Annotated in this window: 49 protein-coding genes (2 of these 49 cut by a window edge); 37 read left to right on the top strand and 12 right to left on the bottom strand. The window is 43.6% G+C overall.

Annotated features, from left to right (window positions below; genetic code table 11):
- On the bottom strand, nt 1-239 hold the beginning of the coding sequence (locus tag AC3WJJ_RS17030) for a hypothetical protein (RefSeq protein WP_492542512.1). 253 nt of this gene lie to the left of the window's left edge; the window shows 239 of its 492 coding nt (coding positions 1-239); it begins with the start codon at nt 237-239; the stop codon falls past the left edge of the window.
- Nucleotides 240-476: 237 nt separating this feature from the next.
- On the opposite strand from AC3WJJ_RS17030, the gene AC3WJJ_RS17025 reads away from it, so the two are divergent.
- Entirely contained in the window at nt 477-2,144 is a 1,668-nt protein-coding gene (locus tag AC3WJJ_RS17025) for a DUF4091 domain-containing protein (RefSeq protein ID WP_492542511.1), read from the top strand.
- A 116-nt stretch (nt 2,145-2,260) separates the two neighbouring features.
- On the opposite strand, the gene AC3WJJ_RS17020 is transcribed toward AC3WJJ_RS17025, so the two are convergent.
- Nucleotides 2,261-3,280 carry a serine hydrolase domain-containing protein gene (locus tag AC3WJJ_RS17020; protein WP_492542510.1) on the bottom strand — a complete coding sequence of 340 codons (1,020 nt, stop codon included), beginning with the start codon at nt 3,278-3,280 and terminating at the stop codon, nt 2,261-2,263.
- Between the two features lie 70 nt (nt 3,281-3,350).
- Nucleotides 3,351-4,466, bottom strand: coding sequence for a GGDEF domain-containing protein (locus tag AC3WJJ_RS17015; RefSeq protein ID WP_492542508.1), 1,116 nt, complete (start codon nt 4,464-4,466; stop codon nt 3,351-3,353).
- A 273-nt stretch (nt 4,467-4,739) separates the two neighbouring features.
- Here AC3WJJ_RS17015 and AC3WJJ_RS17010 point away from each other — a divergent pair, with 273 nt between their 5' ends.
- From AC3WJJ_RS17010 to AC3WJJ_RS16990, 5 genes are all read left to right on the top strand, one after another.
- Nucleotides 4,740-5,204, top strand: a complete 465-nt coding sequence (locus tag AC3WJJ_RS17010; protein WP_492542506.1) for a pyridoxamine 5'-phosphate oxidase family protein — start codon at nt 4,740-4,742, stop codon at nt 5,202-5,204.
- Between the two features lie 288 nt (nt 5,205-5,492).
- The gene (gene cspD / locus AC3WJJ_RS17005; RefSeq protein WP_006207896.1) at nt 5,493-5,693 is read left to right on the top strand and encodes a cold-shock protein CspD; all 201 of its coding nucleotides are present in this window, start codon (nt 5,493-5,495) and stop codon (nt 5,691-5,693) included.
- 86 nt (nt 5,694-5,779) lie between these two features.
- Nucleotides 5,780-6,016: a cold-shock protein gene (locus AC3WJJ_RS17000; RefSeq protein ID WP_422659500.1), complete on the top strand. Its 237-nt coding sequence runs from the start codon at nt 5,780-5,782 to the stop codon at nt 6,014-6,016.
- A 186-nt stretch (nt 6,017-6,202) separates the two neighbouring features.
- Nucleotides 6,203-6,379, top strand: a complete 177-nt coding sequence (locus tag AC3WJJ_RS16995) for a hypothetical protein (RefSeq protein ID WP_422659501.1) — start codon at nt 6,203-6,205, stop codon at nt 6,377-6,379.
- 265 nt (nt 6,380-6,644) lie between these two features.
- Nucleotides 6,645-7,433: a formate/nitrite transporter family protein gene (locus AC3WJJ_RS16990; RefSeq protein ID WP_492542504.1), complete on the top strand. Its 789-nt coding sequence runs from the start codon at nt 6,645-6,647 to the stop codon at nt 7,431-7,433.
- A gap of 60 nt (nt 7,434-7,493) precedes the next feature.
- On the opposite strand, the gene AC3WJJ_RS16985 is transcribed toward AC3WJJ_RS16990, so the two are convergent.
- Together AC3WJJ_RS16985 and AC3WJJ_RS16980 are read right to left on the bottom strand one after the other, a co-directional pair.
- Nucleotides 7,494-7,643 (bottom strand): hypothetical protein, encoded by a 150-nt coding sequence (locus tag AC3WJJ_RS16985; protein ID WP_422659504.1) that lies wholly within the window; start codon nt 7,641-7,643, stop codon nt 7,494-7,496.
- Nucleotides 7,644-7,797: 154 nt separating this feature from the next.
- On the bottom strand, nt 7,798-8,661 hold the full coding sequence (locus AC3WJJ_RS16980) for a helix-turn-helix transcriptional regulator (RefSeq protein ID WP_492542502.1): 864 nt from the start codon (nt 8,659-8,661) through the stop codon (nt 7,798-7,800).
- 156 nt (nt 8,662-8,817) lie between these two features.
- Here AC3WJJ_RS16980 and AC3WJJ_RS16975 point away from each other — a divergent pair, with 156 nt between their 5' ends.
- The 5 genes from AC3WJJ_RS16975 to AC3WJJ_RS16955 all read left to right on the top strand — a co-directional run bounded on the left by AC3WJJ_RS16975 (nt 8,818) and on the right by AC3WJJ_RS16955 (nt 15,006).
- The gene (locus tag AC3WJJ_RS16975; RefSeq protein ID WP_422661351.1) at nt 8,818-10,209 is read left to right on the top strand and encodes an MATE family efflux transporter; all 1,392 of its coding nucleotides are present in this window, start codon (nt 8,818-8,820) and stop codon (nt 10,207-10,209) included.
- Between the two features lie 75 nt (nt 10,210-10,284).
- Nucleotides 10,285-10,878 (top strand): nitroreductase family protein, encoded by a 594-nt coding sequence (locus AC3WJJ_RS16970; protein WP_422659506.1) that lies wholly within the window; start codon nt 10,285-10,287, stop codon nt 10,876-10,878.
- A gap of 143 nt (nt 10,879-11,021) precedes the next feature.
- Nucleotides 11,022-11,387 (top strand): hypothetical protein, encoded by a 366-nt coding sequence (locus AC3WJJ_RS16965; RefSeq protein ID WP_422659507.1) that lies wholly within the window; start codon nt 11,022-11,024, stop codon nt 11,385-11,387.
- 215 nt (nt 11,388-11,602) lie between these two features.
- Nucleotides 11,603-13,681, top strand: a complete 2,079-nt coding sequence (locus tag AC3WJJ_RS16960) for a serine hydrolase domain-containing protein (protein ID WP_492542499.1) — start codon at nt 11,603-11,605, stop codon at nt 13,679-13,681.
- A 155-nt stretch (nt 13,682-13,836) separates the two neighbouring features.
- Nucleotides 13,837-15,006, top strand: a complete 1,170-nt coding sequence (locus AC3WJJ_RS16955) for an acyltransferase (RefSeq protein ID WP_492542497.1) — start codon at nt 13,837-13,839, stop codon at nt 15,004-15,006.
- Between the two features lie 80 nt (nt 15,007-15,086).
- Here AC3WJJ_RS16955 and AC3WJJ_RS16950 read toward each other — a convergent pair whose 3' ends face one another.
- On the bottom strand, nt 15,087-16,064 hold the full coding sequence (locus AC3WJJ_RS16950; RefSeq protein WP_422659510.1) for a ring-cleaving dioxygenase: 978 nt from the start codon (nt 16,062-16,064) through the stop codon (nt 15,087-15,089).
- A gap of 233 nt (nt 16,065-16,297) precedes the next feature.
- Between AC3WJJ_RS16950 and AC3WJJ_RS16945 the strand changes: the two genes are divergently transcribed.
- The gene (locus AC3WJJ_RS16945) at nt 16,298-17,137 is read left to right on the top strand and encodes an aldo/keto reductase (RefSeq protein WP_422659511.1); all 840 of its coding nucleotides are present in this window, start codon (nt 16,298-16,300) and stop codon (nt 17,135-17,137) included.
- 75 nt (nt 17,138-17,212) lie between these two features.
- Here AC3WJJ_RS16945 and AC3WJJ_RS16940 read toward each other — a convergent pair whose 3' ends face one another.
- The gene (locus tag AC3WJJ_RS16940) at nt 17,213-18,733 is read right to left on the bottom strand and encodes an MDR family MFS transporter (protein ID WP_492542494.1); all 1,521 of its coding nucleotides are present in this window, start codon (nt 18,731-18,733) and stop codon (nt 17,213-17,215) included.
- 197 nt (nt 18,734-18,930) lie between these two features.
- A complete protein-coding gene (locus AC3WJJ_RS16935) occupies nt 18,931-19,179 on the bottom strand; it encodes a hypothetical protein (protein ID WP_492542493.1) in 249 nt (82 codons plus the stop codon).
- A 161-nt stretch (nt 19,180-19,340) separates the two neighbouring features.
- Between AC3WJJ_RS16935 and AC3WJJ_RS16930 the strand changes: the two genes are divergently transcribed.
- Both AC3WJJ_RS16930 and AC3WJJ_RS16925 read left to right on the top strand, forming a co-directional pair.
- On the top strand, nt 19,341-20,696 hold the full coding sequence (locus AC3WJJ_RS16930; RefSeq protein WP_492542491.1) for a lipase family protein: 1,356 nt from the start codon (nt 19,341-19,343) through the stop codon (nt 20,694-20,696).
- 34 nt (nt 20,697-20,730) lie between these two features.
- On the top strand, nt 20,731-21,003 hold the full coding sequence (locus tag AC3WJJ_RS16925) for a hypothetical protein (protein WP_492542489.1): 273 nt from the start codon (nt 20,731-20,733) through the stop codon (nt 21,001-21,003).
- Nucleotides 21,004-21,158: 155 nt separating this feature from the next.
- On the opposite strand, the gene AC3WJJ_RS16920 is transcribed toward AC3WJJ_RS16925, so the two are convergent.
- Nucleotides 21,159-23,627 carry a UvrD-helicase domain-containing protein gene (locus AC3WJJ_RS16920; protein WP_492542487.1) on the bottom strand — a complete coding sequence of 823 codons (2,469 nt, stop codon included), beginning with the start codon at nt 23,625-23,627 and terminating at the stop codon, nt 21,159-21,161.
- Between the two features lie 120 nt (nt 23,628-23,747).
- On the opposite strand from AC3WJJ_RS16920, the gene AC3WJJ_RS16915 reads away from it, so the two are divergent.
- From AC3WJJ_RS16915 to AC3WJJ_RS16805, 23 genes are all read left to right on the top strand, one after another.
- Nucleotides 23,748-23,915, top strand: coding sequence for a hypothetical protein (locus tag AC3WJJ_RS16915; protein WP_492542485.1), 168 nt, complete (start codon nt 23,748-23,750; stop codon nt 23,913-23,915).
- Nucleotides 23,916-24,197: 282 nt separating this feature from the next.
- Nucleotides 24,198-25,538 (top strand): ABC transporter substrate-binding protein, encoded by a 1,341-nt coding sequence (locus tag AC3WJJ_RS16910; RefSeq protein WP_492542483.1) that lies wholly within the window; start codon nt 24,198-24,200, stop codon nt 25,536-25,538.
- 171 nt (nt 25,539-25,709) lie between these two features.
- Nucleotides 25,710-26,411 (top strand): response regulator transcription factor, encoded by a 702-nt coding sequence (locus tag AC3WJJ_RS16905; protein ID WP_422659519.1) that lies wholly within the window; start codon nt 25,710-25,712, stop codon nt 26,409-26,411.
- A complete protein-coding gene (locus AC3WJJ_RS16900; RefSeq protein WP_492542481.1) occupies nt 26,411-27,808 on the top strand; it encodes a sensor histidine kinase in 1,398 nt (465 codons plus the stop codon). Before AC3WJJ_RS16905 ends, AC3WJJ_RS16900 begins: the two co-directional genes overlap by 1 nt.
- Before the next feature lie 24 nt (nt 27,809-27,832).
- The gene (locus tag AC3WJJ_RS16895) at nt 27,833-28,609 is read left to right on the top strand and encodes a hypothetical protein (protein WP_492542479.1); all 777 of its coding nucleotides are present in this window, start codon (nt 27,833-27,835) and stop codon (nt 28,607-28,609) included.
- 163 nt (nt 28,610-28,772) lie between these two features.
- Nucleotides 28,773-30,041 (top strand): alpha-L-fucosidase, encoded by a 1,269-nt coding sequence (locus AC3WJJ_RS16890; protein WP_492542477.1) that lies wholly within the window; start codon nt 28,773-28,775, stop codon nt 30,039-30,041.
- Nucleotides 30,028-30,969, top strand: a complete 942-nt coding sequence (locus AC3WJJ_RS16885) for a metallophosphoesterase family protein (RefSeq protein ID WP_492542475.1) — start codon at nt 30,028-30,030, stop codon at nt 30,967-30,969. The genes AC3WJJ_RS16890 and AC3WJJ_RS16885 overlap by 14 nt, the downstream gene beginning before the upstream one ends.
- An 83-nt stretch (nt 30,970-31,052) precedes the next feature.
- Entirely contained in the window at nt 31,053-32,444 is a 1,392-nt protein-coding gene (locus AC3WJJ_RS16880) for an ABC transporter substrate-binding protein (RefSeq protein WP_492542473.1), read from the top strand.
- 27 nt (nt 32,445-32,471) lie between these two features.
- Complete coding sequence (locus AC3WJJ_RS16875; RefSeq protein ID WP_492542471.1) at nt 32,472-33,857, top strand: ABC transporter substrate-binding protein; 1,386 nt, start codon at nt 32,472-32,474, stop codon at nt 33,855-33,857.
- 222 nt (nt 33,858-34,079) lie between these two features.
- A complete protein-coding gene (locus AC3WJJ_RS16870) occupies nt 34,080-35,198 on the top strand; it encodes an ABC transporter ATP-binding protein (RefSeq protein WP_422659526.1) in 1,119 nt (372 codons plus the stop codon).
- 13 nt (nt 35,199-35,211) lie between these two features.
- On the top strand, nt 35,212-38,178 hold the full coding sequence (locus AC3WJJ_RS16865; protein WP_492542468.1) for an extracellular solute-binding protein: 2,967 nt from the start codon (nt 35,212-35,214) through the stop codon (nt 38,176-38,178).
- On the top strand, nt 38,168-39,163 hold the full coding sequence (locus AC3WJJ_RS16860) for a carbohydrate ABC transporter permease (RefSeq protein ID WP_492542466.1): 996 nt from the start codon (nt 38,168-38,170) through the stop codon (nt 39,161-39,163). Before AC3WJJ_RS16865 ends, AC3WJJ_RS16860 begins: the two co-directional genes overlap by 11 nt.
- The gene (locus tag AC3WJJ_RS16855; RefSeq protein WP_422659529.1) at nt 39,163-40,077 is read left to right on the top strand and encodes a carbohydrate ABC transporter permease; all 915 of its coding nucleotides are present in this window, start codon (nt 39,163-39,165) and stop codon (nt 40,075-40,077) included. The genes AC3WJJ_RS16860 and AC3WJJ_RS16855 overlap by 1 nt, the downstream gene beginning before the upstream one ends.
- A gap of 23 nt (nt 40,078-40,100) precedes the next feature.
- Nucleotides 40,101-42,212: a YIP1 family protein gene (locus tag AC3WJJ_RS16850; RefSeq protein ID WP_492542463.1), complete on the top strand. Its 2,112-nt coding sequence runs from the start codon at nt 40,101-40,103 to the stop codon at nt 42,210-42,212.
- Nucleotides 42,212-44,629, top strand: coding sequence for a DUF5696 domain-containing protein (locus AC3WJJ_RS16845; RefSeq protein ID WP_492543070.1), 2,418 nt, complete (start codon nt 42,212-42,214; stop codon nt 44,627-44,629). The genes AC3WJJ_RS16850 and AC3WJJ_RS16845 overlap by 1 nt, the downstream gene beginning before the upstream one ends.
- A gap of 1 nt (nt 44,630) precedes the next feature.
- Nucleotides 44,631-45,500: a carbohydrate ABC transporter permease gene (locus AC3WJJ_RS16840; protein WP_422659531.1), complete on the top strand. Its 870-nt coding sequence runs from the start codon at nt 44,631-44,633 to the stop codon at nt 45,498-45,500.
- Nucleotides 45,501-45,519: 19 nt separating this feature from the next.
- The gene (locus AC3WJJ_RS16835) at nt 45,520-46,482 is read left to right on the top strand and encodes a carbohydrate ABC transporter permease (protein WP_492542461.1); all 963 of its coding nucleotides are present in this window, start codon (nt 45,520-45,522) and stop codon (nt 46,480-46,482) included.
- A gap of 38 nt (nt 46,483-46,520) precedes the next feature.
- Nucleotides 46,521-47,927 carry an ABC transporter substrate-binding protein gene (locus AC3WJJ_RS16830; RefSeq protein WP_492542459.1) on the top strand — a complete coding sequence of 469 codons (1,407 nt, stop codon included), beginning with the start codon at nt 46,521-46,523 and terminating at the stop codon, nt 47,925-47,927.
- Nucleotides 47,928-48,128: 201 nt separating this feature from the next.
- The gene (locus tag AC3WJJ_RS16825) at nt 48,129-49,550 is read left to right on the top strand and encodes an ABC transporter substrate-binding protein (protein ID WP_492542457.1); all 1,422 of its coding nucleotides are present in this window, start codon (nt 48,129-48,131) and stop codon (nt 49,548-49,550) included.
- Between the two features lie 130 nt (nt 49,551-49,680).
- The gene (locus AC3WJJ_RS16820; protein WP_492542455.1) at nt 49,681-51,102 is read left to right on the top strand and encodes an ABC transporter substrate-binding protein; all 1,422 of its coding nucleotides are present in this window, start codon (nt 49,681-49,683) and stop codon (nt 51,100-51,102) included.
- A gap of 87 nt (nt 51,103-51,189) precedes the next feature.
- Nucleotides 51,190-52,074, top strand: a complete 885-nt coding sequence (locus AC3WJJ_RS16815; RefSeq protein ID WP_492542453.1) for an AraC family transcriptional regulator — start codon at nt 51,190-51,192, stop codon at nt 52,072-52,074.
- 234 nt (nt 52,075-52,308) lie between these two features.
- Nucleotides 52,309-53,712 (top strand): ABC transporter substrate-binding protein, encoded by a 1,404-nt coding sequence (locus tag AC3WJJ_RS16810; protein WP_492542452.1) that lies wholly within the window; start codon nt 52,309-52,311, stop codon nt 53,710-53,712.
- A gap of 47 nt (nt 53,713-53,759) precedes the next feature.
- Nucleotides 53,760-54,995 (top strand): family 16 glycosylhydrolase, encoded by a 1,236-nt coding sequence (locus AC3WJJ_RS16805; protein ID WP_492542450.1) that lies wholly within the window; start codon nt 53,760-53,762, stop codon nt 54,993-54,995.
- A gap of 82 nt (nt 54,996-55,077) precedes the next feature.
- Here the strand turns inward: AC3WJJ_RS16805 and AC3WJJ_RS16800 are convergent, their stop codons facing one another.
- From AC3WJJ_RS16800 to AC3WJJ_RS16790, 3 genes are all read right to left on the bottom strand, one after another.
- Nucleotides 55,078-56,184 (bottom strand): ArnT family glycosyltransferase, encoded by a 1,107-nt coding sequence (locus AC3WJJ_RS16800; protein WP_492542448.1) that lies wholly within the window; start codon nt 56,182-56,184, stop codon nt 55,078-55,080.
- Nucleotides 56,185-56,366: 182 nt separating this feature from the next.
- A complete protein-coding gene (locus AC3WJJ_RS16795) occupies nt 56,367-56,597 on the bottom strand; it encodes a YczO family protein (RefSeq protein WP_422659540.1) in 231 nt (76 codons plus the stop codon).
- Nucleotides 56,598-56,670: 73 nt separating this feature from the next.
- Nucleotides 56,671-57,671 carry the 3' portion of a bifunctional diguanylate cyclase/phosphohydrolase gene (locus AC3WJJ_RS16790; RefSeq protein WP_492542445.1) on the bottom strand. It continues 853 nt past the right edge of the window, so 1,001 of the gene's 1,854 nt are visible here — the last part of the coding sequence; its start codon lies beyond the right edge, outside the window — the gene reads right to left on this strand; its stop codon occupies nt 56,671-56,673.

Below are 57,671 nucleotides of genomic sequence, written 5' to 3'. Positions count from 1 at the left end.
TGAAGCATGACCTTGGATTGAGAAGAATCTCCTTTCCACCACTCGGATACCTGAAAGGTTAGAATATTATTGGATTCAGCAACAAGAGTACCCTTAAATGTAAGTGTAGAATACTCCATTTCCTCAATTATAGGCCTCGGTGAAGCGCATTTTAATGCAGAAACATCCGGTATACGGAAACCGAGTATGATACTGAGAGCAAACACCGTAACGGCAAGCAACCGAACCCCTTTTTTCATGATGAACTCCCCTTTAAACACTTATTTTATATACTGACGAACGGCTAGTTTCAAAGTTGCAGCATTAGATTACGGTTGAAGGATTTATTTGAAATTTCAATAAGCGGGTGAAAAAGTGCCTTTTCATTCATTCATTCATTGCAGGAAGTAGGTGGTAGCTTGCAGAAGATGAGGTAGAGGAATTAAAACGCTTTCATCACTTCAATATGACAAGCTAGAAGGGGAGAGACTTCAATCATGCCAAAGTTTGAAACTCGCATCGTTAGCTCATTAGTTAAAATATTTCCTGACCAAGAATGGACTGAACATGAAGAAACGAAGCAAGGGAGCGCTCTGTTAAATGAGACGTTTTCCTTTCAAGTTGCCTATCGCACAGACGGACTGCTTAAAGGAATTCAAGTACGGATTGAGTCAGCGTTATCCGAATCGATTTCGGTAAGGCGGGTAGGCGTTGTTCCTTCTGAATTACCTGTATTTCCAGACCATGATGAACACGTTCTGCGGTCTACGCCGGGACTATATCCTGACCCCCTGTATCCCTTAGCTGAAGGTGAGACTTTGGCTGCTTTACCAGGACAATGGCGGGCCATCTGGATCACCGTAGAACCGAGTGGTAAGGTGAATCCAGACAAATATCCGATTGTAGTTCATTTGGAGAATGCCACAGGCGAATCCTTAGGAATGGAGAAGTTTGAGTTGGAATTAATTCCAGCACGTCTGCCTGAGCAGAAATTGCTGCATACGGAATGGTTCCATTTAGACTGCCTTGCAACGCAGTATCAAGTCGAAGTGTTTAGCGAAGAGCACTGGCAACTAATAGATCGATATGTGGAGACGGCTGTTAAACATGGAGTGAACATGCTGCTTACACCTTTGTTCACCCCACCTTTGGATACAAAAGTAGGCTGGGAGCGTCCGACCGTTCAGTTGTTGGATGTTGAAGTGTTGGATGGGCAACAGTATAAGTTTGGCTTTGATCGATTAAAGAGATGGGTGGATTTATGTCAGAAGAACGGGATCCAATATTTCGAATTCTCTCACTTGTTCACACAGTGGGGTGCGAAGCATGCTCCAAAGATTATGGCTACTGTAAATGGGGAGTATAAGCGGATCTTTGGCTGGGAGACGGATGCTGCTGGCCAGGAATACTATAGTTTTTTAAAGCAACTCTTGCCGGAGTTAACATCTTGGATCAAAGCACATGGGCTAGAGCATAACAGTTATTTTCACGTTTCGGATGAACCGAATATAAGTCAGCTCGAATCATACGAGAATGCCAGCCGAATTGTGCGGGAGCTGCTGCCTGATTTCCCGATCATTGATGCCTTATCCGATTATGACTTCTACTCCAGAGGTTTAGTACAAATTCCAGTACCAGCGAATGACCATATTAGACCTTTTCTTGAGCATGAAGTAACTCCTTTATGGACGTACTATTGCTGTTCTCAGGACAAGGGAGTATCTAACCGGTTCTTCAGTATGCCTTCTGCCCGTAACCGTATCCTGGGAATTCAGCTCTACAAATATGATGTCACAGGATTTCTGCATTGGGGCTACAACTTCTGGTATTCTCAGTATGCTGTAAAGATGCTTGATCCGTTTCAGGTTACAGATGCGGATGCTGCATTCCCTTCTGGAGATGCCTACTTGGTGTATCCAGGAGCGGAGGGACCTATTGAATCTATACGTCTTGAGGTGCTTCAAGAAGCTTTGCAGGATTTACGTGCACTACGTCTGCTTGAAGAGATCTATGGACGCGAATATGTACTGGATGCGCTCGAGGAAGGGCTAGAGGAGCCTATTACATTCAGTAACTATCCAAGAGACGCCTCATGGTTGTTGTCTAAGAGAGAGTGGATCAACAGCCGTATTCAAGCGCATTACGTAGTACATGCAGAGGGCTAGAGAAGGTCTACTGTATCGCTGATCTATGGTCTGAAAACACAAAAAAACGGCTGCACAAGTTCGAAACCTTGTGTAGCCGATTTTTTTTTACTAAATATCCATTTGACCGTTCTCACTCAAAGTCCTAGTTCCTCTTCTATTTCTCTCATCATCTCAAAAGCACCAGAGGAGATATTGGCACACACTGCAAGCTTGATTTCTGCCTCAGGGTAATATGCGGAGTGAAAACACACGCCAGGATCATAACCCATCACATGATACTTATACACTGCGTCGTTCTTCATCCCGATCCACACGCCGTATCCGTAACAATTCCCATCTTCCTCTTTAGTGTGAGGAGTGAGCAGCTCAGTGGTCATATCCTTACCTAACAGCTTGTGATTCATGAGCGCATCCCACAGCTTCATCATATCCGGTGCCGTAACAAAAGCTCCACCGTCCGAACCACCTTGTACCGGTATAGAATAGATATTCGTCCTCCAAGTGCCATCTTCATGATCTAAGTATCCAATCGCGGTATTACCAGGCAGCGCGTCGAGCGCGAAATAACCAGAATCTCTCATGCCTGCCGTGTCGAAAATCCGTGTTTGTACATAGCGTGTATATTTCATGCCGCTAATATTTTCGATGATTAATCCAAGTAGAATGAACCCTGTATTGTTATAATGAAACCGTTCGCCAGGAGCAAACTTCATCTGACCATGCTGGAATAGGGGAAGGAAATCGTGAAGTCTGCGCATATGGTACATTGGCCTCTCAACCCACAATTGTTCAAAGTCATCCATGACGTCTTCATCAAAATAATCCGGCACCCCCGACGTATGCGTCAGCAGGTGACGTATCGTAATATTCGTATCGAAATGCGGAAATGACTCGTCCAGACATTCATGCAATCTAGAATCCAGCGAAAGCTTCCCATCCTCTATAAGCTGACAAATAGCAATAGAGGTGAAAAGTTTGCAACCCGATGCAATACCGTAACGTGTCTCTGTGTGATTACTCAGTTGTTCTGCCCGATTGGCGTAACCGAAACTGGAGTTTGCGAGGATATCCTCATTCTTACGCACAAGGATCGTTCCTGAGAAAGCGTTGTTTTTTTGAATATGATCAATTCTCGAAAGTAAATGTTCAGTCATAGAGTGTCCTCTCCTCAAATGTAATAAAAAAGCAAGCGGGATCTCTATTTCACGAGGATCTGCTTGCTGACTAAACAGCGGGATGCTGCACTGCAGTGATCGTCTTATTCTTGCCGCTTCGTTTGGCTGCATAGAGCATGGAATCAGCTTCGGAGAAAATAGCAGCTTTTCCACTTCCGTACCGATAAGAGGCGAGTCCAATGCTGACGGTTACGTTCTTGCCGTTCATTTCATGATGGCTTAACATTTCGACCTGTGCTCGAATACGTTCGATGGAATCGAACGCCTGTGCTGGCGATTTATCTGCGAAGATTACCGCGAACTCTTCCCCGCCGAACCTTGCCGTAATATCATCTGGAGATAATATGTACTGTTTCACGACCTGAGCTACACGTTCGAGAATAATATCGCCAACGGCATGTCCGTATGTATCGTTCACTTTTTTGAAGTTATCAATGTCGATAATGGCTAATTGTAGGGGTAACTCATACTTGTCACTTTGGGCAATCAGATTGTCTAAGTATTCATGGAATGTCTTATGATTATATAAATCTGTCAGTGCATCGAATTTAGTCTGTCGATCCATGATGATCGTTCGGATGAGTAGATCCTGTTCTGATTGAATTGCCTTGCCTAAAAATCTAAGCAGATCTCGTCGCTGTTCTAATAACCCGTACAATATGCCGGAGGCACCCAGCATGACAAGAACATAAATCATGAGGTCGCTAATCGATGTACGTTCATATAATTGCGGAATCGTGAGGTACAGACCTGTTAAACACACCGCTGCAGATATCAGAGCAAAGACGAGTTTGCGATGTTCATCATAGATTAAAGACAGCATTATCGGAAAGAGTAGTACATATTCGAATCCGTCTACGGTTGAATATGTAGCAATCAGAATGGAGGCGAGTCCGATCCCTGTTGTGATAATAAGATAAGGGTGCTCCCATTTTAACCGAAGGATAATAATTTCGACAGCTCCCATGAGGATAAGCTGTAAGACAAAAGGGATCACCACATCATAGATAATATATTCATTGATTTGAAGCATTGGTTGACCGATCATAATGAACAAGGCTGCAAGCTGGGTCATCAACGATACAAGGACGATAATCCAGTATGTATTCATAATTCTTCGGTTCCACAATCTGCGTTGGAGTTGCATCCATTCCAGCTTGTTCATTTGATTCTCACCACCCTTGCGAGGTATATCACTATGATTTTAATGTAAAAAAATGTAAAATTATACTTCGGGTATAATCATTGTAATATAGGAAATCAGAATAATCTACAACATTTGGAAAAGGATCAAAATAGCTGTAATAATGTTAGCAAGAAGCATAGGGTATCAAAATTCACGACCCTTTTATATGTCGTTATTGGAGTGATATATTCTATATGTTATTCTTGAGGAATTGAGTATTCCAAGTGGTTATGAACGGAAGGAGGATCATGTGTGACTCAACAGAATGAAATATCTTCTTCATTATATGAGTTCTTAAATGGGAGGAATCTGGAGGACAAACAGCATGAGGCAATGATGCTACTAACCGTAACCGAAGATCTTTGGCCGCATACGGCGATGGTGAGTGTAGGAGAGGTTATTGCAATAGATCAGAAGACATTGCGGCTGTCACTATGGTTGGGCACACAGACAACGGGAAATATCATCCGTAGTGGTAAAGCTACGCTGGTAGCTTTATATGATGGAGTTGCTCATTATGTACGTCTAGAGCTATCCAAGTTGCCTGAGCTTCCTATGCCTCTTCATCCTCGTGAACGCTTTGAGGCCAAGGTCGTTTCGGTTCGAGAGGATATGGCCAAATATGCTGAGATAAATTCGGGTGTGAAGATTACTTTAAAAGAGCCAGAGGAAGTACTTATTCGCTGGAGAGAGACAATTCGGGAACTCCAGTCGTAGTGGGTAAAAACGGAATGATTGACGAATTCATCCGAGGATAAATTTTGGTCGTATGTTATATTTTTCATCATATTTGCATAATATAATAAAAAAGATTTCTCACAAAATATGACTTCAACATTTGCCATTACGCTCTAAGTGTGATAATATAGGACTATCGAAATCGACCTGAATTCACATATTGTAGAGGGTTGAAATTTCAGGTAACCTTGTACAATATGTGAATTTTTTTATTCGTCTACGAAGTAAAAAAAGGTCATGTAAATAATCTTCAAGGAGGTACACCCCATGCAAACAGGTACTGTTAAATGGTTTAATGCAGAGAAGGGCTTCGGTTTTATCGAAGTTGAAGGCGGAAACGATGTATTCGTTCACTTCAGCGCGATCCAAGGCGATGGCTTCAAAACATTGGACGAAGGCCAACGCGTAGAATTCAACATCGTTGAAGGAAACCGTGGACCACAAGCTGAGAACGTTGTAAAACTGTAAGACCAAAAAGGCGGACTGCCCTTAATGTGTAACATTAAGGGCAGTTTTGTTTTATTATTCTGCGACGAGGACAAGGAGGAGTGTTCATGTATTCGCGTAAGAACGCAATGGAAAGCATCCCCGAAGAAATGACAGAAGTATGGTCATGCACGAAGGATGATTGTAAAGGTTGGATCAGGGATGATTTTGCATTTGAAACAGAGCCTGTCTGTTTGCTGTGTGAGTCTCCTATGGTGAAAGAAACGAGAAAGCTGCCCTTGCTCGTCAATACGAATAAGAAGCAAAAGTCCCTTAGTAAGGGAATCCTGATCGATCGGAAGTAGCGGCTAAGACCAGCGAAAGCGATAGGTACGGTCGGTATCTTTTCGAAGATGTACGAACTTCCGTAGCATCTAACGATGCTCCGTTTAAATTTGACGGAGCTGGTTAGTAATATATGTTCCGTTTTTTAGACGCAGGGGCATGTAGAAGGTGCGGAAAGCGCATAAATTCCAAAGGAGTGAACCGTATTGAATACGCAAAACGAGGTACTGAAGCGCAACATTGACAACATGATCATACAGGAGAATCAGGAAGGCTTGAATGACCAGGAGAAGTTCATCATGCAGAAGCTCATGAGGGACAAATATCAAATGGAGCATGAGAGCAAATTAGAGAACAGTGAAGACGATAACGCGAACAAGTAAGGATTTTACTTTAATCCGGTAACGAATGACTGTTTCATATAAAAGGCGTGAACAAGCGGATTTATCTGCGGTTCGCGCCTTTTTTTGTTTCCGCCATAAATATCGTATGAAAGTGCTGTCTGATGCGGAGTTTGAGGATATTTAGCGATTAATAGGGAACAATTTACATTAATTGGTCTTCCATTGTAAGGATAAAACATGTAATCTATGAAAATGTTAACTAATAACATGTGTATTAGGATCTCCTAACAAAGGAAGTGAATGTATGGAAGTTGAATCCCTGCTCCAGGTGGAGAAACTGGCACGAAAAAAGATGAAGATTTTTAAACAAAGCAAGATACGCTATTTGGCACGGTCAGCACTGGCAAGTATGTTCATCGGGTTTGGGGTCATTGTTGCTTTTAAGACCGGAAGCTTTTTCTATGCAGAGCATTCCCCATTTACGTACCCAATGGCAGCCTTAACATTTGGATCAGCTATTATTCTGATCGCTTATGGTGGAGGTGATTTGTTTACGGGCAATACTTTTTATTACTCGTATTCGGCTATTCGTAAAACGCTGAGGTGGATAGAGGTTATTAAGCTTTGGGTTACAAGTTATATTGGTAATATTCTTGGTGCATGTGCATTTGCACTGTTGATTTACCTGACGGGGTTGTTTAACGATCCGTCCGTGAATGGTTTCCTGATGGGTGTGGTTGAGAAGAAGATGAATGCCCCGGTGGTTGAGTTATTCTTCCGTGCTATTCTGTGTAACTGGTTGGTCTGTCTGGCCTTCTTCATTCCGATGGGACTGAAAGGTGACGGTCCGAAGCTGTTCGCGATGATGCTGTTTGTGTTCTGTTTCTTCATTTCTGGTTACGAGCACAGTATTGCTAATATGTGTACCTTTGCGATTGCACTGGTGGTAGAGCATCCTGATACCATCTCGCTTGGTGGTGTATGGTACAATCTTATACCAGTAACCTTGGGTAACTTGATCGGCGGCGGTGTGTTCATGGCGTTTATGTATCATTATGTGAATAAGCCGTTTATGGATGAACCTTTAGATTAAAATATGAGAACACAAAAAGACACCTCGTATGAATGAGGTGTCTTTTATATATGAGATGCCCTATTGAGCAGGCTCCAGCAAAGACAGTGTCATCTCGATTTTGCGTGTAATTTCCTTCTGCCATTTCTTATCTCCTAGCTGAATGGCAAGATTGAGCAGGTCCAGGTAATCGTCAACCTGCAAGTTGCTTCGTTGAAGATTAGAATTCATAGGGCTCTGGTTCTCCTTTATATATGTTATCTCAATCAAATTCTCATTGTATTCTCAAATACATGGTAATGATAATCATTATCACAACTTCTTCTAATCCTTATTATAATGTGTTCTCGCTGGATTGCAAGTTATATTATGCAAAATACTCAGATTACGAAAATTGCTGACGATACTTCCGAGGAGAGATTCCTTCCTGTTTTGTGAAACAGGAGGTGAAATAGGCGGCATGATTAAATCCGACCTCCTCTGCAATCCGACTCACGCTCTGATCGGTCTGCAGAAGCAATACCTTAGCTTGCTCAATTCGATAGCGGAGCAAATATTCAACAGGAGAGCATCCGAACTCCTTTTGCATACAGCGGGCAATATAGACGGGATGAAAGTTGATGTTCTCCCCGAGCGTCTGGGCCTTGAATTCCTCGCGAAAGTGCTCGCGTAAGTATGTAGCAGCTTGTTCCGCGCAGGAAGAGAATGGGGAGGATACGGACGTATTCCTAGCGGCTGCGAGCTGTTCGATCAGTTCTTGAAAGAGTAGCTGCTGTCTCCATAGTGATTGAATGCGGTGCCCGTTTTGGACAAGTGCGGCAAGGGAGTCGAGCAGATCATAGACTTTTTGCGGTTGTGGTAAATTGCTGAACTGAGGAACGCGAATAGTGAAGTAATTCGAAGTGAAAGGTTGAAGCTCTGGCAATTCTTCTTTCTTGGGCACAGTACAGTGCTCATCTAAGCTCCACAAACCTGAGGACTGAAAATGAAGCCAATAATAGATTGTATCCTCAGTGCAGCCTTGTGTCGGATAATGATGGGCATCCGGCCGCAGAATTAAAAACGATCCAGCTTCGATAGCGTAAGCCAGTTCATTCTCAGAGACATACAAGCATCCCTGACGAACGACAAGTAGATCAAATACACCTATATTTCGGCGGTTAGGGTGTTTGGCTCCTATGTTTGCTGTTGTTGTTCCACTGATGATGTATTCAGGAAGAGGAGGGACTGTAAAGTGAAGAATGGTCATATGCTAAATTTCTCCCTCTTTTTTGAAGTTTGAATCTTTATAATTATAGTTCATAAAATGATACTTTTAAAACAGTATACCATCTATAATTAGAAGCTGTTATAAGCAACTATGCTGGCAATAAGATTCAGCTCGGGGAAAAGGTTGGAGGTTTGAATATTGGATAAAGGAAAGAATAATTTTACATTATGGGTTCTGGCATGGCCGATCTTTATTGAGTTGTTTCTTCAATTTCTATTAGGTGCGGTAGATACACTCATGGTAAGCCGGATATCAGATGATGCGGTTGCTGTGGTTGGATTCTCGAATCAGCTGTTCCAAGCAATGACCACGCTATTCATGACCGTGGCAAGTGGTGCGGGGATCCTGATTGCTCAGAAGCTGGGGGCATTTAAAAATCTAGATGCGCGAAAAATCGGTATCATGGCTCTAAGTGTTAGTACAATTATTGGTGTGCTTTTGAGCGGTGTTTTATATATATTTCCAACACAGATCGCTTCTGCGCTGCAGCTTCCAGATCGACTGTTGCCACTGGCGGATACGTATATTTCGATCGTAGGCGGAGGTATGGTTCTGGTCGCTATGATGTCTACAATGAGTACGGTTATTCGGAACACAGGCAATACGAAAGGGCCGATGTATACGGCGGTCGGGATGAATATCATCCACGTATTCTTGAACTACGGATTTATATTTGGTGCATTTGGTCTTCCGCAATGGGGTCTGATGGGTGTAGCCATATCCACAGTGATCAGTCGGTTATTGGCTGTGGTCATCCTCATGTTCATGTTCGTGCGGTCCTTCGAATACCGCATTCGCTTAAGAGAGTTCCGCTTATTTGATAAGCCGCTGTTCAAAGAAATTATAAATATCGGCTGGCCGCTCGGTGTGAACATGTCTTGCTGGGTATTCTCTCAGCTCATTATTTATACGTTCATTGCACAGCTCGGGGCAATCGAGCTTGCTGCCCGGACTTATATGAACACGCTGGAATCCATGTGTTTCTTGTTAGGAATGTCTATTGCAACGGGAGCCCAAATCCAGATCGCGCATCTGTACGGTGCAGGACGGACAAAAGAGGCTTATAAGGCGGCGTACCGTGCGTTCGGTGTTGGTTTTATTTTTGTGGGCGTGAGCGCGCTGGTGATCTACGTGTCTGGAGCTCAAATTCTGGGGTTGTTTACACAGGATCCTGAGATTATCGCAATCGGTGTTTCCTTGCTTGGACTGAACCTGATCCTGCAGCCGGGTAAACTGCTTAACATGACGCTCGGGAACTCGCTGAATGCGCTCGGAGATACCCGGTTTACGATGTATATTTCACTGGGCTCGATGTGGGTCATCGCGACAGGGATGTCTTATCTGCTCGGGTTACACTATGGATGGGGACTGGTCGGGATTTACTGTTGTATGATTACGGATGAATATGTACGTGGTGTGCTGTCATTCTTCCGCTGGCGTGGTCAGAAAGTGCTTAGGAAGGCAGAGGCCCAGAAAAGCGAGTCTCATGAGACAGGACCACAATCTGCATTATTTGAAGGTGTGTGATAAATATCATACCAAACTCATTTTTGCTACAATGGGTGATAGATGCATTCATTCAAATAGCAGGAGGAATCAATGATGAATATAAATGAAGCTATTCGTACACGCCGCAGCGTGGGTAAAGTGAAGCAGGATGCCGTCCCTCAGGAGAGTATTGAACAGATCTTGGAGGCGGGTACATGGGCACCTAACCATAAGCATACAGAGCCATGGCGTTTTTTCGTCTTGAGAGAAGGTGGGCGTGAGCTGCTTGGGAACGCTTTGGCTAATATCGCAGTGAGTAAGGCAAGTGGGAAGACAGAGGAAGATCTGGACGCTGTTCGTGAATCGGCTAGAAGTAAAGCAATGCGTGCGCCGGTTATTATTGCTGTAGCTGTTGAGCCATCAGATGATCCTAAAGTAATTGAGCTTGAAGAATATGGAGCTGTATTTGCGGCTATTCAAAATATGCTGCTTCAGACACATGCTCTTGGGCTTGGTGCGGTGTGGAGAACAGGGGAGCCTTGTTTTCATCCCTTGATGAATGAAGCATTTGGCCTTCGCGAGCAGGATAAGATGCTGGGATTCATCTATTTGGGTGTACCAGATATGGAGCCTAAACCCGGTAAGCGACAGGATGCAGCGAGCAAGACGGTATGGGTCGAGGAGTCCGTTGAACGTTTGAACGGGTAACGAAAGTGAGCGATCTTGATTCATATTAAGGTTTTTTCATAGCGATCTATCTTGGTATGGGATTTTCTAGTATAATAGACCTATGTTTGTCGGATTATGACTGCTCTGAAACGTTAGAGTATACATAGGGGGATTAGATTAAATTGAATTTTCAAAAGTGGGATATGGGGAGTAAGATGATATTTATTGCCTCATGCGCTGCATTTATCTCATTCTTTTTCAAATGGGTGGATGTTGGGTTCATATCACAGAACGGATTTACTCAAGGGGCTGTATTCTTTATCCTGCTGTTTGTATATCCATTTCTAATGGTGATCCGCGAGAAGCGGATGAACAAGAAGCTTAGTTATGTTATGGCGATCCTTGGGATTGTTTTTGGGATTATTTATATATCTTCTAAAACGGTTGACTTCCTCAGCTCCACCATTAATGTGGCTTCCAGTGGCCCATATTTGTTTATGGCTGCTAGTGGACTACTGGCGCTGGGTGTGTATAAGCGTAGAAACTAGCATTAATGGCATGAATGAGAATAATATAAAATCCAAAGTAGACGAGTCCAGAAGAGGGCTGACCGACATGCAGTTCAGATTGCATAGGTCAGTCCTTTTCTGTATTCATTTTTAGAAGAAATAAAGAGGATAGAGAGAAGATTTAAAACTTTTTGAACCATATCCATTGGTAAGTCGTACTATATCGTAGGCTTGTAAACTAAGGAGGGGTATTATTGAATAAGAGATTATCTTGGATATTAACGGCTTTACTGGTACTCATGCTGGTCATTCCTACTGGTGCAATGGCATCTAATGCGAGTGACAACGAGGTAACACAACCACAACAAGGGGTAGAGAAGATCGCAGCGGAGAAAGCGAACTTGCTCACCAAGACATATGGGACGGTTAGTGTTCAGTATGCATTAATGGATAACGGTAAGATCACGGTATCAGGTCAGTCAGGTTTGAATGATATTGAAGGGAAGCAACCGCTGACTAAGGATACGATGTATGGTATAGGTTCCACAAGTAAAGTATTCACGACAGCTGCCGTTATGAAGTTAGTCGATGAAGGGAAGATTAAGCTAGATACTCCCTTGATACAGTACATACCTGAATTCACGATGAAAGATGAGCGTTATAAGCAAATTACGCCGCGCATGTTATTGAACCATTCCTCAGGGCTACAGGGCTCCAGCCTTAACAATGCCTTTTTGTTCGAAGATAACGACACTTATGCGCATGACAACCTGTTGAAGCAATTGTCAACGCAGACTCTGAAGGCCGATCCAGGTGCATTCTCTGTTTATTGTAACGATGGATTTACTTTGGCTGAGATACTCGTGGAGAGAGTCAGCGGCACGAACTTTACCGCATATATTCATAAGAATTTTACAGAGCCTTTAGAAATGAAGCATACGAAGACACCGCTGGATGGACTCGTATCAGATGAGTTGCCTGGTCTTTATTATCCAACGTATCAAGGACAGCTTCCGAACGAGACGGTTAACGTGATTGGAACCGGTGGGATTTATTCCACAGCTGAAGATTTGGTAAGGTTCTCTCAAATTTTCACAGGACAGAAGAGCGGTATCCTCTCCGATACTTCGGTAAAGGCGATGGAGCAGGCGGAATATAAAAAGGGATTATGGCCAGCAGATGCGGATAATTCATTCGATTACGGCCTTGGTTGGGATAGTGTAAGATTATTCCCATTTAACGATTATGGGATTAAGGCTATCGTTAAAGGTGGAGATACGATTCTGTACCATGCTTCTCTAGTTGTGCTTCCGGAGAAGAACATGGCGGTTGCAGTGTTGTCATCCGGTGGCTCTAGTTCACTGAACCAATTGTTTGCAAGTGAGATTCTGCTTCAAGCGCTGAAAGAGAAGGGCGAGATCAAAGAGATTAAGCCTGCCAAGTCATTCGGCAAGCCAGTAAAGACTGCTATTCCTGATGACGTCATGAAACAAGCAGGAATCTATGGTTCGATGGGGCAACAGGTAAAGATTAGCCTTAGCAAGGATGGAGAACTAACGTTAACTACAGCACTTACTCCAGATGTTTCAGGACTCAAATATGTTTATACGGCAGAGGGAAGCTTCATCAGCGAAGACGGTAGCTCTAAAATCGATTTCGTAACGAAGAATGACCGCACTTATTTGTGGGTTAGAGAATATACAGCGGTTCCGGAACTAGGACAGATGGCGTTATCTCATTATGCAGCTGAGAAGCTTGCGGACAATAAAGTGTCTTCAGAGATTGCGGAAGCTTGGGCTAAGCGGGATGGGAAGACCTTCTATCCGGTAAATGAGAAATATACTTCTCTTATTTATCTTCTCACACAACCAACACTTACCATTGAACTTACAGAAGATCTACCGGGTTATTGGGGAGACAGAAAGCTTACAGGATTGAACACCGCTGCGAGCCAGCTTCAAATTCCAGGTATGGGAGGACGGGATATGGCTGAATTCCGTTTCTATACAGAGAATGGAGTGGAGCATCTTGAGGCTGCAAGTGGTATTTATGTAGGAGAAGAGAAAGTAAAACCTCTCTATCATGGAAAGAAATCGACGGTTACACTTAAAGATGATGGATATGCTAGATGGTTTACCGTACCTGATAAGGCCGCTGGCAAGACGATGATCGTCAAATTGCCTGCAAAAGGTGGTTTTGCGGTATATGATGAACAGGGAACATTGGTGAACTTTACCGTTGTTAGTGACGGTAGCCAAGTGAAATTACCTGAGAATGGAACGATTGTATTTGCAGGAGCAGCAGGTTCAACATTCGGTATTACTTTGAAGTAAATTTGCGGAATTATGTACCGTTCATACTATCATTTCAAGGCTCATTCCTCTGGTTTTCTTAAAGAGGAATGAGTTTTTTTGATTCTCTTCAATATATTTGGATTAAATGGTAAAATTTAAATAATATGATAAAGGGTTAGGGGATGCGGCAACTTATGAGTGGGGAAGGCGATAGAGGCAAGCTGTCTGACATACAGCTAGTTCGGGCCATGGCGATAATTGGTGTTCTAGTTGTACATGCGACTTCGTTTGCAACTGTTGCAATGAAGGAATCGAATTTTTATGTTGTGTACAATTTGGCTAACATTTTCATGAAAATCGGTACACCCGTATTTTTATTCTTGAGTAGCTTTGTGCTTTTTTATAGTTATTATTTTCGTCCTCTTGATACACAGCGAATCGGGAATTTTTATAAAAAGAGACTTCAATATATCGTAGTTCCATATATCCTGTTTTCGGTGTTTTTCTTTTTAATACGTCATTTCATGTATTATTCGGTTCGCTCTCTGGAAGAGACTGTGGAGAAGTTTGTGGTTCAGCTATTCACCGGCAAAGCCTATACGCACTTATACTTTATATTTATTAGCGCTCAATTTTATATCATGTTTCCGTTATTCTTGTGGCTATTTAAACGGAAGCCTAATCTTGTGAAATGGGCCATACCTGCGGGATTTATAATACAGTATGGATTTGTGATTATGAACAAGTATTTCTTAATTGCTGAAAGACCTGCGAGCTGGGCACTACACTATATGTCTTATTTTATGCTAGGCGCTGTCTTAGGAATCTATTATCCGAAACTGAAGGGATGGCTGCAGATCCACAAACAAAATGCAACAGGTTCCCGGTTGCTAGGCTGGATCATGTTATGGGCAATATGGCTAACAGCGTCAATAGGCCATGTATATGTTAATCATACCGCCCGTTTGTATGGTGTGAATTATGATTCCTTGTTGTATCACACTCTTTGGAACATTCAGACGATCACGGCAGGACTTGTGGGGATCCAGATAGCTCAAATATTGCTCAGGCATGCAAAATCATGGCAAACTGAAATGATGACAAGGCTTGGGGAGCTGTCTTTCGGTATTTATCTCATTCATCCATTTTTCTTACTAATCTATCGTGAATTCCCGCCAGAGACTGGATTCTCGCCACTCATTCATCTGTGGTATCTCGGAGGATTTATATTTGCTCTTGCAGCATCATGGGTGGTAGTGTCCTTGACCGTACGCTGGATGCCTAAGTCATGGATTGTATTTGGTAAGGTGCCTCCTGCGAAACGGAAATCCCGCCTTGTACCTGATAGGGGAATCACTTCGTAGTCAGATAATCATGACAAAAAGCAGGTCACTCAGGAGAGTTCTCCTTTATAGTGACCTGCTTTAATGATATTGTCAGACATTTATTCTTTCACGATGGTTTTCGTGCTGCGGACCGTATCGATTGGACGCACCATGCTCTCGATCTGTTCGCGCTTCGGCTCTAGGAATGGAGGCAGGGATAATTTCTCACCCAGTGTCTCGTACGGCTCATCTCCCATAAATCCGGGTCCGTCGGTAGCGAACTCGAACAATATTTGCGGAGCAACACGTGAGTACAGCGATTCGAAGAAATAGCGATCCACATGGCCGGAGTTCCGGAGCTGGAAGCTGTCCAGACGATCAATCCATTCGTTCAGTACGGAACGATCTTCTACGCGGAAGGCTGCGTGGTGAACCGTTCCGAAACCTTGACGTGCTCTAGGTAGAACGATGTTATGTTCGACGATGACCTGAGCTCCGTTACCTCCTTCGCCAACTTCGAACAGATGGTAGGAGCCTGATTGGTCAATCTCTTTAAATAATAGAACTCTCTCCATGATCTCTTTGAAGTTCTCAAAGTTGGACACCCGTACGAAGATCGGGCCGAGTCCCGTAATAGCATATTCCAAAGGAACGGGACCATTCTGCCAAGGTGTACCGGAAGCGACACCCTCATTATGTTCATCTGAGATCAGTTGATAGTGCTGATCATCGAAATCAACGAAGAAAAGTGTCTTCTTCCCGAACTGCTCTTGAATGCCATTGTGTCTCACATTCAGGCGGTCAAATCGTTCTACCCAATAAGAGAGTGCAGCATCACTTGGTACACGGAATGAAGTTTTAGAAATCTCATCTGTACCATGGATTCCCTTCGGTATACCTGGGAAGTCAAAGAATGTCATGTCTGTACCGGCACTGCCTTTATCATCGGCGAAAAATAAGTGATAGGTCTGAATATCATCCTGGTTGACGGTCTTCTTAACGAGTCTCATGCCCAGAACATAGGTGAAGAACTCATAGTTCTTCTCTGCACTGCTGGTGATGGCTGTTACGTGGTGTATTCCTTTTAATCCGTTCATAATTATATCCTCCAGTTATATATTTGATAAAATCCTAATTGTTGACTGTGACGGTTATCTTTGTATTAAATATCTTTAAGTTAAGATAATTGTAACATGTGAATCTATTTTCGTCAAATCCACGGGTTCGTTAACCAGGCGGACTGTTGTTTGAGTGAAGATCTGGGAGTTGATATACTATATAAGCGGCATCAAAAACCGTAAACAGTTTATATAGTCCAGGAGGGATTCGTATGACCAACCCAGTAAATAAAGCTTTTACCGATGGGCCTACGCTACATGATGGCATCAAGATGCCTTGGCTAGGACTCGGTGTATACAAGACCCAAGAAGGCGAAGAAGTCATCCAATCCGTTAAATCGGCTATTGCTGCCGGATATCGCAGTATCGACACAGCAGCCATCTATGGCAATGAAGAAGGTGTTGGACAAGCGATTCGTGAGTGCGGCGTACCTCGTGAAGAGCTGTTTATTACAACTAAAGTATGGAATGAAGACCAAGGCTACGAGTCTACGCTGAAAGCATTTGAAACAAGCCGTAAGAAGCTTGGACTAGAAACGCTTGATTTGTACCTCGTTCACTGGCCCGGAAAAGATAAATATAAAGAAACCTGGAAAGCGCTGATCCATTTGCAAAAAGAAGGTCTCGTTCGTTCGATCGGTGTCAGCAACTTCCAGATTCATCATCTGCGTGACATTATTGAAGATTCAGGTGTGGTTCCAACCGTCAATCAGGTGGAATTGCATCCACTTAACAACCAGAAGGAACTGCTTCAGTATGCACGTGATAACAATATTGTACTGGAAGCATGGAGTCCACTAATGCAAGGGAATCTGGATCAACCGGTTCTAACTAAACTTGCAGAGAAGTATGGTAAAAGCACAGCTCAAATCGTGCTTCGCTGGGATCTCCAGAATGGTGTCATCGTTATTCCAAAATCGGTCAAGGAACACCGGATTCGGGAAAATGCAGATATCTTCGATTTTGAGTTGTCTGCTGAAGATATGGCATCCATTGATGAGTTAAATGAGAACAAACGCTTCGGTCCGCATCCAGACGAGTTCTTGTTCTAATACGTTCTTTTTTTAACGAAATCAGGCCGATCAAGGATTACCCTTGATCGGCCTGATTTTATTTAGCTGATAGATTTAATGGTCTGCGGCTTGTTTAGGAGCTTTGGGCTTCACAACAACCCGCTCATTGCCCATCATCAAGACAAAGACAAAGGCAAGAACAGCGGGTACGAGTGCCCAAGTGAAAGCTTGTGCGATGGAGTCAGCCAAGGAAGATATGGCATGCTCGCGTATCGCAGGAGGCATCTGTTCAAGTGCCCCTGATGACATGACTGTATCTGGGTTAACAGCTACTCCTTCCGGTGCGTTCCCGCCTGCCATCCCAGTGACAAGCTTATCCGTAAACACATTACGCTGAATGATACCGAATATCGTGATACCAACAGTCATCCCGAGTGAACGCAGGAAGGAGTTGGTCGATGTAGCGGCACCCCTTTGACGGGCATCGAAGTTATGAATTGAAGCCATGCTAAGCACCGAGAAGGAGAAGCCCACCCCAAAGCCTGTTAGCACCATGAATAAGGTGAGCATCATTCTAGACGTCTCAGGTGACAGCGTGCTTAAACAAAAGATTCCGGCAACAAAACAGAGTGATGAGAAGATCATAATGTTGCGGAAAGTTGTTCTGGTTGTCAATATACCGCCGATCTGACTACCGAACACACTTCCGATCATCATAGGCATCAAGATGAGACCGGAATTCGTTGCTGTCCCTCCATATACACCAGAAACGAATATCGGGATATACACAGTAGCGACAATGAAGCCTGCACCATAGCAAAGAGCAATGATATTACTTGAGGCGAAGAGACGCTTCTGGAACATTTTAAATGAAATGATTGGCTCGGCTGCTTTGGTCTCTGTAATTAAGAATATGATCAGCAGGACAAGGAAGCCGGCGAACAAGCCAAGAATCTGTGGAGAATCCCATGCATAAGTGTTCCCGCCAAGTTCCAGACCGAACATGAGACAGATGATGGCACCGACAAGGGTTGCGGCACCCGTCCAGTCGATTTTTAGTTTGGCGTGAGACAAGGTCTCCTTATAAGAAGTCATGATGAAGATAAAGGATACGATCCCGATCGGTAGATTGACATAGAATACCCATTCCCAGCCGATGCTGTCTGTAATAAATGCACCAAGCATTGGACCGAGGATACTCGAAGTACCGAACACTGCACCGAGTAGACCGGTCATTTTGCCGCGCTTCTCAGGAGGGAATAAGTCGAACACAATGGTAAATGCGATAGGCATAAGCGCACCGCCACCGATTCCCTGAATTGCACGGAAGATAATGAGTTGTGTCATATTTCCGGCCATACCACATAGCATGGAACCGACGAGGAAGACGACGAGTCCAAAAATGAAAAAACGTTTGCGCCCGTACATATCAGATAACTTACCGAAAATCGGTGTACCTGCCATGACGGCAACCATGTAAGCTGAAGTAACCCAGACGATCTGATCAAATCCACCAAGGTCCTCTACAATGGTGTACATGGCCGTAGCCACGATGGTGTTATCCATGGCCGACATGAGAATCCCGAGGAGCAGTCCAGCTACCACGAGCTTGATGTTACTTTGTTTAGCGTTCATATAATGTTAACGGCTCCCTTTCTATGTATACTTTTATATAGATAGTTATTATATTTTAGCTGGATTGCCAAGCTTAAAGCAAGAAAAAACGTTAGAACCTCCACTTTATAGCAAAAAACCAGCCCCTGCGTCAAAGGACACAGAATAGCTGGCTTGGGGTCGGTCAAAGGTTCTTGTAATGAAATGTGAAATTCGGTCTATTTTTTGAGAGGTAAGCCTTCTGGCACACTTGCTGCCTCAATCGTAAAATCGTCATAATTTACAAGGATAAAGATCTCTTCCTTCTTCTGATCCTTAATATATCCATTGAGGCCAACCGTATGCGCGAGATCAGGCGGAGATATGGTATGCTTCGTAAACTCCACTTCAACCCCGTATTTCTCATCAAAATATTTGGCGGCAGCTTCCTCCGATAATTGAACCGTTTGTTCATCCTGGTCCGTCATTTGTTTACAGCCTCCTAAAAGTAGCAGGATTAATCCGACAAGCAGCAAATATGTGAATAATGACCTTTTTCCCATTTATTCTCCCTCGTGTATCCTAATGTTTACCAATAATATTATAATGTATAGAAGCGATTCCTTACTATGGTAAAAAGGGTGGAATTATGGGCGACAAATATATATCAGATAAATTATATAATAAAGCATCCCAGATCGCTTACAATGACGTGCCCCCAGGAAAGCTTACTGAAGATGGACTGGAAGGCTGGAGCGTGGTAGAGCCTGACGGAGCAAAGCTGCACCGTGCCTCTGGTTTTGATGCTATGGTGCTGCGTAACGATACGACAGATCAGGTCATTATCGCGTACCGGGGTACGGAAGCGGGCGGGATGAATATAGCAAAGGGAAAGGACATTTATACAGATGTTGTCGATGTCGTTGGTGGCAGACCGAAGGATCTGGAGAACAGCATGGATCATCCCTGGAAGACGCTTTGGAATGATGGGCCGTTTAAGCTTGCTGGCGATAAAATACAATACGAGAACAATCAGTTTCATCAAGCAGAGGAATTGTATGATGCAGTCAAAGATGCTTATCCGAATGCAGATATCTCATTGACCGGGCATTCCCTGGGTGGAGGACTGGCGCAGTATGTTGCGGCCCGTCAGGACCTGCCAGCGGTAACCTACAGCGCACCAAGCACACTGAATTCACTTTCAGATGAGCTGGCGGCAAAGGTTACGAATGGGGATTTTGACCATCAAATTATTAACTATGTCCACCCTAGCGATTCTGTCGGTGCTGGTGGTGTGGGGGAGTATGATCGTCACATCGGCTCGACTTATTATCTCGGGAGCGACTTTGATACAGCTAACGCAAAGTACAACCAAATCTTGAATATTCCGATTCCACTGCGTGGCAGCGTGTTAGGCGTGGGCTTGCCATATTATAATATGGAGATCGATACGGGGAAATATTACATCGGGGATATGCGGCGGTTCTATGATTCGGTTATCAACGGTGATACGAACTATCATTCACCTTCACAATATAAATTCGATGAGAATGGCAATTTGAGAGGACCACTTGTAGACCGGTTGACGGGAGAGACGGTGGACGGATCTCCACGAGCTGCAGCTTATGCTGCAGCAATGGAAGCAATGGCGAGATTAGTGCAAAGCGGTGGCAATGGGCTGAGAGCACTGCTAACAGGGGGATTAATAGGTGCTGCTGGAAGCGGAGGGGCACACGGCTTAATTCAGCTTACACCAGAAGAACTACTTGCAGCTGCTAAGCAGATGCGGCAGAGTGCAGAGGGATTTTCGAGTGAAAGCCGTAGTGCTGTTTATTTTATTGAAACGAATATTCACTCAAGTGAAAGTCGTTCTCTGACCCCTGTTGCTGAGAACACAAGCGCAAGTCTACGCGGTATTCAGCAGTGGTACGAAGCAGCTATGCTGGAGATCGCGGATTATATTGACCGGAAGGCGCAGGATTTCATTCTTGCCGATGAGTCATAGATGAAGAAGATGCAGGAGGGAGATGAATGGCATAATGAGCCGAATTTCGGTACAGGTTGATGATTTAAGAAGAGCCATCATGCAGTGTGAGCAGCTTAGGCAGCGACTGTTGCAGCAGGTCACTACGGTAAGAAGTATCCATGCCCGCCTGCAGGACTGGAGAGGGAAATCTGCAGAGGAGCTGAGCAGCAAGATGGAGCTTTTTATGCAGGGAGCTGCTGTGAAAATTCAGGAACTGGAGCAGCGTATCCGCGAGCTGGAGGCTTATATCAGCCGTATGCTCGAAGCAGACAGAAGTCTGAACTAGATACTCGATTATAAATACATAACAAAGAACCGCGCTTAGTCGTAAATCACAGCGCGGCTCTTTGCTATGGAACTTTTAATTAATATGATTGCATTGAGCATATCATTTTCCTTTATATTTCTGAAGATGATGCTAAAGGTTTTTCAAAGGGTCTTTTAGCGCCGGCCTGCTGGAACAGGAGCTTCTTTTGTGCCCGGCTTCATAGGTGATCCGCACAGTGGACATGCCTTATGTCGGTTAGCTCTATTCGAGCCTGAATCCATCCGCTGCCAACCCCGGCAACCCGAACCGGTGCAGAGCCAAGCCTGTACAGATTCGGTGCGTCTAGGCTTATCGTCGACTGCTTTAAGGGAGGGACTAGGCTTAACCGGCACACGAATGCTCTCCTGATGGGAGTGGAAGTCGGATTGTCCGTTAGCACGGCGGCTAAATTTGTTTCCAGTGGTAGAATCTCCGCGTCTGAATGAAGACGATCCACTTGCAGTGCTAGTGCTGCCTGCTCGTTTCCAATCACCACCGGAACTATTCGTACCACCTCGGCGTTCTTTCTTCGCTGGTTCCGCACTTGGAATGTGGAATACGCTCTGAAGGAAACGGGACACCTCCACTTTCCGTCCACGATAATAAGCGGGTGAGCTAATGATCAGTTCATCTCTAGCCCTTGTAACGGCAACATAAGCCAGACGACGTTCCTCTTCCAGTGCAGCTCCTCCCTTGTCCTGCTTGGACGTTAGCGGATGGTTATCATCCCTATGCTCAGCTTCCAGTGATGACGTATGCGGAAGAATACCTTCTGAAGCGCCAATCAAACATACAGAGGGGAACTCTAGCCCCTTCGCTTTATGGATCGTCATTAGTTTCACGGCATCGGCGGTGTCGTCTTTTTTACGGATAGCCATTTCTTTATGAATCGCGATGAGGCGATCCACGAAGTCGATGAATGCACCCACATCTTTGAAACGCTTGGCCGAGGACTCCAGTTCATCGAGTCCTTCCTGAATGAACTCTTTATGCATCGTTAAGTCCTGTGCTCCATCAGCTTCGAGGTACTTATCGTAGAAGCGGAGCCTGATTTCGCGGACTGCATCTGCAGGTTCCATGGCTTTCAAGGCTTTGATCAACTTGGATCTCTCCCGAATTTGCTCGATCTGAAAATCTTTAAGACCCGGGTAAGAGATCAGGTGGGCAAGGGGACCTTTCTTGGGACGTGGGGCATCCATTTCACGAATGAAGGCAATACCCTTTTCTCGATTGATATACAAGGTGTTTAAGATTCCTTCCATTGCCTTGAAGTCACGCCGATTAAGGGAGAGGCGTAAATAATCGATTACTGGCTTGACCATCCACTGCTCGTAGAACAGATCACCTTGCTCGAAGTGAATAAACGGAATCTCCTTCATGACAAGCTGTTCGAATACAGCTCGGCTGTTGTTCGATGTACGGTACAGAATGGCATAATCGCTGTAAAGCTTTTTGCAGCTGCTTACTTCTTCAGAGATATGCTTCAGAAGCAATTCCGCTTCTTCATCGGGATCTCCAGGACGAATATATAAAGGAACACTTTCGCTCTTACGTGTGGATTGGAGCTTCTTTGTTCGTCTGCGCTTGTTCTCTCTAATGATCTCGTTACCCAGTCCAACGATGCTTGAGAAGGAGCGATAATTCACGTCTAGTGTGACGACCTTGGCGCCGGGAAATGTCTGATCGAATTCTAGAATAAATTCATTACGTGCACCGTTAAAGCTGTAAATCGTCTGGTCATCGTCCCCAACAACCATGAGGTTGGCATGAGGTTTAACCATCATTTTCAGTAGCTCGTAAGGGAGAAGACCGGTATCTTGGAACTCATCAACCATGACATAACGATAGCGTCGTTGTAAGGAAGCGAGTAGACCTGAGTCAGAACTCAGCAGACGGAAGGACAGGACGAGAATATCGTCAAAATCCATCTGTCCGTTCTCTTCCTTCCATGTTTCGTATCTGGCGAAAATTTGTCTTTGCTCGACTTCTGCTGGCGTGTTTGCCGGCAGTTCATCAAGACCGATCATATTCATTCGGTAGGCGGACCAGAGAGATAGAAGCGTTTCTGCTTCATATCCATCTTGGAGTCCCATTTCCCGAAGTATTCGCTTAATAATAATCTGCTGGTGTCTTGAATTGCTCAGGATTTCTTGCCGGAATCCACGGGTTCGTAGCAAGTATAGAAAAAAGGAATGGAAAGTCCTAGCGGTTACTTTCGCCGTTTCTCTAGGATCAAGCCCTGGAAGGCTCATAATTCGCTCCTTCATCTCAGCGGCAGCCTTCGAGGAGAAGGTTACAAGCAGGATGGAGGAGGGAGCTACCCTCCCACAGGCCATTAGATAACCAGTTCTACTAACTAGGACAGATGTTTTGCCAGAACCGGCACCGGCTAAAGTTAATAGAGGTCCGTCTTGATGTCGTACTGCCTCGATTTGTGCTCTATTCAGATATAATCCTTGCTCTTCCAGTCCGCGGAAAAAGGCAGCATCTGCAGCTTGATTGCTGACCAGCTCAAGACTGCTGTGGGAAGAGGCAAGGTTCGCGAAAGGAAGGTCCTTCCGTTCACTTCCAAGTGGGCGTTTATAAAAAGGTATGGATGTCATTTAACTCACCAATCATGAATGATATAATAATGCCTACTCAGTTTACCGGATTACCGGCATCGTGGCAAAGGAAATGCTCTCCCTCATATCGGGAAATCTGAAGAATGGAGGGACAAACAAGTGAATGTACTCATTGTCATTCTGCTGCTCGTTATCATCGGTTTGTTACTGCATATCAATAGTAAATTACCTTCGAACAGGCCGAAGGATAATGTTGCGGAAGCGATGGAAAGGGATAGGAAAGCGCGCGAGGAGCGCATGGCACGTAAGAAGAGAACATTGGATTAGAACTGATTATACTTTAATAACTAATCAAATGAATAAGTTATATTCATATGGAGGTTTCTGTGTACAGAGACCTCCTTTTTTATGGAGATAAACAAAAAAATTCACACGAAACACACATGAAGCTCACTGGATATTCACACCAAAATATAAATTATTTGATACATTATATCTAATTAATTCATTTGAATGAGCAAAAGGAGGAGTCTGTACGCTAGTTAAGTATATTCAATCTTCAGTAGGATCAAGTGTAAGGGCTTACAAATGAAAAGAGGGGGCACATTTATGAGAAACTTTAGAAAGACTCGGTTTATGTTACTTATTTCTACGTTCCTTGTTTCACTTTTACTCTCTGCATGCGGAAGTTCAAATGGTAATGAAGTAGGATCAGGATCAGATGAGAAGCCAACCGATGAAGGAACCACCCCTTCCACTGAACAAGTAACGATTAAATTCATGACACCATGGGGCGAGAATGAAGTGAAGTCTCGACTTGCAGATGCGTTAGAGGCGAAATATCCGAATATTAAAATTGAACATATCGGTGCATTCGCATCGGCTGAGAAGATCCAGGAAGCGAATGCTGCCAATAACTCGCCGGACATCATGCTCGTAACAGACCCGTTCGTGACATTACATGATTTGGAAATGACGTATCCACTAGATACTCTAATCGCGGAAAGCAATCTGGATCTGACCAAATTCCGTGATGGTGCAATAGACGCTGTTCGACTGCGTGATCCCGAACAGCAAGGCCGGTTACTCGGTTTACCTTTTGAAGACGTCATCGTAAATTTATATTATAACAAAGATATTTTTGATAATTTGGGTGTTGAATACCCAAGTGAAACCCCAACATGGGAAGAAGTGCTCGATAAAGCTGCAAAGATTGCAGGAAAGCATGGTGACGGAAAGTATGTAGGGTTGGCTACGAACGGGCTATCGCAGTCTATGCTTCAGTTATCTACGCCAGGTACGAATCCTGAAACTGGAGAGATCATGTTCGATAAGGACCCTGCTTTCGCAAAATATTTTAGTCTAATCCAGCGCGTTGTTAGTATCCCAGATAATGTTCCAGCAGAAGAAGAGAAAGAGAACTTTGGCTTCGATAAAGGTAATGTGGGAATGGTCTTATCTTTTGTTAACGCCGCTGCATTGTACGCTAATACGGAGGGCTTGAACTTTGGTATGTCTGCATACCCAAGCTGGAGTGATCTTCCGGGCGTATTGCCGAACAATATTCCGCTAACATTAGCCATTAATCCGAACAGTGAACATATTAAAGAGGCATTCCAAGTGTTAGAGTTTGCCGTTTCTGACGAGAACCAGATGAATCTAGCGATCGGTGGAGCCCCACCGGTTATTAAAGATCCAGAAGTGCGTCAATACTTAGCAGGTAAAGACTTTGTAGGGGTGTATAATATTGATGCTGCCTATAAAGGAGAACCAGCAAAACCAGTATTCTCACCGTTTGGCCCTGATATTTTCTACTATGAAGCGAATATCATTAGTGATAAAACTGCAGAGTTTGTTAAGCTGAGAGGTAAGGAAGATGTGAATACATTCCTGCGTAAAATGACGGAGGAGTACGCTGCAATCTTAAAGGAAAAAGAAAGCAAGAAGTAATACGGAAATCAATGAATGAATATACCAATTGATGATAAATAGAGAGAAGCAAGCTTGTCTTTGACAGGCTTGCTTCTTTTTATGCATTCTCCCTGTTTGCGGTGAGGCTGTTAGATGATAGAATAAATGGATATTGAATATACTAAATTATGGGAGGGGAGGGAAAATACCATGAACATTCTAATCGTTGAGGATGATGAATCGATATGTAACATATTACAATCATACTTAATGAATGAAGGTTGGACGGTATACACCTCAGAAGATGGTAATGATGCTCTGCAAAAAATTCATAACTTTAAAATTGATTTGTTGATTCTGGATTTGATGATTCATGGCATACCGGGGGAAGAAGTGTGCCGAAAAGTGAGGCAATCTTCAAGCATGCCGATCATTATGATTACATCCAAAGCTCGTGAAATCGATACGATCAATGGTCTTAATCTAGGTGCGGATGACTATATTACGAAGCCATTCCGGATGAAGGAAGTCATCGCTCGAATTCGTGCGCTGGAGCGAAGAATGAATATGCTCTCTGTTAATAGTCGAACGGTGATGCGATTTAATAAAGGGCGACTGGTAATCAATTTTGAATCCAAAGAAGTTTATCTGAATGGAAAGCTCGTAAACTTAACGGTTACTGAATTTAAGCTGCTCAGCGTCTTGCTCAAAAGCCCTAATAAACTGTATAGCAGGCAAGATTTATCTTATGAAGTTCAAGGCTATCGTGATATCGGAGATGGAAGAACAACAGATACCCACATTAAGAATATTCGCAAAAAAATTGAAGAGGATCATAAAAATCCAGTCTATATTGTAACTAAAATTGGTGCAGGGTATAAATTTACATTTCATCCGGATGAGGACTACTAATGGGCTTGAAGCATAGATTTCGACAGACGCATTATGTTCTTTTTATTACCTTTGTTGGGACGTTCGTGATCTTCATCTCGGTGGCCTATTTCTTATTCAAATTCACCACTGATCGTTCATTAGAAAACTATAAGATGACATTCGCCAAGGATCAAACACAGAAGATTGCTTTTGCATTACGTACGAATCTTGAACCGGGTGGCCTAACAAGCGAGATGATAGAGTGGTTGAAGCAGGTAGTCAGTGTGTACTCCATGGACGTGCGCTATTATGATGCTGACCATAAAACCATTTTGTATGATTCATGGCCTGAGGGTAAGAAACTCGAGAGGCCTTACACAGCGAGCAGTCCGGTTTATATCGATGGTCGGCTTATAGGGGTTCTGGATGCTACGGTTGATCTTAATGACGATTATAATACACCAACATTGTCACTCTTCTCGTCTACGACATGGAAAGGTAGCGGTGCTGCTGCCATTATTCTACTCTGTTTAGCCGCTTTTATTTGCTATTCTCTGTCCAAGAGATTATCAAAGCCGCTTCGAGTAAGCAGCCTTCAGGCAAAGCGAATTGCCGGAGGACATAGGGAGACTTTAATACCGGAGACCGGTACAGAAGAGTTAAGACGACTCATTGTTTCTATGAATAAGCTTGTAAAAGATTTGAATGGGCAAGAACACTGGCGTGAGCAATCGATGCAAGACTTAACACATGAGCTGCGCACACCACTAACTTCGATGTTATCTAGAATGGAAGCGCTTATCGACGGTATTTATCCAGCGAACGAAGAAAATTTGAATCGTATTTATGCTGAGATTGATCGGCTATGCCGTCTGGTAGATGATGTAGAGAAGTTATCAGAAGCAGAAGGGGCTAAATTCCAGCTAGATATTGAATTTATCGATATACGTAATCTAGTTAAGGACGTCTATGAGAACTTAATCTTTCTAGCGAAAGCCAAAGATATTACTTTTAATTTACATACGGTTTACATACCTTGTCCTGTTGAAGTAGATTCGGACCGTTTTGTCCAGATCATGACGAATATTATTTCTAATGCAATCAAATACACGCCGGTTGGAGGGACGATTGATATAGGGGTAACGATCGACTATAAGGATATGATCACCATTTATTGTAGAGATAATGGAATCGGAATTTCGGAGCAGGACTTACCATTAATCTTTAACCGCTTTTATCGGGCGGATAAGGCCCGTTCAAGAGATACAGGTGGTATTGGAGTTGGATTAAGTATAGCGAAAGCACTTATCGAGGCTCATGGGGGCACCATTCATGCTGAAAGTAAACTTGGTCATGGTTCGATGTTTCGAATTGATATTCCAGAAGCGCGCCTACCAAAAAATGAAATGATGGTAAGCCAGTATTCTAATTACTAGTTGTGACGGAGGTTTTACTTCATAATGAAAAAAATATTCCGCTTGCTATTCAAAAATCCATTACTCCTTATTTATCCGATTGTTTTGGATGCGCTATCATTCGCTATTGGACTTATGATTATCGGATTTATTGGCGCCCCTTCCACATCCATGCGTCTCATTCTGGAGATGGGAATTCCGTCCGTCAGTTATGTGAGTAATATACCGCAGTTTGTTAATCAAATGCAGTTCATGGGGGATACGGTATCGGTAAGAGCATGGATTCCTGTGCTAATTATGCTACTACTGATGGCTTTTGCTCAAGGGGGATATATAGCCTCTGTGCGTAATGTTGTGGAGGGCAGTCCCATTTCAATTGGTCAATTTATGAAAGATGGTAAGAGAAACTGGGTACGCTTTATCTTCTTGTTCATGATCATAACCGCTGCCAAAACCGCAATGACGACAATGCTAGCAGCATTTTTAGGCTTTATTGGTTTGTTTCTTTCTCTTGTTGTATTTGTGATTCTTCGAATCCTCTTTATTTATGTAGAAAACTGTATTGTGGTAGATCAATTGAATGTTGATGCAGCTTTTCGTCAGAGTAGACGTTATTTTAAAGCATCGAGCTTTAATACCACAGGTATTGTTATTGCGATGATGGTCAGCTCGGCGATCATTAGCTTGGTCATTCACCGTTTGTGGAGTCCGGCAGCTATTATTGTTGCGATTCCGATTTGTGCAGTAGTTCTGAGTGCAATCCAAATTGCATTTATGCAGCAGATGTGTCAGGTCAAGCGGTTGCATGGGAGTATGGAATAAAGAGAACTACATATTAACATCATTAACTCTATTAACAAGCAGTAAGGACATGCATCCTTACTGCTTGTTTGCGATGTAGATCATCACATGAAATACGCAGGATCTTCACACCAGCTTCACAACAGAATTGTTACGATAAGAAAAATTGAGAGGGGGGCTCTATGTGATAACCAATTCAATGATTAAACCAACCCTTAGACAAACAGAGTATCAGGGCTGGGAATTCGGGCTGTTCTTGCATTTTGGTCTACGTACATTTTATGAGGGGTATGTTGATTTTGATAAACGAGCAATGTCAACTTCAGAATTCAACCCCGTTCAGCTAGATTGTGAGCAGTGGATTCGAACAGCCAAAGAAGCAGGGATGGAGTACGCTGTCTTAACAGCTAAACATCATGATGGTTTCTCTAATTGGCCATCGAAGTACAGTTCGTTCACTGTGGCACAATCACCATGGAAAGAAGGAGCAGGAGATGTTGTTCAGGAGTTCGTTGATGCTTGCCGCAAGTACGATGTAAGACCAGGTTTGTATTATTCTCCATTCGATGGCTCAGCAGATTTCTATAACCAGGATGCCAAAGCTTATGATGATTACTTCGTGAATCAGATTACAGAGCTGCTTGGGGACTATGGGGATATTGATATATTGTGGTTTGATGGATGTGGATCTGAGGATCATGAATATGACTGGCCAAGAATTATCGGAGAAATCCGCCGATTGCAGCCGAATATATTGATCTTTAATATGGGCGATCCAGATTTCAGGTGGGTAGGCAATGAAGATGGGGTGGCACCTATTCCTTGTTGGAATGTAACCGATGCAACCGAGTTCTCAATATTAACAGAGCAGAAGGATGCATTAGGTGAACAGATATGGTTACCTGCAGAATGTGATGTTCAGATGCGGGCGAATTGGTTCTATAGCGATAGTGACGAGCACACCGTCAAGAGTCTGGATGAACTGATGGGTCTGTATTATTCCTCGGTAGGCCGAGGTGCGAACCTGTTATTAAATATTGGACCGGATCGAGAAGGCCTATTACCAGCAAAAGATACAGCTCAGCTGCAAGCGATGGGTAAGGAGATCTGCAGAAGATTCAACAATCCGATCGCAACCATTGAGCAGTGTTCACCGAATAATACAGGATGGTCTTATGTGGCTGAGAAACCGCATTTAATCGATCATATCGTCCTTCAAGAGGATTTAACGAACGGAGAGCATGTTCGCAGCTTCCGAATTCATGTTACGACTGCCAAAACAGCACGGTCCATTACAGTGTACGAAGGTAGGAACATTGGCCATAAAGCGATTATCCGTATTCCCGTGATAAAAGCTCGGGGTGTACAGTTAGAAATAATTGATAGTGAAGGTGTGCCTTCTATCCGTGAGATGGGGATCTATTATGTGGGGGAAACCTATGCTTCCGAATAAACAATTGAGGTTCAATAAGGATGGCTTTTTCAAAATTGTACAGTTCACCGATACCGAATACTTAGATGATGATCACGGATTTAATGAGAAGACCGGGAAGATGATGCGGGATGTCATTCGTGCTGAACAACCTGATCTGATTGTGTTCACCGGTGATGTTATTGGGAGTTTACGTTGTGTAGATCCAGAGCAGACTTTTCGAGATGTGGTGTCCGTAGCGGAACAATTCAAGATTCCATGGGCAGCTGTTTTTGGCAACCATGATTCTGAGGCAGGCATAACACGGAATCAATTAATGGATGTTCAATTAAGCCACGAGTATTGTGTTGCGAAGCCGATAGAAGAGACTCTTAGCGGTTCAGGCAACTTTGTCTTGAAGGTGATGAGCCGTGAAGAGAAGGCTAGCGCAGCACTTTATTTTATGGATAGTGGCAGTTATTCAACGCTTGGGCATGTGGGTGGATATGAGTGGATCCATCATGACCAGATTGAATGGTATGTCACACAATCAAAGAAATGTACTGAGAATAATGAGGGGGTATCGCTTCCGTCTCTGGCTTTCTTTCACATTCCCCTTCCGGAATATGATGAGGTCTGGGACACGAAAATCTGTTACGGGGAAAAACGTGAAGGGGTTACCGCTCCGCGTGTGAACAGCGGCCTTTTTACGGCGATGCTTGAGATGGGAGATGTGATGGGTACTTTCGTTGGACACGACCATGGGAATGATTATTTTGGTGATCTGCACGGGATAAAGCTTTGTTATGGCAGGTCTTCAAGTTATATCTTGTGGGGCAAGGAGATTCCAACAGGAGCGAGAGTCATTCAATTACAAGAGGGGGTTAGATCGTTCGATACCTGGCTTCATCTTAGTGATGGAACCGTCATATCAGAACAACCAGAGCATCAACCTGTAGGTAAGAGTTAGGTGGTAGTGTTCTTCTCATCCTGGTTGTGGATGGGGGGAGCAATACTCCATGATCCATTATTTCAAGTGAGGGGGAATTAATTGTGCTGAAAAACAGAAAAATTTGGAACGTGTTCATGATTATATGTCTTATGTTCACCATATTTGTAACCGCTTGCAGTAGTTCGGATAATACCGCCAATGAACCGGAGAGTACGCCTGAAGTTACGGATAATAGTACAGATACAGGCACAGATACAGAGGAAGGCACCGAAGAGGAGCCGGTTGTACCTACCAAAGAATTTAGCAATGAGCCCGTAACATTAAAAATAGCAACGCCTTGGGGTATCGACTATTTCACACCGAGAATGATTGACCCGATTCAAGAGAAATTTCCCCATATAACGGTTGAGCATGTGGATTGGAATGGAACGGCAGAGAATATGCAGGAATTAAGTGCGCAAGGTGTTGTTCCGGATATCGTATTAGGTTACACCGGTCAGGCGCCATTTGAAGAACTTGAGATGGTCTTCGGTCTGGATGAAATGATTCAGGAGTACGGTGTTGATCTAAGCGGTGTGAACCCTCAGATTCTTCAGGAATTACGTTCCCGTGATAAGGAAGGACGCTTAATTGGTCTTCCAGATGCCGGGGATGTGCTCGCACTGTACTACAACAAAGAAATTTTTGATCTACTAGGTGTTAATTATCCATCTGAGAACATGACGTGGGATGAGCTTATTGACCTAGCAAAGCAGTTGACCGTCAAGAAAGATGGTGTTCAGTACAGTGGTCTTGATTTAGGAGCTATGCCAACAGCATTATTCAATCAATTATCGATGAATTATACAGATCCAGAAACGGGTGAAGTGTTATTCGATAAAGATCCTAAATTTGCAAAGATGATGGAAGTGCTTAAGAAATATTACAGTATACCAAACATCTATAATCCAGAAGAAGAGAATAAGTTTGAAGGCAAAACAGCTGCAATGGTTGTGAATTGGCACGGATTCCTAACTTGGTTTGGTGGAGCTGTGGAAGAGAGAGTTGAATATGAGAAAAGTATGGATATACTTCCCGTTCCGTCGTTTGCAGATAGCCCGGGGTTAGCTCCTAAACCAGGCGCTCATCCTTGGATCATCAATGATTTCAGTGAACAGAAAGAAGCAGCGCTACAGGTATTAACATACGTAATCTCTCCTGAATACCAGATCCAATATCGGATGAGGATGGGTACTCCTTCCGTATCCTTAAGCCAAGAGGACGGGGCATTGTTCGGTGCAGACGATCCAACCTATACCGATAAAAATGTGACTGCGATGTTCCAGAATACATTTGCAGAACCGCCAGCACGTAAAAGTCCTTGGGATCGACATGTTGCGATCGGTGAAGCTCTTAAGAAGTTCGCGACTACGGATTTGAACGTAGCTGAATTCACGCGTGTGTTGAAGGAAGAATCCGAAATTAAGATTAAGGAAGAGCAGTCCAAAAAATAAATTTTGGATGTACAGGGGGAGCGTTATATGAAGCTGAACCGCGCATTAGTCCTACTGTTCGTGTTTATTTTGTCCATATCGATGTTGCTATCAGGGTGCAGTACAGATGATAGTGGCAAGCAAGAAGACACAGCAGATTCGGTGTCCGTGGATACGCCGTCTACGGATACACCCTCCACAGATGCGAAAACGGAAGATGAGCAGACCGTATCAACAGATGAGGTTACAACGATCAAGATTTTGTATCCATGGGGTCAAGATGCGTTCGATAAGCTTTTTAAGGACATTGATGAGAAGCTCCCTAATATTACGATTGAATTAGTTGACTCCCAGGCACAGTTAGAGCCATTGCAAGAGCTGAATGCCAAGCAAATCGTTCCGGATGTTATGTATGCGAATTGGGGAATCGATGCGCTGCAGGAGCTGGATATGATTGAGCCGCTTGACGAGTTGATTGAGAAACATCAATTTGATCTGAGTGGTATAGATCCTTCCATCATAGCTTACTGGCGTTTAGTGGACTCCGAGGGCAGGTTACTAGGAATGCCAACAGCGAGTGACAACTACGCGATGTATTACAACAAAGAGGTATTTGATCTGTTCGGAGTACCTTATCCAACAGGCGATCTGACATGGGATGATATGGTTGATCTCGCGAAGAAATTGACAGGAGAGCGTGATGGTATTCAGTATCATGGACTTGAGATGGGTCCTGGATTTGCTGGAACCGAAGCCACTGTACCTTTAAAGCAATTAAATGTGAATCTAACAGACCCAGAGACAGGCGAAGTGCTGATCACAAAAGAACCAGCAGTGACGAAATACCTTGAGTTGATGAAGAAGTTCTACAGTATTCCTGGCATTTACAGTAGTGATCCTGAAGTGAGGAAAGATTACTCTTTTCAAAATAAAAATGTCGCGATGATTGTGTCTTGGCCAGGTTACATCAAATGGGGCGTTGGAGATCCGGAAGTGACGAAGAATTTTCATAACGTACCTGTACCGGTATGGCCGGAATTACCGAATATCGCACCACCTTCATTCTCCCATCCTTTCATTATTAATAAGTACAGTGAGCATAAGGATGAGGCTTTTAAAGTGCTCGCAGAGTATGTATCCCCAGAGCATCAGACGAAGTTAGCTCGAATTGGGGACCGCCCTGTACTAACTGATCGGAAGGTATACGAAGAGTTTGGTGCTGAGCTTGATGTATACGACGGCAAGGATATTAATGCATACTTCTCGCGTGAGCCGGCTGTTCCCAAAACGATCAGCAAATGGGATAAATATGTCGATCTTTCAGGAAGTCTTATGAAATTCTCGGAGTCAGATATGAACATTCCAGAGTTTCTAAGGGTGTTGCAGGAAGAGTCTGAGGCGAAGATCAAGGATGCCATGGCCAAAGGTCAATAGCGTATTTGTACTTAAAGAATGAAGCTGAACAAAGAGCAAGTTTGTCTACCCAGGACAGACTTGCTCTATCTATAATGGCCTTTGTCGAATGGTAGGGGATAAGACAATATTCACACGAAACACACATCATCCTCACACTACCCCCACATAAAGGTTGATAAGATACAAATTAAGGTAAAATGCTTGGGAAAATGGCGGGATCATGCAAAGGAGGAAATTCCAGTGTCGAGGATTATATTTAATCATGTGCACAAGCGTTACGGAAAATATAAAGAATATGCGGTGAAGGACTTCAACCTCGAAGTAGAGGATGAAGAATTTCTTGTCTTTGTAGGTTCTTCAGGTTGTGGAAAGTCAACAACCCTACGTATGCTCGCGGGATTAGAGGATATTTCAGAAGGCGAAATTTACATTGGCGATACAATTGTGAATGATATGCCTCCTAAAGATCGAGATATATCGATGGTCTTCCAAAACTATGCGCTATACCCGAATATGTCTGTCTACGAAAATATTGCCTTTGGTTTACAAATGAGAAAGCTTCCGAAGCATGAAATTGAGTCATCGGTGAAACGGGCTGCCCGTGTACTCGAAATTGAGAATTTCTTGGACCGTAAGCCAAGAGAGCTATCTGGTGGTCAGCGTCAGCGGGTTGCACTGGGCCGGGCGATCGTTCGTACACCACAAGCCTTCCTTATGGATGAGCCACTCTCCAACCTCGATGCTAAGCTGCGTGTGCAAATGCGTTCCGAGATTATTCGTCTTCACAAAAAGATTGGTGTCACGACGATTTATGTTACCCATGATCAGATCGAAGCGATGACAATGGGTGATCGAATTGTGGTCATGGAGAAAGGTATTGTTCAGCAGGTCGATACGCCGGAGGTCATTTATAATGAACCGGCCAATTTATTCGTAGCTAACTTTATAGGGAATCCTCCGATGAATTTTGTGAACGGTAAGATCGAAGAGCGTGATGGATTCCTTGAATTCCATACGAAACGGTTCGGTCTCAGGCTGACAGAGAAGCAAGCACACACGATCAGACAACTGAATCTTGTTGACCGTGGAATCATTATTGGCATGCGTCCTGAGAACATTAGTTTCGAAGAGATTATGTTGGAAGCGTATCCAAAATCAATTATTAACGGAACGATGGAACTCAGTGAGTTTGTTGGGTCGGACCGTTATTACCATATGAATATTGGACTTGAGAAATATTTAGTTGCTCGTGCACACCCACGCTATCACTTTGATGATGGAATGAGAACGGCTGTGGCTGTGGATATGAATAAGGCATTATTTTTCCATAAAGATACAGGGATTCTATTAACAAAGTGAGGAAGGGATACGAATGGTAAAGAGAAGTAAATTTCTTAACCGATTATTGCTCGTTATCTTATCCGTAGCCCTTATAGGCAATCCGGTGTTGCCAGGTAACGCACAGAGTGATTCCAAGACTGCAGAACCAGGCAGTGAGGGCACATCTACTCCAGATTTGCTAAGTCACGAGCCTTATTTCTATACGATTTCGAAAGAATGGGAACAGAAGAAAGTACCGATGGGAACGAAGGAGCTTGAGATTGACGCTAAGAGCTATCATGCGAAATCGGATGATGCTGTCATCTCCGTTGGCTCATATGAAGGTGAAAATGATGTTTTGTTATGGTCTCAGCCTAAGGGATGGGTTGAATACAAGGTGGATGTAGATCAAGAAGGGCTCTATGAGCTTGCGACAGATTATCATCCCTTTCTTTCAAAAGACGGGCTCGGACGACAGTCCGTGATCATGAGTGTCCAGATCAATGGAGAATATCCGTTTCGTGAGGCCCATTCCATATCGCTGGAGCGTCGATTTTCCGAGGTGAAACCTGAGAAATTTGATGATGAAGGCAATCAGCTTCGCTCTCTAATCGATGAGGAAGTGGGTTGGAAAACAACTTCTTTTCGTGATTCTGAAGGATCTTACAGCATGCCACTGCAGTGGCATTTAAACAAAGGGGAGAATACGATTCGGATCGAGACGATCCGGCAGTCGGTTGCACTTAAATCGTTCCGTCTTCAAGCCCCCAAGTCCATTGCTAATTATGAAGATGTAAAAGAAACGTATAAGACGACTGATACAAATGGGAACAAGGAACCGATTGTCATTGAGGGTGAACAGTTCAGTCTGAAGAACTCATCTTCCATTCAAACACAATATGATCGTAGTCCTTTATCGCAGCCGAAGTCACTTGATCTCGTTCGCTTTAATACGATCGGGGGATCGGGGTGGAACAAAGGAGGTCAGGCGGTCACATGGGATTTTGAAGTTCCTGAAGATGGCTTGTACAACATAACCTTTCGCGTCAAACAAAATTTACGTAAGAACGCTACTGTATTTCGCAATATTTACATTGATGGGGACATTCCATTCACTGAGTTAAAGAACTATCCATTCCCATATAGCAGCGATTGGAAGAAGGTATCGCTTGGGAATACGGATGGGGAAGCATTTGATTTCTATCTCACCAAAGGAAAGCATTCCATCAGGATGGAAGCCACGGTCGAACCGTATATCTCCACTATAGCTGACATCGATCGGATGTCTAAAGAGCTTCGCGATGTGTCTAGAGAGCTTCGTATTGCTACAGGAAATAGCAGTGATGCTTATCGTGTATGGAATATCGAGAAAGATATTCCTGGCATGACCAAGAGACTGGAAGTGTTGAAGGATGAGTTCAACCAACTTACAGAGCGAATGCTCACGATTAATACGGTACGAGACAACGTATCCCAATCTTTTAACTCTAGCGCCCGGGACCTAGAAGATTTATTGAAAGATCCGAATGAAATTCCGTACAGTCAGTTAACCATTGGAACGATGCAAGAGAAGATTGAGGCCCAGCGTGTGGATTTGATGAATTCCCCTCTGCAAATCGATCGGATTTATGTAGCAGTCCCCGATGCAAAGCTTCCTAAGATTGAAGCGAATTTCTTCGAAAAGTTATGGAATTCAATTGTTACGTTGTTCTATTCGTTCACAAGCAAGAACAAGCTAGACCGGAATGCAGAAGATGAATTGAACATCTGGATGTTCAAAGGACGCGATTATGTAGATGAACTACAGCAGCTTGCCAATGAACGTTTTACACCAGAGCATGGCATTAAAGTGAATATTAACTTGGTGCAATCAGCGGATTTGGTTGTTCTCGGTAAAGCCGCGGGGATCTTGCCTGATATAGCGATTGGGGTACCGAGTGCATCCATTTTTGATTATGCACTACGTAACGCGATCTACGACTTTACGAAGTTTGAGGACTCGGATGAAATGATGGATCTATTCCATCCAGGCATTATGCAGCCGTATCGTTATGACGGTGGTGTGTATGGGATACCTGAGACCAATAACTTTAACATCATGTTCTACCGTAAGGATATTATGAATCAGCTTGGCTTATCGGTTCCGGATACTTGGGAAGATGTATACAAGATTCTGCCAACGTTATTGCAGAACGAAAGCAACTTCTACATTCCACCGGATAATTTCTCATATCTGTTCTTCCAAAACAATGTGGAGCTGTATTCCAAGGATGGTCTGACAAGTGCACTGAATGAACCTAAAGCTTATGAGTCGTTCAAAGAATGGACGGAAATGTTCAATGTGTATGGTATGGAACGTCAAGTTAACAGCTTCTATCAACAGTTTAGGGATGGAACAATGCCTATCGGAATTTCAGATTTCAATACATACATGCAGCTACTTGTCGCAGCACCGGAAATCATGAATGAGTGGGCGATCGCTCCTATTCCGGGAACGAAGCAGGAAGACGGTACGATTACAAGATGGGCTGCTGCGGGAGCCCCTACAGCGAACGTTCTATTTAACGAAACACCGGAAGAAAAACGTGAAATCGCTTGGGATTTCATGAAGTGGTATATGTCCGAAGATATTCAGACCGAATTCGGACTGAATCTGGAGCAATATCGCGGTGAGACTTTCCGCTGGAACTCCGCTAACGTTCGTGCCTTCGCCAACATGCCATGGAAGCAGGATGATCTTAGTGTGATCTTGGATCAATGGCAATGGATGCAAGAATGGCCGAATGTACCGGGAGGTTACATGACAGCTCGTGAACTCGGTTTTGCATGGAACAATGCAGCTATCGATCAAATGAATCCTAGGATTGCGCTCGAGAAGGCGGTTAAAGAAATTAACCGAGAGATGAAGCGTAAGCAACAAGAATTTAATTACGTTGATGAGAATGGCAACGTATTGAAGAAGATGGATCTGATTCGAATTACAGAACCTTGGAAAGGAGCAATTCTGAATGACAGATAATGCGACAGCCCTTTCTAAAAAGATGAATGAAACTCCAGCCAAGCTCGGTAAGACGAAACCAGGCATTTCGGAACGCATGAATTTTTTAATGAAAGAAATGTGGAGATATCGCTTATCCTACCTGTTTATTTTACCGTTTATGGCGATGTTCATCATATTCATACTCATTCCTGTTATTTCAGGTATTCTGCTGAGCTTCACCTATTTTAATGCCTTTGATTTCCCTTCATGGCGTGGATGGCTTAACTACCAGAACTTATTCTCACAGGACATTATTTTCTTGCAGTATGTATTACCGAACTCATTTAAATTTGCTGTATTCGTAGGGCCTGTCGGATATATTCTTGCGTTCTTGTTAGCTTGGTTAATCGCGCAGCTGCCTAATACGATGCGTACTTGGTATGCACTTGCCATGTATGCACCATCGTTATCCGCAGGTATAGCGATGACCGTAGTTTGGACGGTTATGTTTACCGGGGACCGATCGGGTTACATTAACAGCTTTTTGCTCAAGTGGGGACTTATTGAGAAGCCGGTTTTATTCCTACTCGATAAAGACTACTTGCTTAACATTATGATTGTGGTCTCCATTTGGTCATCCATGGGTATCGGGTTCTTGGCGATCTTGGCCGGTATTCTTAACGTGGATCGACAATTGTACGAGGCCGGACGAATTGACGGGATATCAAGTCGACTTCAGGAAGTGTGGTACATTACGGTACCGATGATGAAGCCGCAGATGATGTTTGCGGCCATAATGGCAATTGTTCATACGATTAAATCCGGTGGTATTGGTGTTCAATTATCGGGTACGAACCCGACCCCGAACTATGCGGGACAGTTATTAATTGACCATATTAATGATTATGGATTTATACGGTTTGAGCTCGGATATGCGAGTGCGATTTCTATCGTCGTTCTTCTGATGTGTTACGTGTTAAGTAGATTTTTCGGTTATTTATTTGCACCGAAGGAGGATGAATAATGCAAGAGGCACGGATGACTGCCATGCAGCGGAAATTAAAGATAAAATGGAGCGATTTCGTATTAGCTCTGAGATTGATCGATCGAGCACAAATATGGATTGCCATCTGTTTGTTGCCGCTTGCCATTTTCATGCTCCTTCCACTCGTGTATTTGTTCAATCATGCTTTTAAGCCATTACATGAGTTGTTCATGTTCCCACCCACATTTATTGTTAGGGAGCCAACAACAGGGAACTTCTCGGAACTGTTTGCCATGACAGCAAGCACGATTGTACCGGTATCCAGATATGTATTTAACAGTATTGTCGTCACCTTGTTATCAAGCGTTGCGATGGTCATTACAGGAGCGATGTGTGCTTACCCGTTATCCAAGCACCCATTCCCAGGGTCCAAGATTGTACTAGGATTAATCATGCTGTCATTGTTATTCGCGACAGAAGCCATTGCGATTCCACGCTTTATCGTTATTCAAAGCTTAGGGATCATGAATACTTATTTAGGGCATGTACTGCCTCTAGTTGCTATGCCAGTGGGTGTATTTCTATTGAAGCAGTTTATGGACCAAGTACCGAACGAACTGCTTGAAGCTGCAAAGATGGACGGTGCGAAAGAATTCACCATTTTCTTGCGCATCGTTATGCCAATTGTTACACCTGCGATTGCTACGATCTCGATCCTAGCTTTCCAATCGGCATGGGGGAACATAGAGACTTCAACGTTATTCATGCAGGAAGATTCCATGAAGACACTGCCGTTTTATATGGGCACATTAACATCTGGCCTTAGTAACTCGGTAGCTAGACAAGGAGCTGCTGCGGCGGGAGCGTTGATTATGTTCTTACCGTCATTGCTAATCTTCTTGATCTTCCAAAGAAAAGTGATCACGACGATGGCGCATTCGGGGATCAAATAAGCAGAGGAATAGGGAGGTGTACCATGCACAACAATCAAAGCAAATCGAAATATGTGCTTTGGCTAGTCTGCTTGATTGCCTTGACTGGATTCCCGATGAAAGCGAGTGCTGATGTTCCTTATCGTACGTTCACAGAGGATAGTTATGGGCGTACGATTATGACTCAATCTGCTTATTCTCCAGTCGGCGTTATAGCGCAGGAAATTCCAATAGTCAATGATAAAGGTGAGGTTGAATATTCATCACTGCAACGACCTCAGGACTTATTCATAGCGGACAACGATGATATTTATATTGCGGATACGGACAATAATCGGATTGTTCATCTGAGTGAAGATGGTGAATTTATTCGATCCATCACCGTACCAGAGAGCCCGCTAAATCAACCTCAAGGTGTGTTTGTAACAGATAATGGTGATATTTTCATCGCCGATACAGGAAATAAGCGGGTTGTTCAGCTGGATAAGAACGCGAAATTACTGAAAGAAATTGGACGGCCTGAATCAAGATTCATCAATGAATCTTTCGTATATGAACCGACGAATATGGTTATTGATAAACGCGGTTTTATATATGTCGTATCCAAAGGGAGTTATCACGGGATTATCCAATTTACACCCGAAGGGAAGTTCGATCAGTTCTTCGGAACGAATAAAACAGAAGTCACGGTCATGGACGTTATTCGAAGACAGTTTTATTCGAAAGAGCAATTAAGTCGTCAAGTACGACTATTGCCTGTAACCATCCGAAATATCGATATTGATCAACAAGGCTTTATTTATACGGTGTCCGGTTCCAAGACAGAGCAAGTAAAGAAGTTGAACATTCGCGGCGAAAACATATGGAAAAAAATGTCGTTCAATGATCGATTGTTTTCGTTAGCTACTGTAGAAACCGATGAGAAGATCGAAAAGCAGCTTACCGACGTATCCTTAGATCAAAATGGAAATGTAACAATTATTGATAAGTCGCGTAACATTGTTTCTCAGTATGATGCTAACGGAACGATGTTGTTCTACTGGTCGGGACGCTCTGCATTAGGGAACTCACTGGTTGGTTTAACCGCAGCTCCCGTTGCCGTAGAGACGAATTCGAATAAACGCCTTTATATTTTGGATGAAGCGCTGAACCTCATTCAGGTCTATGAGCCGACTGAATTTGGAGCAACGGTTCATGAAGCGTATCGCTTGATGCAGGAAGGTAAGTATGTAGAAGGGGAGCAATATTGGGACAAAGTTCTGAAGTTGAATGCTCACTTCTCCCCGGCATACAAAGGAATCGCCGAAGCAGCATATTCGCGCGGTGAGTACGAACGTGCTAGAGACTTGTTTAAGCTTGCAGGGGATGGTGAGGGGTACTCTGATTCATTCTGGCAAATTCGTTTGCAGTGGTTCCAGAAGAACTTCTCTACCTTAGCGAATGGTGCTATTATTGCGGGTCTCTTGCTCTGGTTGTATATAAAGCTGAAGAAAAGACTGAATTTCCGAATCATGCCGGAAGCGAAGAAGCTAAATAAGCGAACCTGGTTCCAGCAATTAAAACATGTATTCTACATTTTGAAACATCCGATTGATGGTTTTGGAGATTTGAGATACCTGAATAGGGGTGGCTACATTAGCGCCTTCATTATTCTGATCTTAACGGTAATCATGCTACTCGTGAAATCATTCTATACGAGCTTTACCTATAATCCGGTGCCGGTCTATGCCAAAGGGTCAACCTATATGCTGACGATTTTCTTAGCCGTATGGTTCTCATGGGTGATATGTAATTATCTCGTCGGTTCCATTAAGCAAGGTGAGGCGCGGTTCAAGGATGTATTCGTCGGAAGCTGTTATTCCTTATTTCCAGTCGTGTTGTTCGGGATTCCACTTGCGCTTATTTCGAACATTTTCACACTAAGTGAAGCATCTATCTACAGCTCCATTGAGGTAGGTATGCTCTTGTGGAGTGGGCTACTATTTTTCTGGAATATTCAAGCACTGCAGAACTATGGCGTTGGTGAGACGGTACTGAACATTACACTTACGGTCATCACGATGACCATCATGTGGGTGCTGGTGTTCATCTTAATCGGACTTACATCTGAATTTGGTAACTTCATTTACACGATCTATCAGGAGGTGTCGATGTGATGCGCTTATTCCGCTCCAAAAAACTATTAATGGTAGCTGCGATCTGCGTCTTATCCGCGTCGACGCTCGGCAGTTTCATCTTTGCTAAATCCGATTCAGCGGATAAGAAGCAGCCTGAAACGCAGACCGAATCTAAGACAGCCACTGAATCCGCAGCTCAGAGTGAGACCAAGGTGGAAACGCAGACCGCAACACAGACGAAGGCTGCAGCACCTGCGAAATCGAGTGGAAAGCTACCCGATGAGACTCAATTCGAGCAGATTGCGGAGAATGGAAAGTTATTGCTCAGAGTAGATAAGGCTTCAGGTCACTTTACCGTTACGAGCAAAGCAACTGGCGAGGTATGGCGATCATTTCCGAATCCCAAAGATTTTCAGGATAAGCTGAATACAGATGCATGGAAGCTGCATCTTGCCTCGCCGTTCATGTTCCGCTATGTGGAGTTTAATCTGCGTAAAGATTTGCTGAAGGAGACGAACCTTTATGCACAAAAGGGTGTAATCAGCCAATTTGAAGCAATTGATCAGGGCTTTAAAGTGGTGTATGAAATGCCGGACTTGGGCTTCATCATTCCGATAGAAGTAAAGCTTGGCGAGGACTTTGTGGAAACAAAAGTATTAGCTGAAGGTCTGGTGGATGAGAAGGTCATTCCGAAGGAAGAACCAGCGGCAACGACCGTGGATAAGAACGGGAAAGAAGTGAAGGCGCCGAAGCCGAAAAAAGATCCAATGGCTCGCCTTGCATCCATTCGGTTATTCCCTTTCCTGGGTGCACAGACCTCGAATGATGAAGATGGCTTCTTATACATTCCGGACGGCCCGGGAGCATTAATTGACTTCAGAGAACGTCGTGCAGGGACACAGAACCTTTATACGGAACGTGTCTACGGTGACGACTGGGCATACAGTAACCGTAATACCATGTCAGATCGTAATCCCATTACGATGCCCGTATTCGGGATTAAGTCGAATAAGCAAGCGGTTCTGGGCGTCATCACGGAAGGTGAAGAATACGCGAATGTGGTCGCAGCACCTTCAGGATCATTCAGTCAATTTAACTGGGTTGCACCGGAATATCAATATCGGTTCAAGTTCTTTCAACCGACAGATACGAAGAAGCAGAACGGATACTTGACGTATAGCAAGGAAATTACGAAGACGGATCGTGCGACTCGCTATTACATGATCGAGGAGAAAAGCGAGGAGATCAGTTATGTAACACTTGCTGAACGCTATCGGGAACTGTTGATGAAGGAGTCGGCAATGAAACCGTTAGAAGGCGATCAAGCAAAGCTGAGGCTTCAGCTGCATCTGCTCGGTGGAGATACGGAAGACGGATTTCTGTGGGATTCCTACCTGCCTTTAACAACGACCAAAGAGGCCGAAGGGATTGTCCAGGAGTTGTCTGCGCTTGGTGTAGATAATATGGATATCACTTACCTCGGATGGCAAAACGATGGATACAGTAAATTTGGTGGTGACTTCCCCGTTCCCGATAAACTTGGTGGTAACGAAGGGATGAAGAAGTTTACCAATTTTGCTCATTCAAAGGGTTATAGCGTTTATCTTGATGCCTCTTCCTATACGTACAATAGAGGTGGGAAAGATGGATTCCGTAAAAATAGAGACGGCCTACGTGATCTAGCTTCTTCGGTCATTGAATCGATGAACTGGGATAACAGAAGTAAGACATTTGTCAGTCCGCAGTTCATGAAAGGGGTTATCGAAGGAGATCTGGAAGAAGCGAAGTCGTTAGGCATTAATGGCTATTTATTCGGCCAAGGAATTGGAACGTTCTTGAATACGGACTTTAATGAGAATTATCTAACATCAAGATTAGAGTCAAAAGAAATTCAGAGCGCTTTGTACGCGAAGGCAAAAGAAACCTTCGGCAGTGTCAACGGATTTAGAGGAAATTCTTACACTTATCCATACATTAGCCATATGGACAATATGGCCTCTAATTTCTCCTATGATTTGTTCGTGGATCGTGTTGTACCATTTGCCCAAATTGCGCTGCATGGTCTTACAACATACTCATTCGAGTATGCGAATCTAAGCGATGATTACGCGGATAATTTCTTGAAAGGGATTGAATATGGTGCGGTTCCTTCATTTGTCGTAACGAATGCTTCTTCACAGGAGCTATTGAAATCTCTTTCTCTGCATGAGTTCTACAGTACGAACTACAAGGACTGGATTGATGAGATCGTGTCCCAGTATCAGAAGTACGAAGAGGCGCTTGGGGATGTACAGAACGAGTTCATTACAGGACATCGTGAAATTGTAGGCGGCGTATTCGAGACAACTTACAGTAATGGTAAGCAAGTTGTCGTGAACTATAACAATAAAGAGGTTCGTGTAGGCAACCTGGTTGTAAAAGCAAAAGATTATATCGTAAGTAAAGGAGGTGCGTAATATGGCCCCTAGGCGAATACTGTCTGCAAAAAGATCACGTAAGCTTGAAGGGGCATTATTTATCGCACCATGGCTGATTGGCTTTATCGCTTTTTTAGGGTTTCCGCTAGTCTTCTCACTCTTTATGAGCTTTCACACGGTCAAAATATTACCGAAGAAAATCGTGTATGACTTCGTTGGTGTTAAATATTATCGTGAAATCCTGTTTAATAGCTCGGACTTTTACGATAAATTGATCCCATATTTTCAAGAAGTCGTCATCATGATCCCGGTTATCGTTATCTTTGCCTTGATGATCTCCATCATGCTTAACCAGAAGCTACCCGGTCGATTCCTGTTCCGTGCGATCTTCTTCTTGCCAGTCATCTTCTCTACAGGTGCTGTCCTGATGTCCTTTATTAATCAAGGGGAAGGAAACTTAGGCTTCCTTGAACGATTTAATATTGGTGGTTACATGGATATGTTCCTGGGAGATAGTTCTTGGGCGAAACCTGTAAAGACCGTATTGAATCAGTTTGTCCTCGTATTATGGTATTCCGGGGTGCAAATTTTGCTCTTTATTGCAGGGCTTCAGACCATTTCGACTTCGGCCTATGAATCAGCTCGTATCGATGGCGCTTCGCCGTGGGAAGTATTTTGGAAAATCACACTTCCAGCCATGTCACCGTTCATCCTGCTGAACCTAATTTATACCGTTGTCGATATGTTCACGTTCCCTTCCAATCCTGTTATTAGCTTAATCAATACGGGGAACTACGGATTTAACAGTGCACTAGCATGGATTTACTTCGCTATTATTCTTATCTTCTTGGGAATTGTCATTCTCATCTACAGTAGAATTAACCGGAAACATACCGGAGCAAATCGTTAATGCGGAAGGGAGGCAGAACATGAAGATTGACTTAGCGACGCGTGTGAAACAGAAGGTCACGACGAAACGTGGATTGCGGCAAGTGAAGTACACCATTCTAGGACGAGAGATGAATCAAGGACTATTATTTAAATTAGTCTTGTACGGAATATTCATCGTAACCTCCTACGTGTACATGAACCCGATATTAAAAATGCTTGTAAAAATGGTCATGAGTGCCAAAGATTTAATAGATCCAACGGTTACATGGATTCCATCATCGGTTTACCTCGGTCATGTGGTTGAAGCATGGAAGCTGCTGGATTATCCAAAGTCACTTTCCATCAGTCTACTGATAGCGATTTCAACCGCTGTACTACACTGTATTTCGTGCGGGTTAGCAGGCTATGCACTAGCGAGGCTGGATGTCCCATTCAAGAAGACGATTCTATTCCTTGTCTTCTTGGCATTCATCATTCCGCCGCAAGTTGTTATTTTGCCGACGATTATGGTGTATACCAAGCTCGGACTGAACGGTCATTTATTAACATTAATTCTGCCTTCTATCTTTGGGTTTGGAGTTAAGGGCGCATTGTTTGTTATCATCTTCCGTCAATTCTTCTCCACGCAGCCAAAAGCACTGGAAGAAGCGGCTCGGATCGATGGTGCAAGTGCAATTAGATTTTACATGCGAGTCATGTTTCCTCTGGCAAGACCAGCGATTCTTGTTGTCCTGTTGTTCTCGTTCGTTTGGACTTGGAATGATACGTACTATCCTAGGATGTTCCTCGGTTCAAGCGGTGATATGCCGCTTGCACTAAAGATGTCCTTTATCGATAGCCAGTTAACAACATTCATTTCGAACGGGGGGTTGCCTGAATATTTGGCAGAGCCGATTAAGATGGGGGCGAGCTTCCTGGTTATTTTACCTCCACTAATTCTGTATTTAGTTGCACAGCGATACTTCGTTGAAAGTGTTGAGCGTACTGGTTTGGTTGAGTAGAAACGAAAACCTTATTGAGATAATACAGGAGGGTATATATGAAGAAAAAAATGTTTTTTCTAATCATTACTTTTGTATTTATGCTCACAACAATACTTTCAGGTTGTACCAGCAATGAACCGGTAGCTAAGGAACCGGAGGTTGAAATTGAAGCAAATCAGGTGGAGACGAATGAAGATGCACAGGAAGAAGTAGACTGGACGAGTAAAGCTGTAACCGACTTTAGTAAGGAAACAACCATTACAATTCAGCATGAGTGGGGGCTCGATCAGATTGCCCCACTCATGCAGCCAATTGAGGATAAACTCAAGGCAGAAGGGAAGAACATTACGGTTAAATGGATTCAGGGTGATTCTACTTCGGAAGCTTTGCAGGAGTTGAATGCTACGGGGGTGGTCCCTGATATTATTTACAGCTCCAAAGGGACTGACGGATTGAAAGAACTGGATATGGTTGAGCCCATTGATGATTTAATGAAGATATATGAAATGGATGAAACCACAATCAACCCTTCGGTAGTATCGTTGTTCCGCTCCTATGATGATAAGGGTTCTATGATCGGTGTTCCTACGTTCGCGGATACAATCACGTTATTTTACAACAAAGAGATTTTTGATATGTTTGGCGTGTCCTACCCGACTGACCATATGACATGGGATGAAACTTTTGAGCTTGCGAAGAAGCTGACGGGTAAGAGAAATGGTGTATCTTATCGTGGTCTGGAGATGGGCTACACGAACAGTGTGACGAGTGAGGCTCTAGCTCCTCTGAGAGAAATTATTACGAATGTGGTTGATCCTGAAACGGATGAAGTATTACTGACGAAGGAGCCTGCAGTTACTAGGTATTTGGAATTGATGGAAAAATTCTACAGCATACCTGGCATCTATGAACGTGATCCGGACAAACAAGCCAGTTTCTTCGCGGGTGGAACTGCTGCAATGTTAGTATCCTGGCCGACATATTTGGAATGGGGAATTCCTGAGACCATTCGGCCGAATACCGATGCCGTTCTCATGCCAATCTGGGGCGGGGAGGAGCAATTTGCCTCACCAACCCAAGCTCATATGTATGTATTGAATAAATACAGTGAGCAAAAAGACGCGGCATTCCAATGGATGAAAGAGGTCGTTGCAGAGGATATGCAGATGAAGTTCTCTGCTGCTGGATATCCAACCGTACTGAAGAGCCCGGAAGTCATTGCGACATTCGGAAGTGAGAAGGATATTTACGAAGGTAAAAACGTGAAAGCGTTTTTTCCTGAGAATGCAAGAATCATTGAAGGTCGAAAATCACAATATCAAAGAATGGCAGAAGGGTTGATCGTAGAAAAATTAAAAGACTTTGCGAATTCAGATATGAATATTGCTGAATTTTTAAGAAAACTAGAAGAGGAGTTGACGATTAAGATCAAGGAAGAGAAGCAGAAGAAAGAAAAAAGTTAAGTCTTTGTCCGAGTTAGAAACAATCGTATTTAAGTACCTGAATATTTAACATAGCTAATAAATTAGGTGCAAGCTTCCTGGCTAATTTACCTCTAATAAAATCTGTACCTAGCGCTCCAGTGTACTTTGTTGATAGTGCCATAATGTACAGGTTTGAAGGAATCTGTATGAAAAATTGAGGTAATACAGGAGGATAATAAAATGAAGAAAAGGTCCATTTTTCTAATCATTACTTTTGTATTTATGCTAACAACATTACTTTCAGGCTGCACTGGGGGCGGAAGCGATGAGCCGGTAACGAAGGACCCGGAAGTTGAAGCTACAACAGAGCCAGCTGGGGACAACGAAGAAGCTACGCAGGAAGAAGAAATCGACTGGACGAGTAAAGCAGTTACCGATTTTAGTGAAGAAACAACCCTTACCATTCTGCATGTATGGGGTCCGGAAGCAAACGCTACGTTCATGAAGCCTATTGAAGATAAGCTCCAAGCAGAAGGTAAGAACATCAAGGTGAACTGGATTGGGGGTATACCTGATTCCAATACATTACAAGAAGTAAATGCTAGTGGTGTTGTGCCAGATATTATATATACATCCATTGGAACAGAAGCTCTAGAAGATCTGGATATGATTGAACCGATTGATGATTATATGAAAATATATGAAATGGATACAAGCCAGATTGATCCATCCGTTATTTCTTTACTTCGATCCTATGATGATAAAGGCTCAATGATCGGTGTACCTACGTTTTCGGATACGTATACTCTCTTCTACAATAAAGAGATTTTTGATATGTTCGGGGTGCCTTACCCAACAGATCATATGACATGGGATGAGACGATTGAGTTATCTAAGAAGCTGACGGGGGAAAGAAACGGTGTGAAATACCGTGGTCTGGAGATTGGATACGGAAATAGCACGACAAGTGAAGCTCTTGCTCCTCTGAAGGAACTTACCTCAAATTTCGTGGATCCAGAAACGGATGAAGTACTATTTACGAAAGATCCAGCGATAACTAGATATTTTGAAATGATGAAAAAGGTTTACAGTGTCCCGGGAATGTTCGAACGTGATCCAGAGAAACAAGATAGCTTCTATGTCAGTGGAACGGGTGCCATGCTAGTGTCCTGGCCGACATTCCTAAGTTGGGGAATTCCTGAGGATGTTCGAGCCAATACGAGTTCAGTACTTCTCCCATTATGGGGAGGAGAGGATAAGTACACCCCACCAATCCAGGCACATATGTTTATCCTAAATAAGTATGGTGAGCAAAAAGATGCTGCTTTCCAATGGATGAAAGAATTTGTAGCGGAAGATATCCAGATGCAGTTCGCGATCAGCGGGCAACCAACCGTGTTAAGAAGCCCTGAGGTTATTGAAGCATTCGGTAAGGAAAAACAAGATGTGTATGCAGGTCAGAATGTTAAATCCTTCTTCCCTGAAAATGCACGAGTTCTGGAAGGAAGAAAGTCAAAATATCAACGTATGGCTGAAGAATTTCTGGTGAGTAAGTTAAACGAATTTGCAACTTCGGATATGAATATTGCAGAGTTTTTGCGTAAGGCAGAAGAGGAATTAACGATTAAGATCAAGGAAGAAAGGCTGAAAGTAGAGAAGTAGAGCTTCCGTTATATAGCAGAGACACTGTAAATAGGTGCAGGTCCCTTAGTTACGATGTCTCTGCTATGCTTTTATATCGGTACTTCATCGCAATAAAGTGCAAGAAAACTAGATGATAAAGGGGATTCACATGAAGAGAAAATCAATATTTTTAATCATTACTTTAATACTCTTGCTAACAACAGTACTCTCAGGCTGTAGTAGTAGTGGTTCGGGAGAGACAGAACCAGAGAAGATCACTGAAGCACAATCAGAGGGAACGGAAGAAGTGGAAGGTACTGAGGAAGAAGAAGTGGACTGGGCGAGTAAAGCGGTTACGGATTTCAGCCAAGAGACAACGATAACGATTCAACATGAATGGGGTGCTGATCTGACCTCTGTCTTGATGAAGCCGATCGAAGACAAGCTCAAGGCAGAAGGAAAGAACATAACGGTGAATTGGATTCAAGGTAGTGCGGATTCTGTAGCGCTGCAAGAATTAAATGCTAGTGGTGTTGTTCCTGATATCATCTATACATCGGTGGGGGTATCCGGCTTACAGGAGCTTGGTATGATCGAACCAATAGATGATTATATGAAAATATATGAGATGGATACAAGTCTGATTGATCCATCGGTCATGTCCTTACTTCGCTCATATGATGAGAAAGGCTCTGTAATTGGGGTTCCTACATTTGCGGATACATTCACACTATTTTACAACAAAGAAATTTTTGATATGTTTGGAGTACCTTACCCAACAGATCATATGACATGGGATGAGACGATTGACCTTGCGAAGAAGCTGACTGGAGAACGAAACGGAATACAATATCGCGGTCTGTCCATAGGACATAAGAATAGTGTGACTAACGATACACTAGCACCTCTGAAGGAGCTTACTTCGAATTTTGTAGATCCTGAAACGGATGAGGTCATTCTTACGAAGGAGCCAGCAGTCACGAAATACTTTGAGCTGATGAAGAAGTTCTACAGCATCCCAGGCTTATACGAACGTGATCCAGAGAAGCAGGCAAGCTTTTTTGCTAATGGTACAGCTGCGATGTTAGTATCTTGGCCAACATATATGGAATGGGGAATTCCTGAGGAGGTACGGGCCAACACGAACGCCGTTCTCGTTCCAATCTGGGGAGGAGAAGATATGTTCACACCACCAACCCAAGCGCATATGTTCATCTTAAATAAATACAGTGAGAATAAGGATGCAGCATTCCAGTGGATGAAAGAAGAGGTATCCGAGGATATGCAGACATATTTCTCTGCCAATGGATTCCCAACCGTCTTAAAAAGTCCAGAGGCGATCGAAACATTCGGTAGTGAGAAACAACAAGTGTATGAAGGTCAGAATGTAAAGGCATATTTCCCTGAGAATGCAAGAGTCTTAGAGGGAAGAAAATCGGAATATCAAAAAATGGCTGAGGATTTCATCGTAGAGAAGTTACCGGAGTTTGCAAATTCAGATATGAATATCGCAGAATTCTTGCGTAAAGTAGAAGAAGAATTGGAGATTAAAATTAAGGAAGAGAAACTTAAAGTAGAACAAGCGAGCTAGGATCGTACTCGTTGCATATCTATTGGATCAAGAACCTGAGGCTTAGCCTCAGGTTCTTAACCTATGACAGGAGAGGGAGATTTGGTTATGTATGATAAGCTTCCCGTGTTAAGTCCTGAGGAAACCATTCCGCTCTTGCAGGATCAGTTCTATTATCCACCTTACATTACGCTGGCACATATGTATAAGCCCCCGGCAGGCTGGTTTATGATTCCGCAGGAAATTAGCCAATACCAGCTTCTATATGGAGTCGATGGGGTAGCAGATAATATGATTAACGGTGTGAAGTTTCCAGTTGAAAAAGGAGATATTTACATCATCAGTCCCCATGCTGTGCGTTCATTACAGCCATCTAAGCACAATCCCTATGTAGGGATTACTATTTCATTTCATTTTGGACGATCTAAGTCTCCAATCGATTCGATGCTCCGTGGGCGGGATTATATGAGAGGGCATGATTCCGAGGGAGTGTTATTAGGTAAACTCATCACTTTAATCCAGGCCACCCAGCAGCAGACATTAACAAGCAATATGCTTGCACAAGGCTTACTACTGCAAATACTATATGAACTTACGGATAACAATGCTGTAGAAGGTACGGAGAAACCAACAACCAAGATTAATGCGAAAATGGTGAAGATATGTAATTACATTAAAGAAAACTATAATACAACAATTCGTTTAGATACACTTAGCGAGATGACAGGTCTCAGCAGAAACTATATTATACGTCAATTTCGCAAGTGTTATGGGATGACACCGTCGGATTATCTCGCTATGATTCGGATCGAGAAGGCAAAGCAGCTTGCGCATGAAACGGATCTCTCAATAAGCGAGATTGCGAATCAGGTTGGATACAGTGAGCTACACTCTTTCAGTCGTATGTTCAAAAAACGGATGGGAATCAGCCTTAGTCAGTTCAATGCAACACTGATATCGTCTCTAGATATTGTCTCCCCCCTAGAAGAGTAGGGGGTTATTTTTGTTATAAAAGTGTTACTCTGGGCTAAATACTTCCCATGGCTAGGCGAGTAAACTATGAATTAAGAACTGTGTGGAAAGCGCTTTCTCAGTTGAGGGATCTAGATTCAGAATGAACTTGCTAATGGCAAGGAATCAGGACGGAATGGATGTTGTATATCCTGAAATCATTCTTTTCTGATTGGTTTTTGTGAATTTGGTAATGTGATTAAGGGAGGGGTATGTATGAAACGAAGAAATGCTAAAGGTCTGAGTCTGCTTATTATCATGTGTTTTCTGTTTATGTTAGTGCTCGGGGCATGTTCTTCTGGCGAAAGCAGTGATGGAGCAAGTGATTCACCAGTGACAACAGAATCGACAGAGACAGGGGAGAATGCAGAACAGCAAGAAGAACAATCAGTGGAGGAGCCGGAACCTGTAGAAGTAAAGCAGTTCACCAATGAACCGGTTACGTTAAAAGTAGCCACTCAATGGGGCGAGGAGAACTTCATGAACAATTTTGCTAAAGACATGAAGGAACTCGTACCGCATATTACATTCGAATATGTAGATTGGAATGGGACTGCTGAAGGGATCCAAGAGATCAACAGCAGTGGGACGGTAGTCGACTTATTAACACCTAACCTTGGGGTTGATGTATTACTTAATCTGGATATGGTACAGCCACTGGATGACATGGTGAAGGAGTATGGGATTGACCTAAGCACCGTTGACCCTTCGTTTCTTGCGCTGATTCGCTCACAAGACCCAGAGGGACGACTAATCGGATTGACAGGCAACGGGGGAATATATGGTTTCTTCTACAATAAAGAAGTGTTTGATCTATTCGGGGTTCCTTATCCTACAGATAACATGACTTGGGATGAAGTGATTGAGCTTGCTAAGAAATTGACAGGGACCCGTGATGGGAATCAGTATATCGGTTTGGAGTTCGGATCAGATACAGTAGATGCCGCACTGTTACAGTTATCTACCACCTTAACAGACCCGGATACAGGAGAAGTACTTCTGTCTAAGAATCCGGAATTCACTAAGTACATGGACCTCATGAAGAAGATTTATAGTATTCCAGGGATTTACAACCCCGATGAACCGGATAAATTTATGCAAAAAACAGCAGCTATGGAGTTTAACTGGCACGGTTTTCTAACTTGGTTCGGTGGAGAGACACCGGAGGAAAGAGCTGAATTCAAGAAGGACATGGACATTCTCCCGATTCCTTCATGGTCAGACATTCCGCAAACCGCACCAGCGGTTCATACGGCACCTACCGTAATTAACCCATATAGCGAGCACAAGGAAGCAGCACTTCAAGTACTGCAAGCGATTATTTCAATAGAGAATCAAACAAAAGCAACAAGGAAGGGTACAATCCCAGCTACTTCGGATGTTGAAATCCGCAAACAATTTGGTGCAGATAATCCCGATCATCAAGGTAAGAATGTTATGGCCATGTTCCAAAATGAGTTCGCACTTCCTGCTGCAAGAGCTAGTGTATGGGACAAATATGTTGATCTGAATGAAGCCATGAAGAAGTTTGCGACCTCAGATATGAATATTCCAGAGTTTATTCGAGTGCTTGAAGAAGAATCTGCGATCAAGATTAAGGATGCTAAGAACCAACAGTAAACGCATCACGGGCTGACGTGAATATACGGAATAGGAGCGAGGAGATCATGACAGAGTGGATGCATAAGGAAGGCTGGACTCTCGTTTTTAACGAAGAATTTGAGGGTCCAGAGCTTGATCAGACCAAATTCTCACCGTATGGGTTGTCACACTGGAAGACGTTAGAGGAGGCAGAGGCCACATATCAATTCCGTAATAGCTGTATCGTTCTACAGCTGCCTGATGAGCATCAGCGTGTGTCGGCTATTGTTACAGGGATGCGAGATGGATTGCACCGGTACGGTGATGATTTAGGGCTTAACCATCATGATCGTGCCTTCATGAATTTGGTGACGAAGTATGGTTATTTTGAAGTGCGCGCGAAGGTAGCGAAAGGAAGTGGACTGAATTCAGCTTGGTGGATGATTGGGTTTGAGAATGAGAAGGAGCAGAATGCAGAAATTGATATTTTTGAAATGCTAGGAAAAGATACGCATCTACTGAATACGACACTCCATGCGTTACGGGATACGAAATTGAAATATGCGCATATCCCGTATCGTACGGATGTGGACTTATCTGAAGATTTTCACGTGTATGGCTTTGAATGGGATGAATCTGGCATGAAATTTTATCTGGATCATGAGTTATATTGGGAAATTGATCAGTCACCGGATTATCCGATGGTTACCTTGCTTCAGATTAATGATGGGGATGGGGGCTGGATTGGTGAACTGGATCGCTCCATTCCTTATCCGAAGGAGTTCCTCGTTGATTATTTAAGGGTGTATAAGCGTGAAGGTATGCCTATGGAGCTCATTCCGCTGGAGGGTACGGAAGGTAATCTCGCTCGCTATGCTCTTAGTGGTGTCGGTAATGACATTACATGGGGAGATCTGTATAACGCTCAATCGCATATTTGTTACATTAATGACGGTGATCCGAATACCGCATTAATAAGTAAGCCAGGGGAGGCATTGCCTCACTATATCTATTTGGATTGGATGCAGCCACATATATTCGATATGATAACTTTAACAACACGAGCTGGTTTGAATCAGGGACCAACACAGTGGGACATTGAAGTATCATTAGACGGTACGAACGATTGGTATAAAGTTGGAGAGTCAGGGCTAGTTGAATGGAGTAACCGTGAGGATGAGGCTGAAACATTCGAAGTTAAGCTGGATCAAGTCCATCAAGCCAAGTCCGTTCGCCTGGTTATTCGCGCATTTAATGGGGAAAAGGTGACAGGAGCATATCTCATTCAGGATATCGCCGTATATTTGGATAGCAAGAGGTAGCATTTCTCGTTAAAAGTAAACAGGCCGCTCAAGGGTTTATCCCCTTGAGCGGCCTGTTCGTTTAGGAGGCTTAACATATATATTACCGCTGCCGTGAAGAGCGATGTAAGCTCGATTTATGTGCATAGATCACAGCTTTATCAGCAATAAATGCAGTGAACATTAAGAGAAAGACTCCATAGGGAAAGCCAGTACCATCGAGACTTGGGACGAGCCAGTCAGCTGTGATGAAATACAGCAGTGTAAGTAGTACGGGCAGCTGTCGCTTTAGACGGTACTTCCATACAGACCACACGAGGCCACCGACACCTGTGTACAGTAGTGTTAGCCGTACTAAATCTAAAGCTGATTGGACTACACGCCGAGCTTCCTCCTGATCGAAACGGCCAGCATACTTCGTTGAAACTCCACCGAATATACTTCTGTATAGATGAATAATGGGATTACCTTCGATAAAGCGTGCCTCTAGCCAGAGCGGCGCAATATTCCACGGGCCAGGAAGATACATTAGCTTCTCGAACAGGGGGATACTGAGCCACCATGGTGACAAGACCAAAAGATATCCGAGTGTAATCAGCAGTGTTCCTCCAATAATGACTCTCCACGGACTACGGTATACTCGCCACAGGACGATAAAGAGAACGGGGTATAGTAGAGCCTGTAGATTGAAATAGGCCACAAAAGCTGTAAGAATACCAGCAGCGGTATACCATCCTGCTTGTTTGAACTCGAGTGCACCAATCACTGCACATACGAGCATGAGCATAAGGGTCTGCATCGTGGTATCCGGCAGGATCAACCGGACCACGCCATATGCTGGCCAGTAAAGGGCATAGATGGTACAGGCTAATAATGCCGTCGATGTATTAAACATATATCTACACAGAACAAATACCAGGTAGACAGAGAAAGCATGAAACAGGCATTGAATCAATCGATAGGCCGTGAGCGCATGTCCATCATCTCCGAACAGTTTGGTTAGTCCGGCTATCATGAGCGGTACGCCGGGCATGACTACAGAAGAAGCGCCCTCATGGTCTAGTTGACCAATCATGGAGGCACTCGTTAGATATTTTTGCTCCATTTCAATAATGGCGCCTTGAGGCCCGTTCTTTCCGCCTCCAATAATCAACAGACACGACATGAGGAAAACTCCAGCAATAATCGCAAGCAGCAGTTTTCGATTCATTCGACTCAGGGACCAAATGGAAAACAAATTGTCCACTCCACTCTATGTGTTATCTCTAAGTGCTTCCAATTCATCTCATTATTTATGAACCGGATTCTCCCTATATATTAAAGAAATCCAGATCATATAAAAAGACTCCGTTGTCAACGGAGTCTCATATCGGACATCCATAAGGTATGTCGTTAGAAACCGCTATGATATTTCGAATCCGTGGATGAGCGGTTTTTAGACGTCCCGTCCCGGCGTTTCTCTTCCTGCTTCTCTAAATTCAGATCTTCCATGGGGATGGGGTCGACATGCTTCTCGCTCTCAAATCGATCAAACAGACTTTCCTCTTCTGTAGGATACTGTTCAGGGTGATCTGTGTTTCCGGGTCCATTGTGTAGCGGAAGGTCCTTCTTTTTGTCGGCCATTAATCTCACCTCATTTTGATTGATACTTTATTTATACCTTTTTTTAGGAAGCATCAAACATCTTGAGATCAGCTTAAGACTCGAACCCAGCTGCAGGTTGCTGCTGTTCCCGAATACGCTGTTCCATATAACGGATGAAGATTTCTACAAGTTCGGGATCGAATTGGGTGCCTGAACATCTTCTAAGCTCAGCAATTCCTTCTTCGTAAGTTTTCGTATTCTGATAGGGTCTTTCCGTGGTCATTGCGTCAAACGAATCAATAACCGTGAGCATTCGGCACAGTTTCGGTATTTGAGTACCCTTGAAGCCATGTGGATAGCCACCACCGTCATACCGCTCATGATGAAGCTCAATATAGGGCACGAGTTCTTTGAATTTCTCATTCGTTTCGGCAATTCGTTTACCCCAACTTACATGACGTTTGACCGTTTCCCATTCATCTGGGGTAAGTTTATCTTTCTTATTTAAGATTCCCCAAGGTATTTCAAGCTTTCCGATGTCATGAATGAGCGCACCAAGCACAAAAGTTCTTCGCTCCGTGCTTTCTAACTGGAGCACTTCACTCATTTCTACCGCATAGCGGAATACACGTTTCGAATGCTTAAAGGTATCGACATCTTTATAGAGGAACAGCTTTAGCTGCTGCTCTATATCACGTACATCTTCTGCGAAATCGATTTCATATTCTTTTGACGAGCCACTTCCATAGATGTGCACGGTGTTCTTGCCTTGCTTCTTGGCATAATAGAGCGCTTGATCAGCGAGATCGACCATCTGTGCTTTATCATGGATGTCATCTCGATAGCTGGCAATTCCAGCTGAGAAAGACAGACAGCCAGCAGGGAAGATTTCAACGCCTTCAAAATAGCTATCGTTCAGTTTCTTACGGAGACGATTCATGAAATGCTGAGCCTTGTTCTCGTCGAAACCAGGCATAAGAATCGTAAATTCTTCTCCACCAAAACGAGAAGCGGTGACCTCAGCCGGTTCACATTCATTCTTCAGGAAGTCACCTAGAAACCCGAGTAGTAAGTCTCCTTTCAGGTGACCGAACTGATCGTTGTATTTCTTAA

The organism is Paenibacillus sp. FW507-14B1B (assembly GCF_058781425.1).
This window is presented reverse-complemented; position numbering and strand designations above follow the sequence as displayed.

What these genes read in the sequence shown, in the direction of transcription:
- AC3WJJ_RS17025 (WP_492542511.1), top strand. Translation starts at nt 477, where the DNA reads ATGCCAAAGTTTGAAACTCGCATCGTTAGCTCATTAGTTAAAATATTT.
- AC3WJJ_RS17020 (WP_492542510.1), bottom strand. Translation starts at nt 3,280, where the DNA reads ATGACTGAACATTTACTTTCGAGAATTGATCATATTCAAAAAAACAAC.
- AC3WJJ_RS17015 (WP_492542508.1), bottom strand. Translation starts at nt 4,466, where the DNA reads ATGAACAAGCTGGAATGGATGCAACTCCAACGCAGATTGTGGAACCGA.
- cspD (WP_006207896.1), top strand. Translation starts at nt 5,493, where the DNA reads ATGCAAACAGGTACTGTTAAATGGTTTAATGCAGAGAAGGGCTTCGGT.
- AC3WJJ_RS17000 (WP_422659500.1), top strand. Translation starts at nt 5,780, where the DNA reads ATGTATTCGCGTAAGAACGCAATGGAAAGCATCCCCGAAGAAATGACA.
- AC3WJJ_RS16990 (WP_492542504.1), top strand. Translation starts at nt 6,645, where the DNA reads ATGGAAGTTGAATCCCTGCTCCAGGTGGAGAAACTGGCACGAAAAAAG.
- AC3WJJ_RS16985 (WP_422659504.1), bottom strand. Translation starts at nt 7,643, where the DNA reads ATGAATTCTAATCTTCAACGAAGCAACTTGCAGGTTGACGATTACCTG.
- AC3WJJ_RS16980 (WP_492542502.1), bottom strand. Translation starts at nt 8,661, where the DNA reads ATGACCATTCTTCACTTTACAGTCCCTCCTCTTCCTGAATACATCATC.
- AC3WJJ_RS16970 (WP_422659506.1), top strand. Translation starts at nt 10,285, where the DNA reads ATGAATATAAATGAAGCTATTCGTACACGCCGCAGCGTGGGTAAAGTG.
- AC3WJJ_RS16955 (WP_492542497.1), top strand. Translation starts at nt 13,837, where the DNA reads ATGAGTGGGGAAGGCGATAGAGGCAAGCTGTCTGACATACAGCTAGTT.
- AC3WJJ_RS16950 (WP_422659510.1), bottom strand. Translation starts at nt 16,064, where the DNA reads ATGAACGGATTAAAAGGAATACACCACGTAACAGCCATCACCAGCAGT.
- AC3WJJ_RS16945 (WP_422659511.1), top strand. Translation starts at nt 16,298, where the DNA reads ATGACCAACCCAGTAAATAAAGCTTTTACCGATGGGCCTACGCTACAT.
- AC3WJJ_RS16940 (WP_492542494.1), bottom strand. Translation starts at nt 18,733, where the DNA reads ATGAACGCTAAACAAAGTAACATCAAGCTCGTGGTAGCTGGACTGCTC.
- AC3WJJ_RS16935 (WP_492542493.1), bottom strand. Translation starts at nt 19,179, where the DNA reads ATGACGGACCAGGATGAACAAACGGTTCAATTATCGGAGGAAGCTGCC.
- AC3WJJ_RS16930 (WP_492542491.1), top strand. Translation starts at nt 19,341, where the DNA reads ATGGGCGACAAATATATATCAGATAAATTATATAATAAAGCATCCCAG.
- AC3WJJ_RS16925 (WP_492542489.1), top strand. Translation starts at nt 20,731, where the DNA reads ATGAGCCGAATTTCGGTACAGGTTGATGATTTAAGAAGAGCCATCATG.
- AC3WJJ_RS16920 (WP_492542487.1), bottom strand. Translation starts at nt 23,627, where the DNA reads ATGACATCCATACCTTTTTATAAACGCCCACTTGGAAGTGAACGGAAG.
- AC3WJJ_RS16910 (WP_492542483.1), top strand. Translation starts at nt 24,198, where the DNA reads ATGAGAAACTTTAGAAAGACTCGGTTTATGTTACTTATTTCTACGTTC.
- AC3WJJ_RS16905 (WP_422659519.1), top strand. Translation starts at nt 25,710, where the DNA reads ATGAACATTCTAATCGTTGAGGATGATGAATCGATATGTAACATATTA.
- AC3WJJ_RS16900 (WP_492542481.1), top strand. Translation starts at nt 26,411, where the DNA reads ATGGGCTTGAAGCATAGATTTCGACAGACGCATTATGTTCTTTTTATT.
- AC3WJJ_RS16895 (WP_492542479.1), top strand. Translation starts at nt 27,833, where the DNA reads ATGAAAAAAATATTCCGCTTGCTATTCAAAAATCCATTACTCCTTATT.
- AC3WJJ_RS16885 (WP_492542475.1), top strand. Translation starts at nt 30,028, where the DNA reads ATGCTTCCGAATAAACAATTGAGGTTCAATAAGGATGGCTTTTTCAAA.
- AC3WJJ_RS16875 (WP_492542471.1), top strand. Translation starts at nt 32,472, where the DNA reads ATGAAGCTGAACCGCGCATTAGTCCTACTGTTCGTGTTTATTTTGTCC.
- AC3WJJ_RS16865 (WP_492542468.1), top strand. Translation starts at nt 35,212, where the DNA reads ATGGTAAAGAGAAGTAAATTTCTTAACCGATTATTGCTCGTTATCTTA.
- AC3WJJ_RS16860 (WP_492542466.1), top strand. Translation starts at nt 38,168, where the DNA reads ATGACAGATAATGCGACAGCCCTTTCTAAAAAGATGAATGAAACTCCA.
- AC3WJJ_RS16855 (WP_422659529.1), top strand. Translation starts at nt 39,163, where the DNA reads ATGCAAGAGGCACGGATGACTGCCATGCAGCGGAAATTAAAGATAAAA.
- AC3WJJ_RS16850 (WP_492542463.1), top strand. Translation starts at nt 40,101, where the DNA reads ATGCACAACAATCAAAGCAAATCGAAATATGTGCTTTGGCTAGTCTGC.
- AC3WJJ_RS16845 (WP_492543070.1), top strand. Translation starts at nt 42,212, where the DNA reads ATGCGCTTATTCCGCTCCAAAAAACTATTAATGGTAGCTGCGATCTGC.
- AC3WJJ_RS16840 (WP_422659531.1), top strand. Translation starts at nt 44,631, where the DNA reads ATGGCCCCTAGGCGAATACTGTCTGCAAAAAGATCACGTAAGCTTGAA.
- AC3WJJ_RS16835 (WP_492542461.1), top strand. Translation starts at nt 45,520, where the DNA reads ATGAAGATTGACTTAGCGACGCGTGTGAAACAGAAGGTCACGACGAAA.
- AC3WJJ_RS16830 (WP_492542459.1), top strand. Translation starts at nt 46,521, where the DNA reads ATGAAGAAAAAAATGTTTTTTCTAATCATTACTTTTGTATTTATGCTC.
- AC3WJJ_RS16825 (WP_492542457.1), top strand. Translation starts at nt 48,129, where the DNA reads ATGAAGAAAAGGTCCATTTTTCTAATCATTACTTTTGTATTTATGCTA.
- AC3WJJ_RS16820 (WP_492542455.1), top strand. Translation starts at nt 49,681, where the DNA reads ATGAAGAGAAAATCAATATTTTTAATCATTACTTTAATACTCTTGCTA.
- AC3WJJ_RS16815 (WP_492542453.1), top strand. Translation starts at nt 51,190, where the DNA reads ATGTATGATAAGCTTCCCGTGTTAAGTCCTGAGGAAACCATTCCGCTC.
- AC3WJJ_RS16810 (WP_492542452.1), top strand. Translation starts at nt 52,309, where the DNA reads ATGAAACGAAGAAATGCTAAAGGTCTGAGTCTGCTTATTATCATGTGT.
- AC3WJJ_RS16805 (WP_492542450.1), top strand. Translation starts at nt 53,760, where the DNA reads ATGACAGAGTGGATGCATAAGGAAGGCTGGACTCTCGTTTTTAACGAA.
- AC3WJJ_RS16800 (WP_492542448.1), bottom strand. Translation starts at nt 56,184, where the DNA reads ATGAATCGAAAACTGCTGCTTGCGATTATTGCTGGAGTTTTCCTCATG.
- AC3WJJ_RS16795 (WP_422659540.1), bottom strand. Translation starts at nt 56,597, where the DNA reads ATGGCCGACAAAAAGAAGGACCTTCCGCTACACAATGGACCCGGAAAC.